The organism is Kitasatospora sp. NPDC058162 (assembly GCF_042884005.1).
Lineage (GTDB): Bacteria > Actinomycetota > Actinomycetes > Streptomycetales > Streptomycetaceae > Kitasatospora.
This window is the reverse complement of the sequence record NZ_JBHVUS010000005.1, coordinates 110,629-167,587: the sequence shown is the minus strand read 5'-3', so window position 1 is coordinate 167,587 and position 56,959 is coordinate 110,629. Positions and strand designations below refer to the sequence as shown.

Below are 56,959 nucleotides of genomic sequence, written 5' to 3'. Positions count from 1 at the left end.
CTCGTACTGTGAGAGATAGGACCGTTGCAGTACGTAGTCACTCGGCGGATCGCCCCAGGGGGCGTACGCACGGCCCCTCCGGGGCCCGGCCGGGGCGGGGGCCGGGGCGGCGGATTCAGGCCAGCAGACCGTGGTGGGGGAACACCGCGCGGCGGCTGGCGAGGATGGCCTGATCGAGTCGGTCGGCCGGATCGTAACCCGAGTCGAAGTCGCGCCAGGCCGGGCGGGCGCCGTCGGTCATCCGCAGCGGGGCCGGGCGGCGGGTGCGGCGGTAGACCTCGGCGCGCCAGGCCTCGGGGGTCTCGGTGGCCGGGTCGACGGGCCGGCCGGCGGCGGTGGCGACCAGGTGGGTCCAGCAGCGCGGGACGACGTCCACCACGGCGTAGCCGCCCCCTCCGGTGGCCACCCAGCGGCCGCCGGTGAGCCGGTGGGCCAGCCCGTGCAGCTCCTCGGCGATCAGCCGCTGGGCGTCCAGGGTGACGGCGAGGTGGGCGAGCGGGTCCTCCAGGTGGGTGTCCGCGCCGTGCTGGGTGACCAGGACCTGCGGCCGGAAGGCGGTGAGCAGTTCGGGCACCAGGGCGTGGAAGGCGCGCAGCCAGCCGGCGTCGCCGGTGCCGGCCGGCAGCGGCAGGTTGGCGGCGGAGCCGGGGGCGTCCGGGCCGCCGGTCTCGGTGGGCCAGCCGGTCTGCGGGAAGAGCGTGGCGGGGTGCTCGTGCAGCGAGACGGTCAGCACCCGGGGGTCGTTCCAGAAGGCCGCCTGGACGCCGTCGCCGTGGTGGACGTCCACGTCGACGTAGGCGACCCGCTCGGCGCCGAGTTCGAGCAGCCGGGCGATGGCCAGGGCCGGGTCGTTGTAGACGCAGAAGCCGGAGGCCTTGCCGGGCATCGCGTGGTGCAGTCCGCCGGCGAAGTTGACGGCGTGCGGGGTCTCGCCGCGCCAGACCGCCTCGGCGGCGGCGACCGACTGGCCGGCGATCAGCGCGGAGGCCGAGTGGACGGCCGGGAAGGCCCAGTTGTCGTCGGTGCCGAGCCCGTGCCGGGGGTCCGACTGCTCGGGGTGGGCGGCGGCGTGCCGGACCGCCTCGACGTACTCCTTGGTGTGCACCAGCTGCAGGGTGGAGTCCCCGGCGGGCGGCGCGGACCGGACGGTCACCCCGGGCCCGGTGGCCAGTCCGAGGGCCTCGACCAGGCGCATGGTGAGCGCCAGCCGGGTCGGGTCCATCGGGTGGCCGGGGCCGAAGTCGTAGGCGGTGACGGCCTCGTCCCAGAAGAGGTGCAGGCCGCAGGAGGTGTCACGCTCGGCTTCGGGCATGGCCTCCACCGTAGTGGGTGGGGGCGGCGGGCCTCGCCCGCCCCCACCGTCACGCGGCGGCGCGGGCCAGGGCCGGCCTGGGGGCGAAGCGCTCGGCCAGCGGCAGGACGGCGAGCACCAACAGCATCGGGGCGAGCAGCGCCCAGCGGTACGAACTCGCGTCCGCGATCGCCCCGACCAGTGGCGAACCGATCAGGAAGCCCACGTAGTTGAAGAGGTTGAGCCGGGCCACGGCGGCGTCCGAGTCGGCCGGGAAGAGCCGGCCGCCGGCCGCGAACACCTGCGGGATGATCGCGCAGATGCCGAAGCCGAGCACGGTGAAGGCGGCGATGCCCGCCCAGGCGGCGGGCGCCAGCGCGGCCAGCCCGAAGCCCAGCGCGGCCAGCGCCGCGCCGAAGCGCACCACCGGGACGGCGCCGAAGCGCTGCACCGCGCGGTCGCCCAGGGCCCGGCCGAGCAGCATCGCGACCATGTAGCCGAGGTAGGAGAGCTTGGCGAGGTCCTCCCGGCTGCCCAGGCCGTCGGTGAGGTACTTGACGCTGTAGTTGGAGACCGAGGCGTCCGCGATGTACGCGAAGGCCATCGCCAGGCACAGCGGCAGCAGCGGGCGCCAGGGGATGGACCGGGCGGCGGCCTCGGCGGCGTCCCGGACGGCGTCGCCGAGTTCGGCCGGTCCGGCGAACCGGGTGCCGGTCAGCACCGCGAGCGGGGCGATCACCGCCGCGGCCGTGCCGAACAGCAGCGGCAGCCCCAGGTCGTAGTGCGAGCCGAGGCCGGCGATCGCCGCGCCGAGGATGCCGCCGAGGCTGAACGCGGCGTGGAAGCCGATCATGATCGAGCGGCCGTAGCGGTGCTGGAGGCCCACCCCGAGCATGTTCATACTGGCGTCGAGCGCCCCCACCAGCAGCCCGAACGCGCCCAGCGCGACGGCGAGTTGCCACAGCGAGTCGCCCAGTCCGGCGCCCGCCAGACTGAGGCAGACGGCCGGCTGGACGGCCCGCAGGACGGCCCGGGCGCCGATGCGCTTCACCAGCCGCTCGGAGAGGATCGAGCCCACCCCGGCCAGGATCGGCACCGCGGCCAGGAAGACCGGCAGCAGCCCGTCGCTCAGCCCGTACCGGTGCTGGATCTCCGGGATGCAGGTGACCAGCAGCGCGAAGGTGGTGCCCTGGAGCAGGAAGCTGACGGCGAGCGCGGCCCGCCCGACCCGCAGTCCCGGCGCCGTCGGGGTCGGGACGGACTGCACGGGCGGTGCGGCACTCATCTACGGACCTCCACGCGGCTCGCTACCGGTCGCCCCCGGGCCCGCTACCGGCCGGTAGAACGATGTTGGCCGAGAGCGTAGGCGGTGCGCCGGGTTTGCGGGAGGGGTCGCGCAGGGACTTCCGCCGCGGGCGGCCCCCGGTCACTTCCCGCCGGAGGCCAGCTCCCGGGAGCGGTCCCGGGCCGCCTCCAGGGCGCCCAGCAGCGCGGCCCGCACCCCGTGGTTCTCCAGCTCGCGGATCGCCGCGATGGTGGTGCCGGCCGGGGAGGTGACCGCCTCGCGCAGCTTCACCGGGTGCTCGCCGGAGTCGCGCAGCATCACCGAGGCGCCGATCGCGGACTGCACGATCAGGTCGTGCGCCACCTGCCGGGGCAGGCCGAGCAGGATGCCCGCGTCCGTCATCGCCTCGACCAGGAAGTAGAAGTAGGCCGGGCCCGAACCGGACAACGCGGTGGCCGCGTCCTGCTGGGACTCCGGCAGCCGCAGCGCCTTGCCGACCGAGCTGAAGATCTCCTCGGCCCGCGCCAGGTGCTCCTCCCGGGCGTGCGAGCCGCCCGAGATGACGCTCATCCCCTCGTCCACCAGCACCGGCGTGTTGGGCATCACCCGGACCACCGGGGTGCCGGCCGCCAGCCGCTCCTCGAACCAGGCGGTCGGGACGCCGGCCGCCGCCGAGATCACCAGCCGGTCCGGGCTGATGTGCGGGGCCAGCTCCTCCAGCAGGGTGCCCATGTCCTGCGGCTTGACCGCGAGGATCAGGGTGTCGGCCAGCTTCGCGGCCTCGGCGTTGGAGACGGCCACCACGCCGTACCGGTCGGCGAGTTCGGCCGCGCGCTCGGGACGGCGGGCGGTCACCAGGACGTCCGCCGGGTCGGTGCCGGCCCGCAGCAGACCGGAGAGCAGGGCCTCGCCGATCTTGCCGGTGCCCAGGAAGGCGATCTTCCGTCCGGGTGCTGCGCTGCTGGCCATGGTCCGCTCCTTGCCTCGGTACTGCGGCCATCCTCGCACCGCGCGAGGGCGCCCGTCGGGACCGTCCGGTCCGTGGTCCGCGCGGCCCCGGGGGGCCTTTGCCCCTAGGGAGAAAACTCGGGGGTTTCCCCTATGGCCTCCGGGCCCGTACGGGCGCACCGTGGAGCCATGGCACACGACGAGATGTCCCGACGTGAGAACCGGCAACTCGCCGCCGCCTCGGCGACGGTGGGCCCGTGGCGGACGGCCGCGGGCGTCGGTGCGGTGGTGGGCGCGACCGCCCTGGGGGTCGAAGCGATCTCCGGGGACTGGTCGCTGAGCATGCTGGCCGGACCGGCCGGCTGGGCCCTGTTCTTCGTCGCCCTGGTCGGCACCGTCGGCGGGCAGCTGCGCCGCGACACCGCCGACCGGCGGCTGCGCCGCTGGGCCGACGCGCACCCGTGGCAGGCGGCCCTCCCGGCGGCCGGCGGGCTGCTGGTGCTGAACACCCTGGCGCAGTACCTCCTCGGCGACGCCGGGCTGTTCGGCTCCTTCTTCATCTCGCTGCTCCCGGCCGGCCTCCTGCTGGTGATCGCCGGGGTGGTGGGCTCGGTGAAGCAGGCCCGCGGCAAGGGGTAGGGCCCTGAGGAAGGGTCGGTTTCCGGACAAAACACGGTGAACCCCCGGGCGCCGCGCACGGGTTCACCACATGGTGTGCCCCCGATCGACGAATCGTCACACCACGTCGGCATACTGGCGCGATGCCGATTGCCGAAGATCCGGAACCACGCCCCTCCGAGGGCAGTGAGCCGGGCGGGTCCGACCCGTCCGGAGCGGGCGGGAAGGACCCGTTCGCCGACCTCGTCCTGGACGAGGAGTTCATCAAGGCCGCCAGCGTGAAGGAGCAGTCCGGGCGCACCCGGATGCTGAGCGCCCGTTGGAAGCACACCCCGCCGGTCGACCCGGGCGGTCGACGCTCGGTCAACGACGGCCCGGCGCCGAAGCGCCGCTTCGGGCGCAAGCCGAAGCTCCAGGTGGTCGACCCCTGGGGCAACCCGCGCCCGGCCCGGCGCAGGCGCACGCTGGAGTGGCGCACGCCGCTGTTCATCGTGCTGACCGTCGCCGTGCTGCTGGCCGCGCTCAACGTCGACGCGCTGCGCACCTGGCTCCACGGGGGCGCCGACGGCTCCTCGCCGAAGGCCTACGCCCCGGTGCCGACCGTCGCCCCGGAGACGGCCCGGCCGACCAGCGCGCCGTCGGCGGTCCCCACCGACCAGCCGACCGTCGCCCACCCGTGGGCGGGCTCCCCCGCCGAGGGCTGGCCGACCTCGATGGACGCCTTCGGCCCGAAGGACGCACCGGACGCGATCGGGGTGTTCAGCGCGGAGCAGGTCGCCGCGCAGGTGAAGCTGGTGAAGGACTACCTGGCGGCCGCCAACCTGGACCCGAAGGTGATCGCCGGCGCGCGGCCGGACGCCGCGCTGGCCCTGCTGAGCCGGGAGAGCCAGGGCAGGATCGGCGCCACGCTGGACAAGCCGTCCAAGGAGCAGGACCCCACGCTGTGGTTCGCCCGGTTCGACCCCCGCGAGGCGATCCAGATCGGTGACTCCGCCAAGGTGCAGGGGCTGATCAGCGTGGAGGGCGACGGCGACAAGGGCGTCCTGGTGCACACCGACTTCACCTACGTCTACGCCCTCCGGCCGGGCCCGGACGCCGCCAAGGCTCCCGGATCGGCCCGGCCGTCGACGAAGGCGCCCCAGGCGCCCCAGGACGGCACGGCGAAGCCGGTGGGCCTCCTGGTGCCGGCCGACGACGCGGCCGGGGAGACCTGGACCACCCGCACGATCGTGCGCAGGCAGCAGGACTTCCGCTTCTACGACCCGGCCAGGTACCGGGTGGACCGGGCGAAGCTCATGGTCGACAAGTCGGCGACGGACATCGGCAACAGCGCGTGCGAGGTCTACGACGGCTTCCTGCACCCGCAGTTCGACCAGTTCGCCGCCCCCGGGCCGGACTCGACCGGCCCCAGGAGCGACCCCTACGACCGCAGCCACGACCTGCCGACGACCGGAGGCGACGACTGCGGCACGGTCAGCCGCTTCTGACGGTCAGCGCTTGCGCTTCCCGCCGGGTCGGCCGCCGCGGCCGGCCCGGCGCTTCTCGTACTGCTCGACGGCCTTCCGGTGGGCGGCCCGCTTGACCGCCTCGCCGGGGGCCTCGACCAGGCTGCGGGCGAAGTAGGCGGCCAGGCCGCCGGCCCCGCCGATCAGCCAGACCGCGCCGAGCGACTTCTCCTCGGCCATCCAGCCGGTCAGCTGGTCCTTGCCCTCGGTGAGCACCTTCCAGGTGCGCAGGACGGACATCAGCGAGCAGACCGCGATGGCGGCGGTCAGCAGCCCGTTCAGGAAGCCGCCGCCGTCGGAGAGGGCGACGCCCTCGACGCCGAAGCGCAGCACCAGCGCGGCGGCGGCGGTGGCGACCAGCGCGCCGACGGAGACGCCGACCCGGCGCAGCCAGTAGCCGTTGTCCCGGTCGAGCCAGCTGGTGCCGAAGAAGCGGATCGGCTCCGGCTCGGGGGCGCCGGTGGGCTTGGGGGCGGGAGTGGGGGGCTGCTCGGTCACGCCGTCGATTATCACCCGGGCGGCACGGAACGACGGAGGAGCCGTCCCCGCTGTCCGGGACGGCTCCTCCTGGGGCGCGCGGGGCTCAGCCGAGCTTGCTGACGTCCCGGACGGCGCCCTTGTCGGCCGAGGTGGCCATCGCCGCGTAGGCCCGCAGTGCCTGGCTGACCTGGCGGTCGCGGTTCTGCGGCCGGTAGCCGTTCCCGGCCTCCAGCGCGCGGCGGCGCTCGGCGAGGACCTCGGCCGGGACCTCCAGGGAGATCGTCCGGGCCGGGATGTCGATGGCGATGGTGTCGCCGTCCTCGACCAGCGCGATGGTTCCGCCGGAGGCCGCCTCCGGGGAGGCGTGGCCGATGGACAGGCCCGAGGTGCCGCCGGAGAAGCGGCCGTCGGTGATCAGCGCGCAGGCCTTGCCCATGCCGCGGCCCTTGAGGAAGGACGTCGGGTAGAGCATCTCCTGCATGCCCGGGCCGCCCTTGGGGCCCTCGTAGCGGATGACGACGACGTCGCCCTCCTTGACCCGCTTGGCGAGGATCGCCTCGACCGCGGCCTCCTGGGACTCGCAGACCACCGCCGGGCCGCTGAACGTCCAGATCGACTCGTCGACGCCGGCCGTCTTCACGATGCAGCCGTCCTCGGCGAGGTTGCCGTAGAGCACGGCGAGGCCGCCCTCGACCGAGTAGGCGTGCTCGACGCTGCGGATGCAGCCGCCGGCGGCGTCGGTGTCCAGCGACTCCCAGCGCTCGGACTGCGAGAAGGCCTCGGCGGAGCGCTTGCAGCCGGGTGCGGCGTGCCACAGCTCGACGGCCTCGGCGGAGGGCGAACCGCCGCGCACGTCCCAGGTCTTGAGCCACTCGGCGAGCGAGTCGGAGTGCACGGTGTGGACGTCCTCGTTGAGCAGCCCGCCGCGGTACAGCTCGCCGAGGATGGCCGGGATGCCGCCGGCCCGGTGCACGTCCTCCATGTAGTACGAGCCGTTCGGCGCGACCTTGGACAGGCAGGGCACCTTGCGGGAGACCGCGTCGATGGCCCGCATGTCGAAGTCCAGCTCGGCCTCCTGGGCGGCGGCGAGCAGGTGCAGGATGGTGTTGGTCGAGCCGCCCATGGCGATGTCCAGGGCCATGGCGTTCTCGAAAGCGGCCCGGCTCGCGATCGCACGCGGCAGCACCGAGGCGTCGTCCTGGCCGTAGTGGCGGTTGGTGATCTCGACGACCGTATGCCCGGCCTTCTCGTACAGCGCCCGGCGGGCGGTGTGGGTGGCGAGCACCGAGCCGTTGCCGGGCAGCGAGAGGCCGATCGCCTCGGTGAGGCAGTTCATCGAGTTGGCGGTGAACATGCCGGAGCACGAACCGCAGGTGGGGCAGGCGTTCTCCTCGATGATCGCGATGTCCTCGTCGGAGACGTTCTCGTTGACCGCCTGGGAGATCGCGTCGATCAGGTCCAGCTTGCGCACGGTGCCGTCGACCAGGGTGGCCTTGCCGGCCTCCATCGGGCCGCCGGAGACGAAGACGGTCGGGATGTTGAGGCGCAGCGCGGCCATCAGCATGCCGGGGGTGATCTTGTCGCAGTTGGAGATGCAGATCAGCGCGTCGGCGCAGTGCGCGTTGACCATGTACTCGACCGAGTCGGCGATCAGGTCGCGCGAGGGCAGCGAGTAGAGCATGCCGCCGTGGCCCATCGCGATGCCGTCGTCGACGGCGATGGTGTTGAACTCGCGCGGGATGCCGCCGGCCTCCTTGATCGCCTCGGAGACGATCCGGCCGACCGGCTGGAGGTGGGTGTGGCCCGGGACGAACTCGGTGAAGGAGTTGGCGACCGCGATGATCGGCTTGCCGAAGTCCTCGCGGGCTACGCCGGCGGCCCGGAGAAGCGCCCGGGCGCCTGCCATGTTGCGACCGTGGGTGACCGTACGGGACCTCAGCTCGGGCACTGTGCTCCACTCCTTCGGGGCTCTCGCCGGCGCCCGCCGGTGATCAGGGTGCGGGGGCCGTTGTGGCTTACGAGCCTACGCCCGCCGTCCGGCCGGCGGACGGCGCGTCCGCGATGCGGGCAGCGGATGGCGCGGCGGGCGCGGGGCTCAGGCTCAGGCCTGCTTGACGGCCACGGTGACGTCCAGGGTGAACGGCTCGACCACCAGGCCGTCCGGGAACTCGGCGGTCATCGCCTCCCGCTCGGCGGCCAGCACCGGGGCGCGCTCCTCGGGGCTGAGCGAGGCCAGGTAGGAGCGGGAGGTCAGGTCGGTGAGCACGTGCTCGACGGTGACCTGCCGCTCCCAGTGCAGCACCGCCCGTTCGACCGCGAGGCCGGCCGGGGCGAAGTGCCGGGTGTGGCCGCTGATCCCGCCGTAGCCGTGGTAGCGGTCGGGCAGTGCGGCGGCCAGCCGCTCGGCCCGGGCCCGGACCCACGGCACGGTCTCGTCGTGCACGTTCCACCAGGTGGCGAGGGCGCCGCCGGGCCGCAGCACCCGGACCGCCTCCGGGACGGCCAGCTCGGGGCGGGTCCAGTGGAAGGCCTGGGCGTAGCTGATCAGGTCGGCGGAGGCGTCGTGGAAGGGCAGGTCGTCGCCGGTGCCGCGGACCAGCGGCAGGGTGGGCGAGGAGGCCAGGAACTGGGCGGCCATGCCGCCGCTGGGCTCGACCGCGACGATCTCGGCGCCCCGGGCGGCCAGCAGCCGGGTCGCGATGCCGGTCCCGGCGCCGACGTCCAGGACCCGGGCGCCCTTGAGGCCGCGGCCCCAGAGCCGCTCCACCGTGTCGAACAGCTCGGCCGGGTAGCCGGGCCGCCCCCGGTCGTACTCGGCCGCGACCGCGCCGAAGCTCACGGCGAGCTCCCGGTAGTTCTGGTAGTCCGTCACATTTCCCCCTGTGTACGGCAGTTCACTCCCGTTCGGGCCCGTTCGGGCCCGGTGATCAGCGTACGCGCGAGGGGGTGGCGAGGTGCAAGCGGGTGAAGGCGAGGGCCTCGGCCAGATCGGCCTCGCGTTCGGCGGGGGACGCGGAGCGACGGGTGTTGACCTCCAGCACCACGTGGCCGTCGAAGCCGGTGCGGGCGAGGTGCTCCAGCAGCTCGGCGCAGGGCTGCTTGCCCCGGCCGGGGATCAGGTGCTCGTCCTTGCCGGAGCCGCTGCCGTCGGCGAGGTGGACGTGGGCGAGCCGGTCGCCCATCCGCTCGACCATGGCGAAGGTGTCGATCCGGGAGGTGGCGACGTGCGAGAGGTCGATGGTGAAGTGCCGGTACTCCTCGTCGGTGACGTCCCAGCCGGGCGCGTACGCCAGCACCTCGCGGTCGCGGTAGCGCCACGGGTACATGTTCTCGACGGCGAAGCGGACGTCGGTCTCGCCCGCCATCCGGTTGATGCCCTCGACGAACTCGCGGGCGTACTGCCGCTGCCAGCGGAACGGCGGGTGCACGACCACGGCGCTCGCGCCGAGCTTCTCGGCCGCCGCCCGGGCCCGGACCAGCTTGGTCCACGGGTCGGTGGTCCACACCCGCTGGGTGATCAGCAGGCACGGCGCGTGCACGGCCAGGATCGGCAGCTGGTGGACGTCGGAGAGGCGGCGCAGGGCCTCCAGGTCCTGACTGACCGGGTCGTTCCAGACCATCACCTCGACCCCGTCGTAGCCGAGCTTGGCGGCCAGCTCGAAGGCGACGGCGGTGCTCGCCGGGTACACCGAGGCGGTGGACAGCGCCACCTTGGTGTCCGGGATGTGCAGGGTCGGGTGCTGGGGCAGCACCAGCCGGTCGGTGGTGCGCAGCAGCGGCGGGCGGGCGGCGTCGCGCTTGGCGGCCTTCACCGAGCGGACGGACTGCACGGCGGCCTTGGCGGCGCCGGCGGCCCCGGCGGCGGCCTTCCGCGCCGCGGTCTTCCGGGCGGGGGCCTTGGCGGTCTTGTCAGTCTTGTCGGCCGGGGTCCGCTCGGCGGCGGCGGCCGGAGCGGCGGTGCGCTGCGTGGCCTTGACGGCCTTGACGCCCTTGACGGCCTTGACCGCTTTCGCGGCCTTGGCGCCCTTGGCCGCCTTGCCGAGACCCGCCGTACCGCGTCGGCCGCGCGGGTCGGCCGGCCGCGGCTGCCCGTCCGCTCCGGGAGCGCGGCCCTCCTGCGTTCCGTCCTCGCCCGCTGGTTGCACCACGGGAGACAGCGTAAGCGGAGCACGCTCCGAACGGGGGCGGACGCCCGGCGGAGTGACCACCGGCACGCTCCCCCGCTCCTGCGCGGGCGCTCCTGGGCAGGAGCTACCGGGCTGGCGTTACTGGGTGAGCGCGGGGCGGCGCTGGTCGGCGGGGCTGTCCATGGCGTCCAGCTCGCGCAGGATGATGCCCTCGCGCAGCGCCCACGGACAGACGTCCAGCTCCTCCAGCCCGAACAGGTCCATCGCGGCGTCCGCGACCAGTGCCCCGGCCAGCAGCTGCTTGGCCCGGCCCTCGGAGACCCCGGGGATCTGCGCGCGCTCGGCGACGGTCATCGTGGACAGCCGCGGCAGCCAGGCCGACAGCCCGCTGCGGGTGAGCCGGCGGTCGGTGTACGGGCCGGCGTCGGCGGGGGCGGCGCCGGTCATCCGGGCCAGCTGCTTGAAGGTCTTGGAGGTGGCGACGGCGTGCTGCGGCGGCCCGAGCCGGGAGATCTCGCCGACCACGTGGGCGATCTCGGCGCGGACGTGCCGTCGCAACTCGCGCAGCCCGTCCGGGTCGGCGACGTCCCCCGGCAGCCAGCGGGCGGTCAGCCGCCCGGCGCCGAGCGGCAGCGAGCAGGCGACGTCCGGCTGCTCGTCCAGGCCGCAGGCGATCTCCAGCGAGCCGCCGCCGATGTCCAGGTTGAGCAGTCGGCCCGAGGACCAGCCGAACCAGCGGCGGACGGCCAGGAAGGTGAGCCGGGCCTCGTCCTGACCGGAGAGCACCCGCAGTTCGATCCCGGTCTCGGCGGCGACCCGGCGCAGCACCTGCTCGCCGTTGGCGGCCTCGCGGACGGCCGAGGTGGCGAACGGCAGGATGTCGACCACGCCCTTGTCCTCGGCGACCCGCAGCGAGGAGGCGATGTGCCCGATCAGCCGCTCGACGCCGGCCTCGCTTATCGCGCCGGACTCGTCCAGCAGCTCGGCCAGACGCAGTTCGGCCTTGTGCGAGTACGCGGCCAGCGGGGCGGCACCCGGATGGGCGTCCACCACGAGGAAGTGGACCGTGTTGGAACCTACGTCGAGAACACCGAGTCGCATAACTCTCCACGCTACGCGATCCGGCCGTGGAGGCGATCGGTTGTGACGGTATTCGCGCTGGTCCAGGTCGTTCCCGTCCGTTCCGGGTGCGACCGGTGAACACTCGCCTGAACACTCTCCGTCGATCGCCGCTCAGTGGCCGCGCGGTCCGGCCCGGCGCTCGGTGCGGCAGTTGGCGTCCACCCAGCGGCGGGCCGGGCCCGGGGTGTCGGTGATCAGGCCGTCGGCGTCCCGGGCGGTCATCAGCTGCCAGGCCTCGTCGCCGTCCAGCGTCCAGACGTAGACCTCGCGCCCGGCCTTGCGCTCGGCCGCGATCCGGGCGGCAGTGGCCAGGCCGGTGTCCAGGGCGATCCCGTCCAGCTTGAGGTCCCCAGGGTCCTCGGCGATCGCGCCGCCCTGGATCAGCACCACCGGCAGGGCGGGCGCCACCGCGTGGGCCTGGCGCAGGTGCGCGACCGAGAAGGAGTAGAGGACGACGTGCGCCCGGCTGCCGGCCGCGAGCCGGGCGATCCGGGCGACGTCCTCGGGGCGCTGCCACTTGATCTCCATCAGCAGCGTGGCGCTGCTGCCGGAGAGGCGCTGGAGCAGCTGCTCCAGGGTGGGTACGGGCTGGGCGCCGCCGGGGCCGACCGTCACCCGCAGGGCGGCGATCTGGGCGGCGGTCAGGTCCGCGACGGCGCCCTTGCCGTTGGTGGTGCGGTCCACGGTCGGGTCGTGCATCAGCACCGGGACGCCGTCCCGGGTGGTCTGGACGTCGGTCTCCAGCCAGTCCGCGCCCTGGTCGAGGGCGGTGTCGAAGGAGGCCATGGTGTTCTCGGGCGCGTTGAACGGCGCACCCCGGTGCCCGATCACCACCGGGGACGCGCACACCGACGGCGCGGCGGCCGAACGGGCCTGCAGCGCGGGACCACCGGAGGCGCACCCGGCGGCCAGGACCGCGAGCGCGGCGAGGACGGCGGTCTGGGTGCGGGACGGGGCGGTCACGGCTCGGTGCTCCGGTTTCGGTCGCTTCGGGTCGGCTGGTTCGTGGTCATCTGATCCCTCTGACAGCCCCGCACCGGCCTCCGGTTCCCCGGCCCGCCGGGATCGGCCGGTATCGGCCGGGATCGATCCGACCTGAGGCCGGATCGCCACGGGCTGAGGCCGGATCGCCACGGGCCGAGGTCGGATCAGAGCAGGCCGTCCCACAACTGTTCCACGATGACGGCCCACCAGTTCTCCGGATCGCCGTAGACCGTACCGTCCAGCTCCGCCAGCCCCCGCTGCAGGGCGTCCACCGCGGGGCCCGCCGCGGCCGGGTCCAGCCCGCGCAGAGTGGGCCACCAACCGGCGAACAGCTCCAGGCAGCGGACGAAGGCCCGCAGGTCGGCGTTGCAGTGGCGGGCCGTCGCGTAGTCCGGGTCGACGGCCCGGACGGTGCCCTCCGCCCGGTCGAGGGCAATCAGCGCCCAGCCGTCCGTCCCCAGCACCAGCTGCCCGGCCAGCGCCGACCGCTCCCGCCCGGCCGCCCGGGTGCCGCGGCCGAGCGCCGCGAGGTACGGCGCGAGCGGCGGCAGGACGGTGCCCGGGCGGGACCCGTCCGCGATCGCCTCCACGCCCGGGTGGTGCAGCGCGAAGAAACCTTCCACCGCCTTCGGCACCCCGACCGCCAGCAGCAGCGCCGCCGCCTCCCCGGGCAGCTCCGCGCGCACCACGTCCGCCCGGTCGAAGCGCTGCACGCCCGCCGGGCCGAACCGCCGGGCCAACCGCTCCGCCAGGGCGGCGTCCGGCTCCTCCGGCAGCGGCGGCACCGACCGCGGGAACGACACCCGGTTGCGGCCCGGCCCGTCCGGCTCAGCGGGCAACTCCCGCACGGCGGACGCCCGGTGGTCGAAGCGCGGCCCGTAGGGCAGGTCGAAGTCCAGCCGGGCGTGCGGCAGTTCGGCCGCCAGCGCGTACGACCAGTAGCCGCCGGGCAGGGCCGCCGGCCGCAGATCGGTGCGCACCGCCAGCACGTCCTCGGCCGCGACGCCCTGCTCCCGCAGCCACCACCAGCCGCGCAGCGCCGGATGCGGCAGCCCGGCGGCCGACCGCAGCGCCAGCGCCTGGGTGGCGCCGGCGCCGTCCCGGTACGTCAGCTCGGCCCGGGCACCCCGGCCGGTGGCCGGCGGGCGGGTCGGGTCGTACCCGCCCGCACCGACGAAGTCCCGGTAGAGCCCGACCACTTCGTCCACCGGCACCGACGGCCACACCGTGAACCGCCCGCTCTCCCGGTCCACCACGGCACACGCCGCCCCGACCTCCTCGGGCGCCCGCCGCTCCCCCGTCCGCGGATCCACCTCCACCCGGGGCGGCTCCGCCCAGACGACCCACCCCAGCTCGAACTCGTGCACGCACACCCGCCGCGCCACCCCGGCACCCTGCGGAAGATCCCCGTTGATCCACCGATGCCCCGCCTCCACCGCCTGCGCCCGCGCGATCACCCGTCCACCCCCGTCGTCGAATCGGACCCCACCATCATCCAGCCCCGCCCGGCCGCCGAAGGACGACACTGGACCCGCCCCCGCCCGACCAGAACCTCCGGAGGAACGGTGAACACACCATCCGTGCACGGCCGACAGCCCGTCGCCCGCACCCAGGACGCCGTGGCCGCGGCCCTCCCGCCGGCCCAGCGGATGGAGTTCCACCGCGAGATGGGCGGGGCGGGCGACGGGACGATCGGCGGCGTCCTGCGCCGCTGGTGGCTGCGCGCCGAGCTCTACCGCGACCCGGAGGGCGACCGCATCCACGCCGCCGTCCGGGCCGGCACGGCGCCGGGCACCCCGGCGGCCACGGTCCTGCGGCGTCTCGGGGCGCCGTGAGCACCGAGGGCCTCAGGCCGGCGGTTCGGGGCGGTGCTCCCGCCCCTCGTCGATCGCGGCCAACACGTCCTCCGTGCCGGGCAATCGTGCCTGGAAGGTAGCGCTGCCCCCGGCCGCACCCGTGCTCAGGCCGCCGCCAGGTCCACCGGGCGACCCTCCGGGTTCAGGGCGATGGCCCAGAGGCCCTGGGTGGCGGGGTGGAGGGGGGTGGGGCCGCGGCGGGCGAGTTGGTGGTCGAGGTAGGTGACGGTGTCCTGGTGGTTGACGGCGTTCCAGGCGTGCGGGCGGCCGTAGGCGTCGAGGGTGAGCAGGACGGCCTGGGCGCCGTGGCCGGCCCGGCGGAGTTCGTCGGCGAGGCGGGTGAAGGCCTGGCCGCCGTCGCCGAGGTCGCGGAAGGGGGCGCCGAGTTCGCGTTCGGCGCGGTCGCGGCCGCCGCGTTCGCCGGCGTCGCCCTCGGTGGGGATGCGCGGGGCGGCGCAGGTGGGGCGGCCGGTGTAGGTGTCGACAGCGGAGAGGGCGATCTCCAGGCTGTTGTTGGCCCGGCCGGGTGCGCGGTGGCCGTCCGCGTTGACGGCCTCGGCCCAGCCGCCGGCCGCCGGGTCGGGGTGGCGGACGGGGAGGCCGTCCTCGTCGCAGGGCACCCGGCGTTCGAGTTCGGCCTGGTGCTGGGGGTCGACCGGGCCGAGTCCGCCGGGCCGGCCGGAGGGGCGGCTGTCGGCGATGGTGCGCAGCCGGGGTTCGGGGCCGTCGGCGAGCGGGCCGCGGCGGGCGCGCAGGGCGAGTTGGAGGGCCATCGCGTGGGCGGTGGCGACCGGGACGGCGCCCCAGGCGAGGGTCGGGTCGGCGAGGGCCGCGGCGGTGTCCCGGCGGCGGCCGTCGGGGTGGTGGGGCTCGGGCCGGCCGAAGACCGGGGTGGTGCCGACGATCGGCGGCTCGGCCGGGGGCGGTGGCGCGGTGGCCGGGCCGTGAGTGGCGGGTTGGTGGGGCGCGGCGCCGGCCCCGGGGGTCCCGGCCGGGGTGCGGGGCGCGCCGGGCTGCGGTCCGGCGGCCACCGGGGCGCCGACGACCGGCGCGCCGGCCACAGGAACACCGGCCACAGGAGCACCGGCCACGACACCGCCGCCCACGACACCACCGGGTGCCCCCGTACCGATGCCGCTGCCGAAGGGCGCGGCCTGGTGCGCGGGGTAGCCGCCGCCGACGGCGAGCGGGCCGGGCCCGACGGTGCCGATCGGGCCGGCCACCGGGTAGCCGCCCGAGTAGGCCGGGGTCCCGAACTGCCCGGGCGCGCCGACCACACCGACCACGCCGACCTGCCGGACGGCGAGGGGCGCGTCCGGCGCCGGGTTGTAGACAGGTCCGCCGGTGGACGGCGGGGCGGCGGGCGCGGGCGGGGCGGCCACGGAGTCGGTCCGAACGGTCACCGGCACGCTGCCGCCACCGCCGCCGCCTCCGTTGTGCGAGGGCGCCTGGAGCGGGTAGTCCGCGTCCGACCAGCTCGCCGCCACCGGGCCGCCGCCCTGGTGGGCGGGGGCCGCCGTCCGGACCGCCGGCCCGTCGTCCCGGGCGGGCGGCGACCAGTCGGCGGCAGCGGCCACGGCCCGGTGCGAGCCCCCGTACGGGGGGCCGGCGGCCGGGGCGGCGTCGGCCGCCGGACCGGCCAGCGGACCGGCCGTCGGATCGACCGCCGGGGCCGAGGACGGGACGGCGGTGGGGTCGGCGGTGGGGAGCGCGGCGGAGAGCACGGACGGGACCACGGGCGCGGCGGCCCGGTCCAGCGTCGGCACCACCCCCGGCACCTGCGGGCCGTCCTTCAGGTCCTTCAGGTCCTTCGGGTCCTTCGGGTCCTTCGGATCGGTCAGGTCGGCCAGCGGCAGCCCGTGCAGCTCCTTGCCCGCCTGGTCGGTGAGCACCGGCTGCCCGTGCTCGTCGAGCCGGACGGCCAGGTCGGCCACCCCGACCACCGGCTTGCCGTCCGGCCCGGTCGTCACGAGCAGCCCGGCGGCGTCGGCCACCGGTGTGCCGTCGGAGCGCAGGATGACCGGCTTGCCGTCCGCTCCGAGGACGGGCTGCCCGTGCTCGTCGAGCTTGACGCTGAGGCCGGGCACGCCGACCAGGGGCTTGCCGTCCTTCCCGGAGAGCACGACCAGTCCGGTGCCGTCCCGGCCGAGCACGCCCGGTTCGCCGAGGGCGGCGGGCAGTCCGGCGGCGAGCGGGTCGAAGCCGCCCGCGGTGCGGTAGGAGGCGGTGGTGACGCCCGCCGTGGCAGCGGTCCCGAGGCGCAGCAGGGCGACGGCGGCGGGGTCCTTGAGCGCGGTGGCCAGGGCGTCCTTCATGCCGCGGCCGAGTTCGGCGAGCAGTCCGGCGATCTTGAGGGCGGCGGTCTCCACCGCGACGGCCTCGACGCCCGCGGTGACCTGGCTGGCGGCGGCGTTCTTCACGCCGTCCGCGAAGCCGGCGACGGACTTCTCCAGTCCGCCGAACACCCCGGTCTGCCCGGTCCGGCCGGCGCTGCGGGCGACCTCGGCGGCGGTCTGCTGGACCTTGGCGGCCTGTTCCTCGGCCTGCTGGAGTTCGGCGGCCAGGTTGCGCAGGGTGGCGATGATCTCGGCCTTGCAGCCGTCGACGTCCTGCGCGGCGGTGTCGAAGGCGGTGGCGACCAGCCCGACCGCGGTGTGGGCGTCCGGCAGACGGCCCTTGCCGCCGTCGCTGTACGTCCGCCAGTACGCGGTGAAGGAGTCGACCGCGTGGCCGGTGTTGTCGGCGGCCACCCGCTGGACGGACTCGCCGCCCCGGCGGGTGATCCGTTCGGCCTCGGTGGCGAACTCGCGCCAGTGCGCGGCCGCCTTGCGCAGGGCGTCCTCGTCGGCCTGCGGCCACGGGTGGCCGGTCCTGGCCAGGAGCGGAACCAGTTCCTCGGGCAGTTTCCGGGTCACGCGCTTCTCCCCCTTCGAGCCGGGCCGTTCAGACCGACATGGACTGGGGGACGGCCGGTGCCGCCCCCGGGGTTGCGCCGGTTCCGGAAGTCGCTGGCGGGCCCTGGTACACGGCGGGGCGGGCGACCGCCCCCGGTGCGTCGCCCGCCGGTCCGGTGTTGCCGCCGAAGCCGTCCGCCGTCGTGGTGTCGGTGTCGGTGGTCCGCTCGGCCATGGTGTGCAGTCCGGTCCCGACCTTCCCCACCTGGCCGGCCAAGGCCTTGAGCCCGCCCAGGAGTTCACCGTGCGCCGGGCCGTACACGGCGGCGAAGGCGCCGCCCGGCTGGTCGGCGCCCCAGGGGGTGCCGAGCGCGGCGAGGTCCTTCTCCAAGGTGCCGACGGCCTTGCCGAGTTCACGCCCGAGCTTCTCGAACTCCCGCCCCTCGCCGTGGAGTTCCCAGGGCTTGAGGGCGAACCCGCCGCCGTCGCCGTCGGACTTCCCGGTGCTGCCGCCTGCCATCCCCGTACCTCCCCGTAGCGGACCGGCCGCCATCCTAGGGTGTGTCTTGCGGGTCCTTGCCGGGTCCGCGACGCCGGGGCACGCACCTCGCCGCGTTGTCGTCAGTCGCCAATGCTCCGCAGTGGCTCCCTCCTCCGCCTTGCGATGCACGCACCCCAACGCCGCGGCCTATCCGACAAAACCCGCAAGACACACCCTAGGCACGCGCCGGGTCGGCTCCGCACCGACAGTCGGACCTCTTCACCCCGCCTTCACCGCACACGGTGCCCGCCACCGGCCCGGCCCCGGCACCACCCGGTGCCCGCCACGGGCGGCGCCCACCGGCCCGTTCGCCCCCGCGAAGCTCTACCCTTGCCGGGTGGCACCAGCAGAAACGTCCAAGAAGAAGTCCAAGGCGAAGCCCGTGGCCGCCCCCGCCCCCGTCGACCTCGCGATGCCGACCCTGCGCCGCGAGATCCCGCGCGACGAGGTCCCGCTCGACTTCCCGCGCGCCTGGGTCGAGTTCTCCGACCCCGCCGACGAGGAGCAGGTCTTCCGCTGTGACCTGACCTGGCTGACCTCCCGCTGGTCCTGCGTCTTCGGCCAGGGCTGCCACGGCATCCGCGAGGGCCGCGGCGAGTCGGACGGCTGCTGCACGCTGGGCGCCCACTACTCGGACGAGGACGACGAGAAGCGCGTCCTGGGGCACGCGGCCCGGCTGACGCCGGAGCTGTGGGAGAACTTCGCCGAGGGCACCGACGCCAAGGGCCGGATCCGGTCCGACGGCGGCGTCACCATGCTGGACGAGGACGGCGACCGCCAGACCCGCCGGGTCAACGGCGCCTGCATCTTCGTGAACAGCCCGGACTTCGCGGGCGGCTCCGGCTGCGCCCTGCACGCGCTCGCCCTCAAGGAGGGCCGCGAGCCGCTGGAGACCAAGCCGGACGTCTGCTGGCAGCTGCCGGTCCGCCGCACCTACGACTGGATCGACCGCCCGGACGACACCCGCTACCTCCAGGTGACGATCGGCGAGTACGACCGCCGCGGCTGGGGCCCGGGCGGCCACGACCTGCACTGGTGGTGCACCGGGGCCCCGGCCGCGCACCAGGGCGCGGTGCCGGTGTACGTCAGCTACCGTCCCGAGCTCACCGAGCTGATGGGCAAGGCGGCGTACGGCGTGCTGGCCGGGCTGTGCGAGGAGCGGATCGCCACCAAGGGCGACCGCAAGGTGGCCCCGCACCCGGCGGACCCGGTCCCGGCCAGGAAGGCCAAGGACAAGAAGTAGCGGCTGCGGGCCCGGTCCCCTTCCGGGGAGCCGGGCCGCCCGCCGATCGGTAGACCGGTCGGTCCAGACACCTGTCTGTAGACCGGTCGGTCCAGACGCCCGTCTGTAGACCGGTCGGTCCAGACACCTGTCTGTAGACCGGTCGGTCCAGACACCTGTCTGTAGACCGGTCGGTCCAGACACCTGTCTGTAGACCGGTCGGTCCAAACACCCCCGGTAGACCGGTCGGTCTATTTGTCGATGTCCCCGACCACGAAGAACATCGACCCGAGGATCGCCACCATGTCGGCGACCAGCGTCCCCGGCAGCAGCTCGATCAGCGCCTGGATGTTGTTGAAGGACGCCGAGCGCAGCTTGAGCCGCCACGGCGTCTTGTCGCCGCGCGAGACCAGGTAGTAGCCGTTGACCCCGAGCGGGTTCTCGGTCCACGCGTAGGTGCTGCCCTCGGGCGCCTTGAGCACCTTGGGCAGCCGCTGGTTGACCGGGCCGGGCGGCAGGGTGGCCAGCTTGTCGAGGCAGGCGTCGGCGAGGTCCAGCGAGTTGAGGGTCTGCTCCAGCAGGCACTCGAAGCGGGCGAGGCAGTCGCCCTCCTCACGGGTGACGACGGTGAGCACCTGCCGCAGCTCCTCGGAGCCGTACGCGAGGTAGGGCTCGTCGCGGCGCAGGTCGAAGTCGAGGCCGCTGGCCCGGGCGATCGGGCCGCTGACCCCGTACGCCTGGGCCTGGGCCGCGGTGAGGACGCCGACGCCGGCGGTGCGGGCGCGGAAGATCTCGTTGCCGAGGACGAGGTCCTCGAAGACCGGCAGCTGCGAGCGGACGGTGGCGACGGCGGTGCGGACCCGGCCGAGCCAGCCGGCCGGGAGGTCCTCCTTGAGGCCGCCGACCCGGTTGAACATGTAGTGCATCCGGCCGCCGGAGGCCTCCTCCAGCACGTGCTGGAGGTCCTCGCGGCCGGTGAAGGCGTGGAAGATCGGGGTGATCCCGCCCAGTTCCAGCGGGTAGGAGCCGAGGAACATCAGGTGGTTGAGCACCCGGTTGAGTTCGGCGAGCAGGGTGCGGATCCACACCGCCCGCTCGGGGACCTCCATGCCGAGCATCCGCTCCACGCCGAGCACGACGCCGAGTTCGTTGGAGAAGGCGGAGAGCCAGTCGTGCCGGTTGGCCAGCATGATGATCTGCCGGTAGTCGCGGGCCTCGAACAGCTTCTCCGCGCCGCGGTGCATGTAGCCGATCACCGGCTCGGCGGTGACGATCCGCTCGCCGTCGAGCAGCAGGCGCAGCCGCAGCACGCCGTGGGTGGCCGGGTGCTGCGGGCCGATGTTGAGCACCATGTCGGTGGTGCCCGCCTCGCCGGTGAAGTTCTCGGCTCCCGCCCCGATGCCGACCGTGGTCTCCCTCATGACCCCAGAGTCTGCCATCCCGGCAGCAGCTCCAAGCTCCGCGGTACCGGCATGTGGACGGCCTGGAGGACCCACCCGAAGGCGCCCAGCCCGGCCGGGTCGGTGAGTTCGGCCCCCTCCCCCGCGCCGCTCAGCGCCCGCAGGTAGCCGACCGGGTCGGTGGAGGCGAGCGCCAGCGGCGGTCGTCCGCCGCTGACCCCGAGCGCGCGCAGGGCCTCGCGCTGCGTCGTCCACAGGCTGTGGAGACCGGGCACGGCGACGGCGTCCAGCGCGACGTGCGCGGTCACGTCGCGGGAGCCGTCCGGCACCGGGGCCACCTCCCGGCCGTCCCGGAAGCCGATGAAGGTCCCGAACGGCGGGCGCCGCCCGGCCGTGTGCCCGTAGTCGACGGCGACGGCCAGTCCGCGCTCCAGCCCGGCCACGGCCCGGGCCCAGGCGGCGTCCCGGGGCGCGCCGAACTCCACCACGTCCCCGGGCGCGGAGGCGGGCCACCAGCGTTCGGCCCAGGCCGCGTCGGCCGCCGAGACGGGTTCGCCGAGGCGCTCCGCACCGGTCGCGGTGTCCACCTCGCGGTAGCGCAGCACCCCGTCCCCGTCGACCTCCCCGGCGTCCAGCGGCACGTTGTCCAGCCACTCGTTGGCGAACAGCAGCCCGGTCGCGCCGCGCGGCGGCTCCGTCGTCCACAGGGCTGTGGACGGAAGTCCGGGCGGGCGCTCCGCGATCTCCACGCCGTACGGGCGCAGCCGCGCGAGCACCGCGGCGGGCAGTTCGGCCAGCACGCCGGCCAGCAGTTCCCCGCGCCCGGCCCCGACGTCGATCAGGGCCAGCTCCTCCGGACGACCGAGGGCCTCGTCAACCTCCAGCAGCAGGCGCGCCACCGCACGGGCGAACCTCGGCGAGGCGTGCACCGAGGTGCGGAAGTGCCCGGCCGGGCCCTCCGGCCTGCGGTAGAAGCCGCCGTCCTGGTCGTACAGGGCCCGTTCCATGGCGGGCGCCCACCGCATCCACGTCATGGGCCCGGACGCTACCGGGCTCCATGCTGCCCCTCCCAACCGGAGCCCGGCCGTCTCCGACCTACGGAGTAGGACGGATCGCCCTACCGGCGGACCTGGGCACCACGCGCGACTGCCTAGGCTGGAGACGTGCATCGACTCAACGCCTGGCTCCGCCGTCACCCCATGGTGGTCGACGCCGTCTGGGCGTCGTTCGTACTCTTCTTCTCCCTGCTGTCCAGCAGCAACTTCCCCGACGAGGGCTGGCGCCTCAACGCCGAGATCCTGGTCGCGGTGCTGCTGCCGCTGCTGATGGTCTTCCGCCGCCGCTTCCCCGACGTCACCGTCGCCGCCGCCACCGGCGTCGCCCTCGGCCAGGTGGCCGCCGACGTCGACCCGGGCGCCTCCTCCATCGCCTACCTGGTCTTCGCCTACACCGGCGCCGCCTTCGGCCAGAAGTGGACCTCCCGGCTCGCCCTGGTCGCCGGACTCGCCGCCGGCCCGCTGGCGTTCTGGCGGATGCACCTGGTGAAGACGTCCACCACCGACCACACCGGGGTGTACGTCTCCCGCCCGTACGGCGTCGGCGAGGCGGTGCTGATCACCCTGCTGATGAGCACCCCGTTCATCCTCTGCTGGGCCTGGGGCCGGCTGACCAGGGTGCGCCGCGCCTACCTGACCGAGCTGGAGGACCGCGCGGCCCGGCTGGAGCGCGAGCGGGACGCCCAGGCCAAGGTCGCGGTCGCGGCCGAACGGGCCCGGATCGCCCGCGAGCTGCACGACGTGGTCGCGCACAACGTGTCGGTGATGATCGTCCAGGCCGACGGCGCCGCCTACGTCCTCGACAACTCCCCGCAGCAGGCGAAGGAGGCGCTCGGCACGATCGCCTCCACCGGGCGGCAGGCCCTGGTCGAGATGCGCCGCCTGCTGGGTGTGCTGCGCACCGCCGACACCGCCGAGGAGTACGTCCCGCAGCCGGGCGTCGAGGAGCTGCCGGACCTGCTGGAGCAGGTCCGCACCGCCGGGCTGGCGGTCGACTACGCGACCTCCGGCCACCCGCGCGAGCTGCCGCGCGGCGTCGAGCTGACGGTCTACCGGATCGTCCAGGAGGCGCTCACCAACGTCCGCAAGCACGGCGGCCCCGATGTGCACGCCCGGGTCGCGGTCGACTTCGGCGAACGCGAGCTGGCCGTCCTGGTGGAGGACGACGGCCGCGGCAGCACCGACGAACAACTGGCCGCCGGCGGCACGGACGGTCTGGGCCACGGCCTGATCGGCATGCGCGAGCGGGTCGGCATGGTCAGCGGCAGCCTCGACGTGGGCCCCCGCCCCGGCGGCGGCTTCCGGATCCGCGCCGTCCTCCCGCTCAAGGCGGCACACTAACCCTCCGCCCCCTGTTAGGAGCCACCTTGACCATCCGCGTGATGCTCGTCGACGACCAGGAGCTGCTGCGCACCGGCTTCCGGATGATCCTCCAGTCGCAGGGCGACATCGAGATCGCCGCCGAGGCGGGCGACGGCGCCCAGGCCCTGGACCAGCTGCGGCACACGCAGGTGGACGTGATCCTGATGGACGTCCGGATGCCGCGCCTGGACGGGGTGCAGGCGACCCGCCGGATCTGCCTGGCCGAGGACGGCAGCCCGCTGCCGAACGCCCCGCACGTGCTCATCCTCACCACCTTCGACCTGGACGAGTACGCCTTCGCCGCGCTCAAGGCCGGGGCCAGCGGCTTCCTGCTCAAGGACGTCCCGCCGACCGAGCTGGTGGCCGCGATCCGCGCGGTGCACGGCGGGGACGCGGTGGTCGCCCCGACCACCACCCGCCGGATGATCGACCGCTTCGCGGAGGTGCTGCCGACCCCGCAGAGCGCGCCCGGCTCGGACGTCCTGGGCCCGCTGACCGAGCGGGAGCGGGAGGTGTTCCTGCTGGTCGCCCAGGGCCTGTCGAACGGCGAGATCGCGGCCCGGCTGGTGCTCTCGGAGGCCACCGTGAAGACCCACGTCGGCCGGATCCTGGCCAAGCTGGGGCTGCGCGACCGGGTCCAGGCGGTGGTGCTGGCGTACGAGGCCGGACTGATCCGGGCCGGGGCCGCGGACTAGGAACGACTGCCGGGGCCGCCCGTACACTGGGGCGGTACGTCCGGTACCCGCAGGTGGACCGGAACGGTCATTCAGGACAAGGGTGGACATGGGTTCGTCCGACTTCGCCGACTTCGGCGAGTTCGCCCCGCTCGCCGACGGCCTCGGTGATCCCCGCGACCCCGGCAACCGCCCGGCCCGGCTCACCGTCGGCGTGATCGGCACCGGCCGGGTCGGCCCCGCGCTGGGCGCCGCCCTGCAGCTCGCCGGGCACACCGTGGTCGCCGCCTCCGGGGTGTCCGCCACCTCCCGCCGCCGCGCCGAGGCCCTGCTCCCGGGCGTGCGGATCGTCACCCCGCCGCAGGTCATGGCCGCCGCCGACCTGGTGCTGCTGACCGTCCCGGACGACGCGCTGGCCGACCTGGTGGCCGGTCTGGCCGCCACCGGGGCGGTGCGCCCCGGCCAGCTGCTGGTGCACACCTCCGGCGCGCACGGCGTCGGCATCCTGGAGCCCGCCACCCGGGCCGGGGCGCTGCCGCTGGCCCTGCACCCGGCGATGACCTTCGCCGGCACCTCCGTGGACCTGGCCCGGCTGGCCGGCTGCCCGTTCGGGGTGACCGCCCCCGAGGAGCTGCGGCCGGTCGCCGAGGCCCTGGTGGTGGAGATGGGCGGCGAGCCCGAGTGGGTGCCCGAGGAGGTCCGTCCGCTCTACCACACCGCCCTCGCGCACGGCGCGAACCACCTGGTCACCCTGGTCGCCCAGGCGATGGACCTGCTGCGCACGGCCGGCGTCGCCGAGCCCGGCCGGATGCTCGGCCCGCTGCTCGGCGCGGCCCTGGACAACAGCCTGCGCTCCGGCGACGCGGCCCTCACCGGCCCGGTCGCCCGGGGCGACGCGGGCACCGTACGGCGCCACCTGGCGCAGCTCAGTACGGTGTCCCCGGACATCCCGGCCGCCTACCGCGCGATGGCCCGTGCCACCGCGCAGCGGGCGCTCGCCAACGGGACGATCGACGACGCGTCGGCGGCGGAACTGCTGGACGTACTGAACGAGGAGAAGCGCGATGGCACGCGGTAAGCAGCCGAACAAGCCCCAGCGGGCGCCGAAGGTCCACCGGGCCGTCGTCACCCACACCGTGGACGACTTCGAGGCCGCGTTCTGGCCGGACGAGAGCCCGGTGGACAACGCCGTGGTGATGACCATGGGCGCCCTGCACGAGGGCCACGCCGCGCTGATCCGGGCCGCCCGCAAGCAGGTCGGCCGGGAGGGCCGGGTCGCGGTGACGGTCTTCGTCAACCCGCTGCAGTTCGGCCCGTCCGAGGACCTGGACCGCTACCCGCGCACCCTCGACGCCGACGTGAAGCTGGCCGAGGAGAACGGCGCCGACGTGGTGTTCGCGCCCACCGTCGAGGAGGTCTACCCGAACGGCGAGCCTCAGGTGCGCCTGGCGGCCGGCCCGATGGGCGAGCGCTTCGAGGGCGCCACCCGCCCCGGCCACTTCGACGGGGTGCTGACCGTCGTCGCCAAGCTGCTGCACATCACCGACCCGGACTTCGCCTTCTTCGGCGAGAAGGACGCCCAGCAGCTGGCGCTCATCCAGCGGATGGTCGCCGACCTGGACTTCGACGTCGAGATCGTCGGCGTGCCGACCGTCCGCGAGGAGGACGGCCTGGCGCTGTCCTCGCGCAACCGCTTCCTCTCGGAGGAGGAGCGCGAGCGCGCCCTCGCCCTGTCCAAGGCCCTGTTCGCCGGCCGGGACGTCGCCGCGCAGGGCCCGAAGGCCGTGCGCGAGGCCGCCTCCGCCGTCCTGGACGGCGCCGAGGGCGTCACCCTCGACTACCTCGCCCTGATCGACCCGCACGACTTCTCGGAGGCGGCGGACGACTTCCAGGGCGAGGCGGTGCTGGCCGTCGCCGCGAAGGTGGGCTCGACCCGCCTGATCGACAACGCCCACGTCATCTGCCGCTAGGCAGATGACCGACAAGCACAGAATCGTTCGCTGAAACACCGGTAGCAAGATCCCTTTTTAGGCATGCACTCACAGGAGGCGTGACCCGCAATGCTCCGCACCATGCTCAAGTCCAAGATCCACCGGGCCACCGTGACCCAGGCCGACCTGCACTACGTCGGCTCGGTCACGGTGGACGAGGACCTGCTCGACGCCGCCGACCTGCTCCCCGGCGAGCTGGTCCACATCGTCGACATCAACAACGGCGCCCGGCTGGAGACGTACACCATCGCCGGCCCGCGCGGCACCGGCGTGATCGGCATCAACGGCGCCGCCGCCCGCCTGGTCCACCCGGGCGACCTCGTCATACTCATCGCCTACGGGCAGATGGACACGGCCGAGGCCAAGGGCTACGAGCCGAAGGTCGTCTTCGTGGACGAGCGGAACCGGATCACCGGCTTCGGCGGCGACCCCGCCGAGGCACCGGAGGGCAGCGGACTGCTGCGCGGTGACGAGGCGTACCGTGACGAGGACGGCGCGGCCACCACGGCCACGCGCTGAAGGAGCCACTGAGCCATGCCCGTTACGCACCGCCTCACCGCCCCGAACCCCGGGTGGACCGCCGACACCGACGTGGTCGTGGTCGGCTCCGGGGTGGCCGGCCTCACCGTCGCCCTCAACGTCCGCAAGGCCGGCCTGCGGGCCATGGTGGTCACCAAGTCGATGCTGGACGAGGGCTCGACCCGCTGGGCCCAGGGCGGCGTCGCGGCCGCCCTGGGCGAGGGGGACACCCCCGAGCAGCACCTGGACGACACCCTGGTGGCCGGCGCCGGCCTCTGTGACGAGGAGGCCGTCCGCACCCTGGTCACCGAGGGCCCGGACGCCGTCCGCCGGCTGATCGCCGCCGGCGCCCTGTTCGACCGGGGCGAGGACGGCGAGGTCATGCTGACCCGCGAGGGCGGCCACCACCGCCGCCGGATCGTGCACGCGGGCGGGGACGCGACCGGCGCCGAGATATCGCGCGCCCTGGTCGCCGCCGTCCGCACCGCCCCCGAGATCGAGCTGATCGAGCACGCGCTCGTCCTCGACCTGCTGACCGACGCCGAGGGCCACGCCGCCGGGCTGACCCTGCACGTGATGGGCGAGGGCCAGCGCGACGGCGTCGGCGCCGTCCGGGCCCGCGCGGTGGTGCTCGCCACCGGCGGCATGGGCCAGGTCTTCTCCGCCACCACCAACCCGGCGGTCTCCACCGGCGACGGCGTGGCCCTGGCCCTGCGGGCCGGCGCCGCCGTCACCGACCTGGAGTTCGTCCAGTTCCACCCCACCGTGCTGTGGCTCGGTCCGGACGCCGAGGGCCAGCAGCCGCTGGTCTCCGAGGCGGTCCGCGGCGAGGGCGCCCACCTGGTCGACGCGGACGGCGTCCGCTTCATGGTCGGGCAGCACGAGCTGGCCGAGCTGGCCCCGCGCGACGTCGTCGCCAAGGCCATCACCCGGCGCATGCAGCAGCAGGGCGCCGAGCACATGTTCCTGGACGGGCGGCACTTCGGCGCCGAGATGTGGGAGCACCGCTTCCCGACCATCCTCGCCTCCTGCCGGGCGAACGGCATCGACCCGGTCACCGAGCCGATCCCGATCTCCCCGGCCGCGCACTTCGCCTCCGGCGGCATCCGCACCGACCAGCACGGCCGCACCAGCGTCCCCGGCCTGTACGCCTGCGGCGAGGTCGCCTGCACCGGGGTGCACGGCGCCAACCGGCTGGCCTCCAACTCGCTGCTGGAGGGCCTGGTCTTCGCCGAGCGGATCGCCGCCGACCTGGCCGCCCGGAACGCGGCCGGCGAGCTGCCCGAGCGCACGGTGGACGTCGCCGCCGCGCGGGCCGCGCAGCCGGTGCCGCTGCCGCCGTCCGAGGCCCGGGCGGAGATCCAGCGGCTGATGTCGCGCGGCGCGGGCGTGGTGCGCTCGGCCGCCTCGATGGCCGACACCGCGGCCGGGCTGGCCCTGCTCGCCGAGCAGGCCCACTTCCACGTGGCCGAGGAGAAGCCGGCCGACCCCCGGGTGGAGACCTGGGAGGCCGCCAACCTGCTGCTGGTCGCCACCGCGCTGGTCGCGGCCGCCGCGCAGCGCGAGGAGACCCGCGGCTGCCACTGGCGCGAGGACTTCCCCGAGCGCGACGACGCCCACTGGCGGCGCCACCTGATCACCACCCTCGCCGCCTCCGGCGACCCCGTCAGCACCCCTGAGGAGCAGTAGAACCATGACCCACTCGCACGAGGAACTCCCGCTGGCCGACCAGGGCGGCTGCGGCGACGGCTGCGCCTGCGGGGACGGCGAAGGCTACGAGACCGGCCTGGACCCGCAGCTGGCCGAGCTGCTGGAGGAGGCCGGGCTGGACCCGATCGAGGTCGAGGACATCGCCACCCTGGCGCTGGCCGAGGACCTGGCCGGCGGCGAGGACGTCACCTCGGTGGCCACCGTGCCCGCCGACGCGGTCGCGACCGCCGACTTCACCGCCCGTCAGGCGGGCGTGGTCGCCGGCCTGCGGGTCGCCGAGGCGGTCGTCTCGCTGGTCTGCGAGGAGGAGTTCGAGGTCGAGCGGCACGTCCAGGACGGCGACCGGGTCGAGGCCGGCCAGGTGCTGCTGTCGGTGCGCTCGCGCACCCGCGACCTGCTGACCGCCGAGCGCAGCGCGCTCAACCTGCTCTGCCACCTGTCCGGCATCGCCACCGCGACCCGGGCCTGGGCGGACGCCCTGGAGGGCACCGGCGCGGTCGTCCGGGACACCCGCAAGACCACCCCGGGCCTGCGCGCGCTGCAGAAGTTCGCGGTCCGCTGCGGCGGCGGCGCCAACCACCGGATGGCGCTCTCGGACGCCGCCCTGGTGAAGGACAACCACGTGGTCGCGGCCGGCGGCGTGGCCGAGGCCTTCCGGGCCGTCCGGGCCGCGTACCCGGAGCTGCCGGTCGAGGTCGAGGTGGACGAGCTGGCGCAGATCCCGCCGGTGCTGGAGGCCGGTGCGGACCTGATCCTGCTGGACAACTTCACCGTCGACCAGCTGAAGGAGGCCGTCGCGCTGGTGGCCGGCCGGGCGAAGCTGGAGGCCTCCGGCGGACTGACCCTGGCCGACGCGCGCGAGGTCGCCCAGACTGGTGTCGACTACCTGGCCGTGGGCGCGCTGACCCACTCCTCGCCGATCCTGGACATCGGCCTGGACCTGCGCGCCTGACCGTCAGGTCGAGAGCGGTCCCTGCCCCCGACCCCGTCCCGACTCGCAGAAAGCGTCCTCGTGCTCCTCACCATCGACGTCGGCAACACCCAGACCACACTCGGCCTGTTCGACGGCGAGGAAGTGGTGGAACACTGGCGGATCTCCACCGATCCGCGTCGCACGGCCGATGAACTGGCCGTCCTGCTGCAGGGGTTGATGGGCAACCACACCGCGGTCAAGGAGGCCGCGGTGGAGGGCCTGGCGATCTGCTCCTCCGTCCCCGCCGTGCTCCACGAGCTCCGTGAGGTGACCCGCCGCTACTACGGCGACGTCCCCGCGGTGATCGTGGAGCCCGGCGTGAAGACCGGGGTGCACGTCCTGATGGACAACCCCAAGGAGGTCGGCGCGGACCGGATCGTCAACGCCCTGGCCGCCAACCACCTGTACGGCGGCCCGTGCATCGTGGTCGACTTCGGCACCGCGACCACCTTCGACGCCGTCAACGCGCGCGGCGACTACGTCGGCGGCGCGATCGCCCCCGGCATCGAGATCTCGGTCGAGGCGCTCGGCGTCCGCGGCGCCCAGCTGCGCAAGATCGAGCTGGCCCGGCCGCGCAACGTGATCGGGAAGAACACCGTCGAGGGCATGCAGTCCGGCATCCTCTACGGCTTCGCCGGGCAGGTCGACGGCCTGGTCGAGCGGATGGCCCGGGAGCTGGCCAAGGACCCGGACGACGTCCAGGTGATCGCCACCGGCGGCCTCGCCCCCCTCGTCCTCGGCGAGGCCTCCACCATCGACGTCCACGAGCCCTGGCTGACCCTGATCGGCCTGCGCCTGGTGTACGAGCGCAACCGCCCGACGGCCTGACCGCCGCTCAGCGGGCCGGCTCCCCGGGGACCGCCGGCCCGCTCGGCATGGACGGCGCCACGGCGGAAGGATTTCCCAGCGGGCCGATCGTGCGGAATTCCGCGCGACGTTACCGACAAATCGGATATTCCTCACGTAGTGTCAACCCATGCCTACGCCACACGGATCGCGCGGCGGCATGGCCTTCAGCGCCGACGAAGTCCGCGTGCTGCGCCGAGCCCTCGCCCAAGCCCTGCACCCCGCCGTCCCCGTCCACCTCCACGGGCCCGACCGGACGGCGCTCGCCGGCCCGGGCGCCGAGCTGTGGGCCGAGGACGTCCAGGACGCCCTGCGTCTGACCGAGGCGATCGACGAGGCCGTCCAGGAGGGCGGCCGACTGCGCGCCTTCCTGCTCGCCGACCTCGGCCGCTACCGGGCCGCCCTGCCCGGCAGCGCCGCCGGCTACCTGGAACGCCTCGAGGAGGCGGTGACCGACGGCTACCTCCCCGCGCCCGAGGACCTCACCGCGCTGCGCGGGCTGACCCGCCAGCCCTGCGGCCACGGCGAGCGGGCCCGCCGCTCCCGGCTCGCCGGGCGCTGCCACGCGCTGGCCGAGGCCGCCGTCCGCGAACGGCTCGCGCTCACCACCGGCCACCCCCGCCACCTGGTGGCCGTCCCGAACCCCGCCGCACCACCCAGCAGTCACCCCACCCCTGTAGGAGGACGGATCACGATGAGCAGCACCGACTCCCGGGACTCCCGCCCGGAGCAGCCCGCCGCCGCGCAGACCCCGCCCCGTCCGCACCGGATGCCCACCCCGGCCGAGCTGTTCGGCCGTCGCCCCAAGCCGCCGGCCCCGCCCGCCCCGCCCGCCGAGCGGGCCCCGGAGGAGGTCGAGCTCCGCACCGGCACCGGCTGAGCCGCCCGCACCCGCCCCGGAGGGGGGGCCGTCGACCCGACGGCCTCCCCTCCGGCGTCGTCCGGCGTCGTCCGGCGTCGTCCGGCGTTATCCGGTCGCGGAGCACCGTGTGTGGCTGGCTACCCTTGTGGGGTGAGCGATCAGAGCCTTGTCCCCGCGACCGACGACCTTCCCGAGCAGATGCGCGTCCGGCGCGAGAAGCTGGACCGGCTCCGGGCGGCCGGGGTCGACCCGTACCCGGTCGGATTCCCCCGCACCAGCACCATCGCGGACCTGCGTGCCAAGCACCCGGACCTCGAACCCGACACCGCGACCGGCGAGCGCGCCGGCATCACCGGCCGGGTGATCCTGTCCCGCACCGGCGGCAAGCTGTGCTTCGCCACCCTGCGCGACGGCACCGGCGACCTCCAGGTGATGCTCTCCCTGGACAAGCTCGGCGCCGAGCGGCTGGCGTCCTGGAAGTCCGACATCGACCTCGGCGACCAGGTCGGCGTCGAGGGCGAGGTGATCACCTCCAAGCGCGGCGAGCTGTCGGTGATGGTGGACCGCTGGGAGCTCACCGCCAAGTGCCTGCGCCCGCTGCCGGACAAGCACAAGGGCCTGACCGACCCGGAGGCCCGGGTCCGCCAGCGCTACGTCGACCTGATCGTGAACCCCGAGGCGCGCGAGATCCTGCACCTGCGCAGCAAGGTCGTCCGCTCGATCCGCCGCACCTACGAGGACCGCGGCTACATCGAGGTCGAGACCCCGATGCTCCAGCCGGTGCACGGCGGCGCCAACGCGCGTCCGTTCAAGACGCACATCAACGCGTACGACATCGACCTCTACATGCGCATCGCCCCCGAGCTGTACCTCAAGCGGCTGGTGGTCGGCGGCGCGGAGAAGGTCTTCGAGATCAACCGCAACTTCCGCAACGAGGGCGCGGACTCCACCCACAACCCGGAGTTCACCTCGCTGGAGTCGTACGAGGCCTACGGCGACTACGACACCCAGGCCGAGCTGATCCGCGCGACGATCGTCAACGCCGCCCGGGACGCCCTGGGCACCACGGTGATCAAGGGCGTGGACCCGCACGGCGTGGAGCACGAGATCGACCTGGCCGAGCCGTGGGAGGAGGTCAGCGTCTACCCGGGCATCTCCGCCCACCTGGGCGTCGAGGTCACCCCGGAGACCGGCGTCGAGGAGCTGCGCGCGCTGGCCGCCGAGCACGGCATCCCGTTCGAGAAGAACTGGGGCCACGGCCAGATCGTGCTGGAGATGGTGGAGCGCCTGCTGGAGGAGAACGCCGTCCGGCCGACCTTCATCAAGGACTACCCGACCGAGGTCTCCCCGCTGACCCGCCAGCACCGCTCGATCGCGGGCGTGGCCGAGAAGTGGGACCTGGTGATCTTCGGTACCGAGATCGGCACCGCCTACTCCGAGCTGGTCGACCCGGTCGAGCAGCGCGCCCGCCTGACCGCGCAGTCCCTGCTGGCCGCCGGCGGCGACGTCGAGGCGATGCAGGTGGACGAGGACTTCCTGCGGGCCCTGGAGTACGCGATGCCCCCGACCGGTGGCCTCGGCCTCGGCGTGGACCGCCTGATCATGCTGCTGACCGGCAAGAACATCCGGGAGACCGTGCTCTTCCCGCTGGTGAAGCCGGAGCCGAAGGCCTCCGCCGCGACGGCGGAGAAGACCGAGGAGGAGTGACCTGATGGACTACGTCAGCGCGATCGTGCCACCGCTGGTCATGGCGATCGGCTTCGGATTCCTGGTGCGGGCCATCATCCGCAGCCAGGGCGGGGCCCAGAAGGCCAAGGAAGACATCGACTGATCCGACTGACGCCGTCAGCCGCCCCGAACGACCCGCGCCGCCATTCCCGATTCCCGGGGGTGGCGGCGCGCCGGTTTGGCGCACTTCACAAGATTTGCCCCATTCACTCCCTATCCTGGCCGCACTATGGTCCGGCAACTCGGCGAACTTGAGAACGCCATCATGACCCGGGTGTGGCGGTGGAACCGACCGGTGACGGTTCGCGAGGTTCTCCTGGATCTGCAGTCGGAACGCGAAATCGCGTACACCACGGTGATGACCGTCCTGGACAAGCTGCACAGAAAGGGCTGGTTGCGCCGCGAGCGGGTCGGCCGGGCCTATCGATATGAACCGGTCTCCTCGCGTGAGGCGTACACGGCGGCTCTGATGAACGACGCCTGGGCCACCGGTGACAATCCCGCGGCCGCCCTGGTGCACTTCTTCGGCCTGATGTCGCCGGAGCAACGCGAGGCCCTCCGGGACGCGTTGCGGGTGGCGGCGTTGTTCCCGTCCGATCCAGCGGCCGATCCGCCGGCCGGGGATTCCGCCGCGGACGGCACCGATACCGGCGGCCCCGATACCGGCTCAGTGGATACCGGGGAGACCCCGCCGGGCGCGACGCGATAACGTCCCGCCATGGAGGTCACCATCCGCCGCGCGCGGACCACGGACGTACGGGCCGTACGCGGGCTCATCGACGCCTACTCGCGCGACGGCATTCTGCTCGACAAGCCCACAGTCACACTGTTCGAATCGGTCCAGGAGTTCTGGGTCGCGGAACGGGACGACAACGGTGCGGTGGTGGCCTGCGGCGCCCTGCACGTGATGTGGGAGGACCTCGCCGAGGTCCGTACGCTCGCGGTCGATCCGTCCTGCCGGGGCTTCGGGATCGGGCACGTGCTGCTGGAGAAGCTGGTGCAGACCGCGCGCTGGCTGGGCGTCCGTCGGATTTTCTGCTTGACGTTCGAGGTGCCGTTCTTCGCGAAACACGGTTTCGTCGAGATCGGGGAGCTCCAGGAAACCGATGATGGTACGACAGACCCGGCGGCGATCGCTACGGATGTCTATGAAGAACTTCTCCGCTCGTACGATGAAGGTGTCGCCGAGTTCCTTGACCTGGAGCGCGTGAAGCCCAACACACTGGGCAACTCACGCATGCTGCTGCACCTCTGAGCGACTCCGAGCCGGTCAAGGGTTTGTGTTTTCCGCAGAAAGGCGCTTTCCTTTCCTTAGGCAATGGGTCGTTTAGCGGAAAGGGAAGCCCGTGGCACAGAGGGTGCAGGTCATTCTTGAAGACGATCTCGATGGCGGTTCGGCGGACGAGACGGTGACGTTCGCGCTCGACGGCGTTGCCTACGAGATCGACCTGAAGAGCGCCAACGCGGACAAGCTGCGCGGTCTGCTGGCGCCGTACGTGGAGAAGGGCCGCAAGCAGAGCGGTCGGCTGGCCGGCCCCCGCCGTCCGGGCCGCACCCCGGCGGCGCGCCCGTCCGGCAGCGCTCCCGACACCGCGAAGGTCCGCGCGTGGGCCAAGGAGCAGGGCATGGAGGTCAACGACCGCGGCCGGGTGCCCAGCACCGTCCGCGAGGCCTACGACAAGGCCAACGTGGCCTGAGCCCGGTGCCGGCACCGGCCCGCCGGAGCGGATGCGGGGCCCCGGCGGCCGCGTACGGCGCCGACGACACACGCGCGGGGCGCGGAGGTCACACCTCCGCGCCCCGCGGCGCGCACCCGGAGGACCGCCCTGCGGCGGCCCCGGCCGGGGCGGCGGGCTCGGGCGGCGGAACAATCACGAGCTGTGCAACGCTGTAGGGGCGAAGCGGCGCAAACACCCCCGGGGGCGGACACCCCGGGACGGCGTACGACCGTCCCCGGCCACCGTCGAACCACCGTCACCGCGGCCGGACTTCTCGCCAGGCGAACACCGCCACCGCGGAAACTGCGCGAGAACCGCCCCGATACCGGGTATGAATGCAGGTGGACGGGTTCTTCGACCCGTCCAGGGGCAGCATGTGCGACCGGCTGAAGAGGGACCGGCTCCGCTCCGGCGACGCTTGTTCGCCGATGGCGTAGCGGTTTCCGGTGCATCCGGCCCACCTGTGGGAACACCGATTCCCAGCATCAGGTTGGGATTGGTGTCGGCTGGTCGCGCAGCATCTCGCTCCTCTACCGGGGAGTGAATCCGTGGGCCGCGCCGCTGAGCGGGACTAGCATGCGGAAGGACAGGGCGGGGACGGACCCCGAACTGCCCGACCGCTCTGAGGAGCGATAAACGATGTTCGAGAGGTTCACCGACCGCGCGCGGCGGGTTGTCGTCCTGGCTCAGGAAGAAGCCCGGATGCTCAACCACAACTACATCGGCACCGAGCACATCCTCCTGGGTCTGATCCACGAGGGCGAGGGCGTCGCCGCCAAGGCCCTGGAGAGCCTCGGGATTTCCCTTGAGGCCGTGCGCCAGCAGGTCGAGGAGATCATCGGCCAGGGCCAGCAGGCCCCGTCCGGTCACATTCCCTTCACCCCCCGGGCGAAGAAGGTCCTGGAGCTGTCGCTCCGGGAGGCCCTGCAGCTCGGCCACAACTACATCGGCACCGAGCACATCCTGCTCGGCCTGATCCGCGAGGGCGAGGGCGTCGCCGCCCAGGTCCTGGTGAAGCTGGGTGCCGACCTCAACCGGGTGCGCCAGCAGGTCATCCAGCTGCTCTCCGGTTACCAGACCAGCGGCGGCAAGGAGTCGGCCACGGCCGGCGGGCCCGCCGAGGGCACCCCGTCGACCTCGCTGGTCCTGGACCAGTTCGGGCGCAACCTCACCCAGGCCGCCCGCGAGGCCAAGCTCGACCCGGTCATCGGGCGCGAGAAGGAAATCGAGCGGGTCATGCAGGTGCTGTCCCGCCGCACCAAGAACAACCCGGTCCTGATCGGTGAGCCCGGCGTCGGCAAGACCGCCGTGGTCGAGGGCCTGGCGCAGGCGATCGTCAAGGGCGAGGTCCCGGAGACGCTCAAGGACAAGCAGCTCTACACGCTGGACCTGGGCGCCCTGGTGGCCGGCTCGCGCTACCGCGGTGACTTCGAGGAGCGCCTGAAGAAGGTGCTCAAGGAGATCCGCACCCGCGGCGACATCATCCTGTTCATCGACGAGCTGCACACCCTGGTCGGCGCGGGCGCCGCCGAGGGCGCCATCGACGCCGCCAGCATCCTCAAGCCGATGCTGGCCCGCGGCGAGCTGCAGACCATCGGTGCCACCACCCTGGACGAGTACCGCAAGCACCTGGAGAAGGACGCCGCGCTGGAGCGCCGCTTCCAGCCGATCCAGGTCGCCGAGCCCTCGCTGCCGCACACCATCGAGATCCTCAAGGGTCTGCGCGACCGCTACGAGGCCCACCACCGGGTCTCCATCACGGACGCCGCCCTGGTCGCCGCCGCCACCCTGGCCGACCGGTACATCTCGGACCGCTTCCTGCCGGACAAGGCGATCGACCTGATCGACGAGGCCGGCTCCCGAATGCGCATCCGCCGGATGACCGCGCCGCCGGACCTGCGCGAGTTCGACGAGAAGATCGCCGACGTGCGCCGCGAGAAGGAGAGCGCGATCGACGCGCAGGACTTCGAGAAGGCCGCGTCCCTGCGCGACGACGAGAAGCAGCTCCTGCAGGCCAAGGCCAAGCGCGAGAAGGAGTGGAAGGCCGGCGACATGGACGTCGTCGCGGAGGTCAACGAGGAGCTCATCGCCGAGGTCCTGGCCACCGCCACCGGCATCCCGGTCTTCAAGCTGACCGAGGAGGAGACCTCCCGGCTGCTGCGCATGGAGGACGAGCTGCACAAGCGCGTCATCGGCCAGAAGGACGCCATCAAGGCGCTCTCCCAGGCCATCCGGCGCACCCGTGCGGGCCTCAAGGACCCGAAGCGCCCCGGCGGTTCGTTCATCTTCGCCGGCCCGTCCGGCGTCGGTAAGACCGAACTGTCCAAGACGCTCGCCGAGTTCCTCTTCGGCGACGAGGACGCGCTGATCGCGCTCGACATGTCCGAGTTCTCCGAGAAGCACACCGTCTCCCGGCTGTTCGGCTCCCCGCCCGGGTACGTGGGCTACGAGGAGGGCGGCCAGCTGACCGAGAAGGTCCGCCGCAAGCCGTTCTCGGTCGTCCTCTTCGACGAGGTCGAGAAGGCCCACCCGGACATCTTCAACTCGCTGCTGCAGATCCTGGAGGACGGTCGCCTGACCGACTCCCAGGGCCGCGTGGTCGACTTCAAGAACACCGTCATCATCATGACGACCAACCTCGGCACCCGGGACATCTCCAAGGGCTTCAACCTGGGCTTCGCGGCCACGGGTGACACCCAGACCGGGTACGAGCGGATGAAGGCGAAGGTCGGCGAGGAGCTCAAGCAGCACTTCCGCCCCGAGTTCCTGAACCGCGTCGACGACATCGTGGTGTTCCACCAGCTGTCCGAGGACGACATCATCCAGATCGTCGACCTGATGATCGACAAGGTGGACGAGCGGCTCAAGGACAAGGACATGGGCCTGGAGCTCAGCGTCGAGGCCAAGAAGCTGCTGGCCAAGCGCGGCTACGACCCGATCCTGGGTGCCCGTCCGCTGCGCCGCACCATCCAGCGCGAGATCGAGGACCACCTCTCCGAGAAGATCCTCTTCGGCGAGCTGCGGGCCGGCCACATCGTGGTCGTCGACGTGGACGGCGAGGGCAAGGAAGCCAAGTTCACCTTCCGCGGTGAGGAGAAGTCGGCCGTCGCGGACACCCCGGCCGCGGTCGCTTCGTCCGGTCCGGACCTGACGAAGTAGAGCAACATTTAACAGACAACTTCACAGCCACCGAGCCCCCGGCGTTCGCGCCGGGGGCTCGGTGCGTTCCGGGTGCCGGCGCAGGGCCCGGACCTGGCCTTCTCTCACGCACCGTCAGCTGACGGGAAATCGGCGAGCATAGCGCCGTGGCCATGTCACGGTCAAGGTCTATCTTTTCCGTCTCCACTTCGGTCAAATGACGTCCACCTGTCTTTCATATTGGTTTACCGGGCCTTGGCCAAGAGTCGGCTCGGTCGGGGAGGGCGTCACAACGTTGAAGACCACCAGGAGAGCTGCCGCGGTCACCACCGCGGCGGCGGTCATAGTCACGCTCGGCGCGGGTCTGTTCCCGAGCAGCGCCGTCGCGTCCGGCTCGGCACCGGTTCCGAAGGACCCGGCCGACGCCGTCCAGGCCGTCAACACCGAGCACAACATCCCGGGCCCGCTGACCGCCAAGGTCGAGGCGGAGAAGAAGGCCGCCACCGAGCAGCTGCTCAACGGCACCGCCCAGGTCGAAGAGCACAACGGCAGCACCAGCGTGAAGCTCGGCAAGGACAAGTACGTCGAGCTCCCGCGTGAGCGCTCGGACAAGATCTTCACGATCCTGGTCGACTTCGGCGACCAGGTCGACAACACCACCAAGACCGCCGACGGCAAGGTCAAGTACGGTGGCGAGCCCGGCCCCAAGCACAACGAGATCGCAGCGCCCGACCGCGCCACGAACAACTCGACCGCCTGGCAGGCCGATTACAGCCAGCAGCACTACCAGGACCTGTACTTCGCCAAGGACAAGCCCTCGCTGAAGACCTTCTACGAGAAGCAGTCCTCGGGCCGCTACACGGTCGACGGCGTGGTCTCGGACTGGGTCCGGGTGCCGTGGAACGAGGCCCGGTACGGCTCCGACTTCTGCGGCTCCAACGTCTGCTCCAGCGCCCAGGACCTGATCCGCGACGCCGTCGACATCTGGTACAAGGACCAGCTGGCGAAGGGTCAGACCAAGGACCAGATCAAGGCGACGCTGGCCTCGTACGACCAGTGGGACCGCTACGGGTCGCACCACGACGGGAACTTCAACCAGCCCGACGGGTACATCGACCACTTCCAGATCGTGCACGCCGGCGAGGACAAGTCGGCCGGTGGCGGCAAGCAGGGCAGCAAGGCCCTGTGGGCGCACCGCTCGTACGTCTACGGCAACCTGACCGGCCAGGCCGGTCCGGACAACAACAAGCTCGGCGGCGTCCAGGTCGGTGACTCCGGCTTCTGGATCGGCGACTACACGATGCAGCCGGAGAACGGCGGCCTCGGCGTCTTCGCCCACGAGTACGGCCACGACCTCGGTCTGCCGGACCTCTACGACACCGCCGGCAAGGGCATCGACAACTCGGTCGGATTCTGGTCCCTGATGTCCTCCGGGTCCTGGCTCGGCGAGGGCAAGGACAGCATCGGCGACATGCCGAACGACCTCGACGCCTGGAGCAAGTACCAGCTCGGCTGGCTGAAGGCCGACCGCGCCAAGGCGGGCACCGAGTCGACCCACCACATCGGCCCGGTCGAGTACAACACCAACCTTCCGCAGGCGCTGATCGTCGACCTGCCGAAGAAGAGCATCACCACCGACATCAACAAGCCCTTCGGTGGCAACAGCGAGTGGTGGAGCGGCAGCGCCGACAACCTCAACGTCACGCTGACCCGCGACATCGACCTGACCGGCAAGGCCAAGGCCAGCATCAACGCCAAGGCCTGGTACGAGCTGGAGCAGGACTTCGACTACGCCTTCGGTGAGGTCTCCACCGACGGCGGCAAGAACTGGACCGTGGTGGACGGCACCTGGAACGGCGCCGCGCTGCCCAAGGAGAACGGCCGCCCGGCCGTCAGCGGCCTGACCGCCGCCTGGGGCGACCTGTCGTTCAACCTGGACGCCTACGCCGGCAAGAAGATCCAGTTCCGCTACCACAACACCACCGACGGCGGTCTGCACTACCGCGGCTTCGCGGTGGACAACATCGCGGTGGTCGCCGACGGCGCCACCGTGTTCAGCGACGACGTGGAGAACGGCGACAACGGCTGGACCGCCGCCGGCTTCACCCGCTTCGGCGGCTCGTACACCAAGGACTACGCGCAGTACTACATCGCGGAGAACAAGCAGTACGTGTCGTTCGACCAGACGCTGAAGACCGGCCCGTACAACTTCGGTTCGGCCGCCAAGCCCAACTGGGTCGAGCACTACGCGTACCAGCCCGGCCTGCTGATCTGGTACTGGGACGAGTCGCAGACCGACAACAACGTCAGCGCCCACCCGGGCCACGGCCTGGTGCTGCCGGTCGACTCGCACCCGACCCCGATCAAGTGGTCGGACGGCACCCTGATGCGTCCGCGCATGCAGGGCTTCGACTCGACCTTCGGTTCGCGCCGTGTCCCGGCGCTGACCCTGCACAAGGCCGACGTCGAGACGGTCATCCCGAAGTCCAAGGGCGTCGACGAGTTCAACGACCTGAAGTCCTGGTGGTCCAAGGACGACCAGTACGCCGGTGTCGACGTGCCGAAGACCGGCACCAGCATCGAGGTCGAGAACGAGTCCGCGAACTACCTGGAGACCTGGATCCGGGTCCGCCCGGTCGACAACTGATCGTCCTGACGGTCAGGCCGTGATCGCGCGGCACTGAAGTCTCCACGTCCGGCCCGCCCCCGCCACCGCGCGGGGGCGGGCCGGACGCTTTTCGGCGGTAGGCGGCACCGGGCGGCCCCCGGCTGAAACCCCGGCGCCGGGTGGCGCTGGTCACAGCGGTTCGGCGAGGTACGACCGGGCCTAGTAGCCGGGCGGTCGGGATTCCGGGGGCGGGCCGGCCGGGCCCCGACCATCCGATCCCATGATCACTGCGCCGTCGGCCCGATTCCCCGCCGCCACAGCGACTACACGGGGTAGTACATCGCCGCGTTTGGGGCTGCACTCGGTGCCGGTTAAAGCTGAGTGGCCCCCGGCTCAGCGAAGCGCCCGACCATGCGCTTCCTGCCGCCCCCGTCCGACCGTGAGGTACGACCGCGATGTCCACCGTTCCGCCCGTGGGGCCGGCCCTGCGCCGGCTCGCCGTCCGCGCGACGGCCCAGGCGGCCGACTGGCAGCCGCGGATCCGCCACGTCGTCCGCACCCACGCCGCGCCGCCGCTGCGCGCGCTCGCCACCCCCCGGCACGCCACCCTGCCCGGCAGCCGACAGCGGGCCGAGCGCGACCACGCGGTGGTCTCGGCCGGGGCGACCGCGGTGCTGCTGGCGGGCCTGCTGCTGGTCGCCGCACCGGGCAGCGCCTCGGCGCAGACCGTGCTGCCGACCACTCCTGGCAGCTCGGCCTTCACCGCCCCGCAGGCGCGGGTGCCCGACCCGGGCGTGGTGCAGGTGGCCGGGCCGAGCCCGTACAAGCTGCCGGACGACGCCGCTTCGGCCCAGGCCTTCGTGGCGGTGGCGCCCAACCTGCTGCCGCTCGACCCGCCGGCCGCGCAGCCCGCGCCCGGGGACCAGCCCGCCCAGCAGCCGGCCGCCGCGCCCGCTCCGGACTGGTCGGCCCCGGCGCCGGACGCGCCGACCAGCAATCCGTACGGGGTGGCCAACTCCGAGTACGCCGCCGGGTACCACACCGGAGTTGACTTCGCGGTGGCCCCGGGCACGCCGGTGCTGGCGGTCGGCGACGCCACCGTGGTGTCGGCCGGCTGGGACGGCGCGTACGGCAAGGAGGTCGTCCTGCGGCTCGCCGACGGGCACTTCGCGCAGTACGCGCACCTGTCCGCGCTCTCGGTGTCGCCCGGCGCCCGGGTGTCGGCGGGTCAGCGGGTCGGACTGTCCGGGAGCACCGGCAACTCCACCGGGCCGCACCTGCACTTCGAGATCCGCACCAGCAACCGCTACGGCTCGGTGGTCGACCCGATCGCCTACCTCTCCGGGCACGGCGTCACGGCGTTCTAGGCGACCGGTCCCGGCCGTCGGCTGATCAGTCGGTGTCGCGGGCCGGGTGGCCGGTGATCCGGCCGCTGATCTCCAGCGCGACCTCCCTGGCCGCTTCGAGCGCCTCGTCCAGCTCCGCGTGCGGCACCTTCTCGCCCCACACGTTCACGACGTCGCCGCCGTCCACGGTGTCCTGCTTGAGCAGGAAGAACGCCGTGTGCGCGGTGAACAGCGCCATGGTGGCCCGCAGCCGGTCGCGGAACTCCGCCTCCGGCCCGTGCACCAGCTGCATCATGGTGATCACGCGCTCCCGGAAGGCCAGCCCGGCCGGGGACTCGCGCAGCGCCGGCTGGTTCTCGTGGAAGAAGCGCAGCAGCGGGGCCCGCTCGGCCATCCCGTCCGCGTAACGTCGGATCATCTCGTCGCGCATCTCCGGGCTCCAGGTCTTCTGCTCCCGGCCCCACGCGATGATCTCGTCGATCGGCGCGGCCATCCGCTCGACGATGCCCAGGACGATGTCGTCCTTGGTCTTGAAGTGGTAGTAGAGCGCGGCCTTGGTGACGCCCAGGCGGTCGGCGATCTCGCGCAGCGAGGTCTGCTCGTAGCCCTGCTCCGAGAAGAGCTCCAACGACACCTCGATGATGCGAGCCCGGGTGTCGCTGCGGGGGCTGTGCGGAGTGCCCATGGCCTGCCTCATGACTGCGTCGGTGACTACTGCTGCTGCGGACTCCAGGGTGGTGTCCGCCCCGGGTTCATTCTCCCTGCCCAGGCGCCCGGTCTTAAAACTGGCTTGACGACCGGCTAGGAAACAACTTACCGTGCCGACGATCGATAAACTAGCCGGGCGTCAAGTAAGTGAGCCGTCGCACGGCGCGAAGCCCGTCCGAAGCACCCCTCCGGGAGACCCCACCCCATGTCACAGTCCAAGACCGCCGGCCCGGTACCGGAGGACAAGGCGACCGAGGAGGAACAGCCGCGGTCACCCCGCGAGATCCGCCTCGTGATGGTCGGCTTGGTCGTCACGATGCTGCTGGCCATGCTCGACAACCTGATCGTCGGCACCGCGATGCCCACGATCGTCCACGACCTCGGCGGTGCCGAGCACCTGTCCTGGGTGGTCACCGCCTACACCCTGGCCACCGCCGCCTCCACTCCGATCTGGGGCAAGCTGGGCGATCTCTACGGCCGCAAGGGCACCTTCCTCACCTCGATCGTGATCTTCCTGGTGGGCTCGGCACTGTCCGGCCTGTCCCAGAACATGAACGAGCTGATCGGCTTCCGCGCCGTGCAGGGCCTCGGCGCCGGCGGTCTGATGGTCGGCGTCATGTCGATCATGGGCGCGCTCGTCCCGCCGCGTGAGCGCGGCAAGTACCAGGGCATGTTCGCCGCGGTGATGGCCCTGGCCACCATCGGCGGCCCGCTCGCCGGCGGCTTCCTCACCGACCACCTGAGCTGGCACTGGATCTTCTACATCAACCTGCCGCTCGGCGTCATCGCGCTCGCCGTCGTGACCGTCACCCTCAAGCTGCCGAAGATCCGCAGCACCGCCCGGATCGACTACGCCGGCGCGATCCTGCTGACCGTCGGCATCACCTCGCTGGTGCTGCTGACCACCTGGGGCGGCCAGCAGTACGCCTGGGGCTCCAAGGAGATCCTCGGCCTGGGCGCGCTCGCCGTCGCCTCGCTGATCGCGTTCTGCTACGTGGAGCAGCGGGTCGAGGAGCCGATGCTGCCGCTGAGCCTGTTCAAGAACCTGAACTTCACGATGGTCTCGATCATCGGCTTCATCGTAGGCTTCGTGATGTTCGGCTCGACCGTCTTCCTCCCGCTCTTTCAGCAGACGGTCCAAGGCGCCTCCGCGACCAACTCCGGACTGCTGCTGATGCCGATGATGCTCGGCATGCTGGTGATCTCGCTGGTGGTCGGCCAGGTCGTGACCAAGACCGGCAAGTACCGGATCTTCCCGATCGTCGGCACCATCGTGATGACCGTGGGCATGTACCTGCTCTCCACCATGGGCGTCGGGACCTCCAGCTTCACCTCGGCCTGCTGGATGGTCGTGCTCGGCGCCGGCATGGGCTTCCTGATGCAGATCACCATGCTGCTCGCGCAGAACAGCGCGGAGCTCAAGGACATGGGCGTGGCCAGCTCCACCGCCACGCTCTTTCGCACCATCGGCGGTTCCTTCGGTGTCGCGCTGTTCGGCGCGCTGTTCAACAACCGGGTGACGGACACCATGAAGGAGATGCTGGCCGGGAAGCCGCTGCCTCCGGGTGGCATGAAGGACCCGAGCCAGATGAGCCTGACCGAGCTGCGTCAGCAGCCCGAGTACCTCCAGGACGCCTACAACCACGCGGTGTCCAACGGCACGCACACCGTCTTCCTGTTGGGCGCGGGCGTGGCGATCATCGCGCTGGCCGCCGCCGTGTTCATCCGCCAGGTGCCGCTGCGCGGCTCCGGCCCCGCCGAGAAGCCGGCCGAGGCCTCGCTGGAGGCGGCGGCCCTCTGACGGCCGCCCATGGACGACGGCGCCCCCGGGAAGGGATCTCCCGGGGGCGCCGTCTCGTCGTGTCGCGGGTTACTGCGGCAGGCGGTAGACGCCCTGCTCGACCGGCTCGACCAGACCGTCCGCGACCAGGCCGTCCAGGGCCCGGGCCCGCTGCACCGCGTCCGGCCAGACCGCGTCCAGCCGGGCCTGCGGCACCGTGCCGTGCGCCTCGCGCAGCACCGCGAGCAGCTTGCCGCGCACCTGGCGGTCGGTGCCCTCGTAGGTCTGCCCGCGCCGGGCCGGGCCCTCGTACGGCGGGCGGCCGGCCCGCTGCCAGGCGCAGACGGTGAACAGCGGGCAGTCCCCGCACTCCGGGCCGCGGGCGGTGCAGACCAGGGCGCCCAGCTCCATCACGCCGACCGCCCAGGTGGCGGCCGTCCCGGAGTCCTCGGGCAGCAGGGCGGTCGCGGTGCGGCGCTCGGCGGCGGTGGTGGCGGTGGCCGGGTACTCGACGCCGGTCACCGCGCGGGCGAAGACCCGGCGGACGTTGGTGTCCAGCACCACGTGCCGCTGCTGGAAGGCGAAGGAGGCGACCGCGGCGGCGGTGTACTCCCCCACCCCGGGCAGCGAGAGCAGCGTGGCGTGGTCGTCCGGGACCTCGCCGCCGTGCTCCTCGGTGATCGCCACGGCGGCCGCGTGCAGGCGCAGTGCGCGGCGCGGGTAGCCCAGCCGGCCCCACATCCGGACCGCCTCGCCGGGCGCCTCGGCGGCCAGGTCGGCCGGGGCGGGCCAGCGGGTCATCCAGGCCTGCCAGGCGGGCAGCACCCGCTTCACCGGGGTCTGCTGGAGCATGAACTCGCTGACCATGACCGCCCAGGGCGTCGCGTCGGGGGTCCGCCAGGGCAGGTCGCGCTTGCTGGCCTCGTACCAGTCGATGACGGTCGAGTGCAGCAGCGGCAGGGGCAGCGGCAGCGAGGGGGCGGCTTCGGCGGCGGTGATGGCAGTCATGGCCCTTCGATCCTCCCACGGTCGCGGATCCGGGCCGAAGTGGATGCCATGGTTCCGGATGAACCGGTTCCGCCCCGGAAATCCGGGTTCGGCAACTCCCTCGAACGGATCAAATGGCGGATCATGTGAAAGAAGGGGCGACTGTGCGGTGTTGGTGAGTCAATCGCCACACGCAGTCTCGTAGAGTTTGATCGTGCCCTCTTTGCGTCAACCCGTGGGACCGCTGCCGGCCTCGATCTACTGGCGTCGGCGCGTCGTCGTGCTCGTCGCCGTCGCGGCGGTCGTCGCCCTGATCGCCTGGCTGATGACCGATCAGGGCGGGGGCGGTGACGGCTCACAGAGCAAGGCCGCGCAGGCCGTACCCTCCCAGTCCCAGAGCCAAACGCCCGCTCAGGCGATCACGCCCGGCGCCTCGCCGAGCGGCCCCGCGGCGCACCCGGCCGGCGGCGGCTCCGGCGGCGGGCCGGTGGCCAGCGGCGGCGGCAGCGAGGTCGGCCTCAGCGGCGGCGCTACGGGCGGCGGCGGAACCGGTGGAGCCGGCGGGGCCGGTGGCCCGGGCGGCGCGACCGGCTCCGGTGCTGCGGGCGGCGCGGGCGGTACGGGCGGCTCCGGTGGCGGTGCCCCGGCGCCGGGCGGTACCGGCGGCTCGGGCGGCGGCGCCCCGGCGGTGAACACCGCCGAGGTGATGGCGCTTCCGGTGTGCTCCTCCCAGCAGGTCGCCCTGGAGCTGGCCGGCACCCAGAACTCGTACCAGCCCAAGGACAAGCCCAAGCTGGCCCTGACGGTCAAGAACTCCTCCGGCGCCAACTGCCGGGTGGACCTGGGCCGCACCGCCTCCGTGATCACGGTCAGCAGCGGCAGCAACAACGACCGGGTCTGGTCCTCCGGCGACTGCCCGCCCGACAAGGGCAACATCTGGGTGCAGATCCCGGCGAACGGCAGCCAGACCGAGACCTTCACCTGGGACCGCAGCCGCAGCAAGCCGCAGTGCGCGACCGCCGACCAGACGGCCCCGGCGAACGGGACGTACGTGGTGCTCGCGGAGCTCACCGGGCTCTCGGGCGACAAGGTGTCGGCCCGGACCTCGATCCGACTGGACAACTGAACGTCCGTCACACCCCGGGTGTGAAGCCCCCACGGAGCCCCCGACCGCCGAGCGGTCGGGGGCTCCGCGCGTCGGCCCGTCATCCGCGCGTCAGCCCGTCAGGAGTCCGGGGGCCCGTCAGGAGTCCGGGGGCCGGGAACGCGGAACGGCCCCCGGGGAAGCGTTTCTCCCGGGGGCCGTCCGTGGTCGGTCGCGCGTCCGTCAGACGTAGCGCTCCAGGATGGACGATTCGGCAAGGCGGGACAGGCCCTCCCGGACCGAGCGGGCCCGGGTCTCGCCGACGCCCTCGACCGTCTGCAGGTCGTCGATGCTGGCGGCGAGCAGCTTCTGCAGGCCGCCGAAGTGCTCGACCAGGCGCTCTATCACCGTGTTGGGCAGGCGCGGGATCTTCGCCAGCAGGCGGTAGCCGCGCGGGGAGACGGCGGAGTCCAGGGACTCCGGCGTGCCGGAGTAGCCGAGCGCCTTGGCGACCGTCTGCAGGTCCAGCAGCTCGGCGTGGGTGAGCGCCTCCAGGTCGGCCAGCACCTCGGTGACCGTGCGGCCCTTCTTGGCGGCGCGCTCCGGGAAGTAGTCCCGGGCGACCAGTTCGCGCTCCGGCTCCACGCCCGCGATCAGCTCGTCCAGCTGGAGCGAGAGCAGGCGGCCGTCGATGCCGAGCTCCAGCACGTAGCCGGCGATCTCGGTGGCGATCAGCCGGACCATCTCCAGCCGCTGGGCCACGGCGGTGACGTCCCGGACCGTCACCAGGTCCTCGATCTCCAGCGCGGAGAGCGTGCCGGCCACCTCGTCCAGGCGCAGCTTGTAGCGCTCCAGGGTGGCCAGCGCCTGGTTGGCGCGGGAGAGGACGGTGGTGGAGTCCTCCAGCACCCGGCGGGTGCCGTTGACGTACATGGCGATCAGCCGCATCGAGTGCGAGACCGCGACCACCGGATAGCCGGTCTGCCGGTTGACCCGCTCCGCGGTGCGGTGGCGGGTGCCGGTCTCGTCGGTGGGGATGGTGGAGTCCGGCATCAGGTGGACGCCGGCCCGGACGATCTTGGTGATGTCCTTGTCCAGCACCACCGCGCCGTCGAGCTTGCACAGCTCGCGCAGGCGGGTCGCGCTGAACTCGACGTCCAGGACGAAGCCGCCGGTGCAGATCGGCTCGACGGTCTTGTCGAAGCCCAGCACGATCAGGCCGCCGGTGTTGGCCCGCAGGACCCGTTCCAGGCCGTCACGAAGCGCGGTACCGGGCGCGATGGCGGTGAGGGAGGCCCGCAGCAGGGCCTCCTCACGGGAGGCCTTGTCCGCCCCCCGGTCGCTGGCTGCCACGTGACTCCTCCGGTCGACCCCGTGCCGCGCGCCTCGCGCCGTGCGCCGGTCCGCGGTCTGTTGCTCTGTCGCTCAGTACCGCTTCGGTACTGCCTTCTGGCCAATGAGACTGGGGAAAGTCTAACTGCGTGCGGCTTCGGCAGGGCTTGGGTCAGCGCAGTTCGTCGGAGTCGAGCGGCTCCCAGCCCGCCATCAGCTCGTCCGGGTGGGCCGGGACCCTCGCCGCGCGGGGCGCCGGCGGGGCCGACGGTGCCTCACCACGCACCTCGCCGCGCGGCTTGGCGGCGGCCCGGCGGCGGCCCGGGATGGCCCGCAGCGCCTCGCCGATGTCGGCCACCTCGACCACCTTCATGCCCGGCGGCACCTTGCCCGGGTCCGGCGGGACCAGGGCGTGGGTGAAGCCCAGCCGGTGCGCCTCGGCCAGTCGGCGCTGCACACCCGTCACCCGCCGCACCTCGCCCGCCAGGCCGACCTCGCCGATCGCCACCAGGTTGCTGGGCAGCGGGGTGTCGGTGGAGGAGCTGGCCACCGCGAGCGCGACCGCGAGGTCGGCGGAGGGCTCGGACAGCTTCACCCCGCCGACCGTGGCGGTGTAGATGTCCTGCTTGCCGAGCTTCACCCCACCGTGCCGCTCGACCACGGCCAGGATCATCGCGATCCGGGGCGACTCCAGGCCCGAGGTGGTGCGCCGCGGGGAGGGGATCTGCGAATCCACCATCAGCGCCTGCACCTCGGCGACCAGCGGGCGCTTGCCCTCCAGGGTGACGGTGAGGCAGGTGCCCGGGACGGGCTTGTCACGCCTGGTCAGGAAGAGGCCGGACGGGTCGGCCAGGCCGATGATGCCCTCGTCGTGCAGCTCGAAACAGCCCACCTCGTCGGTGGCGCCGTAGCGGTTCTTGACCCCGCGGATCAGCCGCAGCCGGGCGTGCCGGTCGCCCTCGAAGCTCAGCACCACGTCCACCAGGTGCTCCAGCAGGCGCGGGCCGGCGATCTGGCCGTCCTTGGTGACGTGGCCGACCAGCAGGGTGGCCATGCCGCGCTCCTTGGACGCGCGGATCAGCGCGCCCGCCACCTCGCGGACCTGGGCCGGGCCGCCGGGGGCGCCGTCCAGCTCGGCGGAGGCGATGGTCTGCACCGAGTCCAGGATCAGCAGCCCGGGGTTGACCGCCTCGATGTGCCCGAGCACCGCGCCGAGGTCCTGCTCGGCGGCGAGGTAGAGGTGCTCGGAGAGGGCGTTGATCCGGTCGGCGCGCAGCCGGACCTGCCCGGCCGACTCCTCACCGGTGACGTAGAGCGTGCGGTGCTGCGCGGTGGCCGCCTTGGCGGCGACGTCCAGCAGCAGGGTGGACTTGCCGACGCCGGGCTCGCCGGCCAGCAGCACCACCGCGCCGGGGACCAGGCCGCCGCCGAGCACCCGGTCCAGCTCCGGCACGCCCGTGGAGCGGGCCGTCGCGACCTGGCCGTCCACCTGGGCGATCGGACGGGCGGGCGCGCTGACCGGGCCCGCGGCGGTGGTGCGGATCGGCACCGCGCCGTACTCCTCGACCGTGCCCCAGGCGTTGCACTCCGGGCAGCGGCCGACCCACTTGGGCAGCTGGTTGCCGCACTCGGTGCAGCGGTAGGCCGGGCGCGGCTTGGCGGTGGTCTTGGAACGCGGAGGCATGCGGCCCACGGTAGCGGCTGGGTGTGACAGCGCTGGGCCTGCGGCCCGAGGGCGGACGCGTCGGGCGCCCACACAGATGGGCGATGTTGTTACCCGAAAGAAGTACATACGCGGTGAATGGCGGGGACGGGCCGCCCGGTGCTCCTACCGTCGGACGGGTGACAACGCGAACAGTTGGGCCCGTCGGGGCGCAGGACGCCGTGCTCGCGGCGTACGACCGCCAGGTGGACGGCCTGTTCACCTACTGCCTCTCGGTGCTGTGCGAGCACGACGCGGCCGCCGACGCCCTGCGCGAGGTCCGTGAACTGGCCCGGCGGCACGGCGCCCGACTGGCCGAGCCCGGGCTGGTCCGGGCCTGGCTGTTCTCGCTGGCCCGGTACTGCTGCCTGCGGCGGCTCGCGGACGGGACCGGAGCGGAGCCGGGTGCCGGGCCGGTCCCCTCGGAACCGAGCGAGCTCGAGGCCGTCCGGCGGCGGCGTGAGCTGGCCTCGCTCGCCTGGCCGGAGGCGGCCGGGACGGACCCGGAGCAGCGCGAGGCGCTGGAACTGTCCGTCCGGCACCGGCTGACCCCGCTGGAGGTCGCGGCCGTCCTGGGCCTGCCCTTCGAGCGGACCCGCGGGCTGCTCGCCGCCGCCGAGTCCGAGGTGGCCCGGACCAGGGCGGCGCTGCTGGTGCTCGGGGTGGGCAGTTGCCCCGAGCTGGACCGGCTCGGCGGGGCCGGGGCCGAGTCCTGGCGGGACTGGGTGCTCGGCCCGGCGCTGCGGCGGGAGCTGGTGCAGCACGTGGTGGACTGCCCGACCTGCCGGGGGACGGCGGAGCGGGTGGCCGCCGGGGAGGCGGCGGAGGGCGCGGCGGGGCTGTCGGGGCTGCCGCTGCTGACGGCGCCGGTGGTGGTGGCGCCGGGGGTGGCGGTGGCGGGCGGGACGGCGCGGTCGACGGCGGGAGGTGCGGCCGAGCCGGGGCTGCGCTTCGACCACGGCGGCTTCCCCCGGCACCGGGCGCCGGACGCGGGCCGGGGCCGGGCGGTCCGCCGGCGGGTGGTGACCACCGGGGTGCTCGCGGCCGTCCTGGCGGCGCCGGTGGTGGCGCTCTGGGCCGGACACCGGGCCGGCGGCGGGGCCGGGTCGGCGGCCTCGGTGTCGGCGGTGCGGGTGGACGGAGCCGGCGCGGACGCCGGGCAGCGGCCGTCGTGGGCGGCCGGGGCGGTCGCCGGGGCCGGGGCGGGAATGCCGGGGCTGGAGCTGGCTGGTGCGGGCGGCGGCGGGGTGGGTGGCACGGCCGGCGGAAACGGTGCAGAAACGTTGCTCCCTGGATTTCCAAGGCTCACCCTCCAGGGGCCGCTGGTCCCGGTGCCCGGCCGGGGCGCGACCCCGCTCGGCAGCCCCACCCTGGTCGCCGCCCCAGCCCCCACCGTCGAACGGGCCTCCGCCCCGGGCGCGGCCGACCCGGCCCCGGCCGGGCTGCTCACCGTCGAAGCCGGGGAGTACGGCAGTCGGACGGTGCTCACCCTCACCAACTCCGGTACCACGGAGATCCGTTGGCACGCCGTGACGGACGCCGGCTGGCTCCGGCTCAGCCGCGACTCGGGGACACTGGCCCCCGGGCAGCGGATCACCGTGATCGTCACCGTGGACGAGGAACTCGCGCCCACCACCCACTGGACCGCCCGGATCGCGCTGCCGCCCTCCCAGGCGGTGGTCACCCTGGAGGGCGGGCCGCAGAACCGGGGCGGGTCCGCGTCCTCCTCGGCGGAGCCCTCGGCCGAGCCCTCGTCGACGCCGTCGGCGAGCACCTCCCCGGCGCCGTCGTCGACGCCCTCCTCGACGGGCTCGCCGACCGGCTCCTCGGCGCCGTCCCCGTCGGGCACGCCCTCGTCGTCACCGGGCCGGACCGGGGCACCGTCGCCCTCCGGGCCGCCGACCGGTACGCCGACCCACTCGGCGACTCCGACCGGCCCCGCCTCCGCGCACCCGACGGGGGCGGCGACGGCCGGGCACTGAGACGGCTCAACTCCCCGCGACCCCAAGGGGGATGAGCGCGAGGCGGTCAGCCGCGGTGGATCGGGGGCACCTGGTAGCTGCCGTCCAGCACCGACGGCTTCGGCCGGTAGAGCCGGATGATCGGGCGGAACTCGCCCAGCGGGGTGGGGAGCCAGTTGGCGGCGGCCACCGGGTCCTCGGGCGGCTCGTGCTGGAGGGTCACGGTCAGCGAGCCGTCCGGGCCGTACACCAGGCCGGGGGTGCGGTCGCCGATCGAGTAGCGGTCGATCGGGTTCTCCACCAGGTAGTAGTCCGGCACCGAGTACATCGTGACGGACCAGAAGGCCTCGGCCGGCGGGGGTTGCTCGAAGCGGACGGTGTAGCTGTTGGCGCCGGTGAGCGGGCGGCCGTCGGAGTCGTCGTAGGTCATCGCGTACGAGGCCTCGTACGCGTGGTTGCCCCACAGGCCGGCCCGGGCGGCGGCCGCCCGGCTGAGGTAGGCGGCGCGGCGGTCGGGGATGCGCCACTCGGGGTCGTCCAGGGTGCCGGGGCCCAGGTGGTCGATGTTGTAGTCGAAGAGGTGGAGCGCGGAGCGCCACTCGCCGAGCGGGTGGTCCTCGGGCGGGCGGGTCGCGTCCTCGACCCGCTCGCGCCCGGCGGCCAGGCCCTTGGCGAGCGCCAGGGTCCACTCGGCGGCGGCCGCCCGGTACGGCGAGGCGCCGTCGTCCAGCAGGCCGAGCGGGGCGAAGCGGCGCTGGTACTCGATGTCGGGGGTGGCCGGCGGGAAGGCCTGCATCCACACCCGCAGCCGCTCGAAGAAGGCCAGCCGCTCGGGGACCTCCGGGTCGGGCTCGGGCAGTCCGGCGACCAGGCCGCCGGGCTCCAGCGGCTCCAGGACGAGGGCGCTCTGCAGGACCTTGACCCGGGGCAGGTCGTCCGGGCCGTCGCAGGCGAAGCGGCCGACGATGGTGCCGACGGTGGTGGGCAGTTCGATCACCCGGGCCGGGTCCGGCGCGGTGCCGTGCCAGTCGGGCGGGACGACCAGCCAGGTCTGCGCCGCGGTGCCGGTGGCCCGGCTGCCGAGGTAGGCGACGTTGTCCGTCCAGGCGCCGAGGAACTGCAGCACGTAGTAGGCGCCGGCGGTGTCCGGGACGTGCAGCACCTGCGGGCCCTCGGAGAGGTCCAGCTGGGCGATCGAGTAGATGGTGTCGTTGTTGACCGAGACGAAGTGGTCGGCCGGGCCCGCCAGCCGGGTGGCGTGGCTGAAGTGGTTGTACGGCGCCGCCGGGAGGGTGCCCAGGCCGCCCTTGGCGAAGCGCTCGACCATGGTGAGGCCGGCGACGAGCGGGTAGCCGTAGACGTAGGCGTCGGCGGCCAGGGCCTCCAGCTCGGGCAGGTTCATCGGGGGTCCTTCGTCGGGTCGGGGCGCTTCGGGGGCGGGTCGGGTGCCCGTCGGTGGCGGTGGGTCGGGGCGGGTCGGGGCCTGGGCGAGCCGGGCGACCGGGTCAGCGCGGGGTGAGCGGCGGGGGCTGCCAGCGGCCGTCCAGGACGGCGGCCTCCGGGCCGTGGATCCGGAGCACGACGGCGAACGGGCCGTCCGGGGCGGGCAGCCAGTTGGCGGAGTGGTCGGCGTCGGCGGGGCGCTTGTGCTGGACGTAGAGGGTGAGGCCGCCGTCCCGGTCGCGGACCAGGCCGGGGGTGTGGCCGCCGATCGAGTAGCGGTCCAGGGTGTTGTCGACCAGCCGGTGCCCGGGGAGCGCGTACACCGTCGCGGACCAGAAGAAGCGGGCCGGCGGCAGGGCGTCCGGGGCGAAGCGGATCACGTGGTCGCGGTCGGCGGCGTTCGGCGGACGGTGGCCCGCGGCGTCCGCCGCCCAACGGCCGTACCAGACCTCCTCGGTGGGCAGCCCGTACGGGTCGAGCTCGGCCCCGACGGCCTGCCGGAGGAAGTCCCCACCCAGTTCCTCGCGGGTGCCGGACAGGCCCGCGGAGTCGCGGAGTTCGGCGACCGCCCCGGTCAGCCGGGCGCGGCCGTCGGCGATCCCGCGGCCGAGTTCGGCGCGGACCTCCAGCGGGAGGGTGGCGGGCTCGAACTCGCCGCGGCCGTCGACGCCGAGGTCGGTGAGGCGGCCGCGCAGCCCGGTCTCGGCGGGCGGGAGTGCGTCGGCCGGCGGGAAGAAGCCGAGCAGGAAGTCGAGGAAGGTGAGGAACTCGACGCCCTCCGGGACTTCGTCGCGCCAGACCGGCCAGACCGGCTCGGGGGCGGGGGCGGGCGCCGGGGTGCCGGCGTACCGGTGCAACGGGCGCAGCCGGTACTGCTCCTGGACGGCCCGCAGGGCGGCGAGGTCGGCGGGGGTGTTCCCGGCGAGCCGGGTGTGGCCGAGGACGCCGACCAGGCGGGTGGCGGTGCGGATCACGCCCGTGATGCCGGGCGGGGGCCGGCCCTGCCAGTCGGGGCCGGCCACCAGGAAGTCCCCCGCGCCCTGGCCGGTGGTCCGGGAGCCGATCAACCCGGCCGGCAGGGTGTCGAGTTCGTGCACGACGAGGACGCGGTAGTCGTCGGTGGCGGGGACCGAGAGCACCCAGGGTTCGGCGCGCAGGTCGAGCCAGGCGCGGGACGGGAGGGTGTCGTTGTCGGGGGTGACGGCGTCGGTGTCGTCGGGGCCGGCCGGCCGGGTGGTGTGGCGGAAGACGCCGAAGCCGCCGACGTAGCCCGGGTCCGCGTCGTCCAGGGCCTGGGCGTAGAGGGTGCGGTAGGTCCGCAGGAGGGGGTGGGCGCGGATCCAGGCCTCGGCCGCGGTCGCGCGGATGGTGGCCGGATCGACGAGTGCCGGGTTGACCATGCTGTCGCTCTCCCAGGCCGGATCAGGCGAATGCGGACGGATCAGGGCAGATCGGTACACCTGGGATGCTAAGGGGGGCGGGGAGGGGAGGCATGTCGGGCGGCGCCCGCAGCGGGCGGATCCGGGCCGGCGCTCTGCTCAGCGCTAACCCGGGCGTAGCGGCGGGCCGGCGGGGACAGGCTGGGCGGCATGAAGATCCTGCTGCTCGGGGGCTCGTCCTTCCTCGGACGTGCCTACGCCGCCGAGGCGCTCGCCCGCGGCCACCACGTCACCACCTTCAACCGCGGGCGCAGCGCCCCCGACCTGCCCGGAGTCGAGGCCTTCCGGGGCGACCGCGACAGTGCCGAGGACCTCGCCCGGCTGGTCGAGGGCCGCCGTTGGGACGCCGTCGTCGACACCTCCGCCCGCCAGCCCGCCCAGGCCGCGCTCTCCGCCCGGCTGCTGCGCGGACGGGCCGACCACTACACCTTCGTCTCCTCGGTGCACGCCTACGCCGACTGGGCCACCCAGGTGATCACCGAGGACTCCGCGCTCCTCCCCTGCCCCGCCGACACCCCGCCCGACCAGCCCTTCGGCCGCGAGCTGAAGGCGGGCGGCGAGCGCGCGGTGCTGGCGGGCTTCGGCGCCGAACGCACCCTGGTGCTCAGCAGCGGACTGCTGATCGGCCCGTACGAGCTGGGCGGCCGGCTGCCCTGGTGGCTGGAGCGGATGGCCCGCGGCGGGCGGGTGCTCGCACCCGGCGATCCGGGGCGGACCATCCAGGTGATCGACGTCCGGGACTTCGCCGCCTTCGGGCTCGACCTGCTGACGGCCGGGACGACGGGCCGCTTCCTCACCACGGCGCCGCCCGGGCGGCTCACCTTCGGGCAGTGGCTGGAGACCTGCCGGGAGATCGCGGGCGCGGCCGGCACCGAGCTGGTCCCGATCGGGGACGCCGCCCTGCTGGCCGAGGGGCCGGACCAGGTCGACCCCTGGCTCGAACTGCCCTTCTGGGCACCGGACCTGCCGGAGTGGAAGTACATCTGGCAGGTCGACAGCAGCCGCGCCGAGGCGGCCGGGCTGCGCTGCCGCCCGTTCGCGGAGACCGCCCGGGACACCTGGGAGTGGCTGCGCACCCGGGGGCCGGCCGAGGACACCGACGCCGAGGGGCGGAAGCTGGTGGTCGGGGCGCCGTACACCCAGGGCATCGAACCGGCCAAGGAGCAACGGCTGTTGGCCGCACACGGATGAGGCGCCCGGGCGGAACGCACGGATGAGGCGCCCGGGCGGAACGCACGGATGAGGCGCCTGGGTGAGGCGCCCGGGGCGCGAGGCCGGGGCGGGAAACCCGGGGCGGGAGGCCGGCCCCCGCCCCGGCGGGGCTCGCTCAGTGGGTGCGGCGGGTCACCAGCTCGGCCAGCGCCAGCAGTTCGTCCGCCGCGGCGGGCTCCGGCACGGCCACGGCCAGCTGCGCCATCGCCGCGGCCATCCGCTCACAGGACTCGCCCTGCGCCCAGCCGCGCCCGCCGGCCGCGTCGACGGCGGCCGCGCACTGCGCCAACTCGGCTGCGGTGAGCGGACGTTCGAGCGCGTAGAGCTCGGCGAGCCGGGCCCCCTCGGGGGTGCCGGAGCCGAGCGCCTTGACCACCGGCAGCGACTTCTTCCGGGCGACCAGGTCCGCGCCGACCGGCTTGCCGGTGACCGTCGGATCCCCCCAGATGCCGATCAGGTCGTCGATCAGCTGGAAGGCCAGGCCGATCTCGCGGCCGAAGCCGTCCATCGCCTGCGCCGCCTGCTCGGACCCGCCGCCGTACAGGGCGCCCATCGCGCAGGCGGCGCCCAGCAGGGCGCCGGTCTTGGCCTCGGCCATCGCCAGGCACTCGGCCAGCGAGACGTCGTTGCGCTGCTCGAAGGCGCAGTCGATCTGCTGGCCCTCGCAGAGCTCGACCACGCAGTCGGCGAGCCGGCGGATCGATCCGCGGGCGGCCGGGTGGGCGTCCTCGGCGAGCAGGCGCAGCGCGAGGGAGTGCATCGCGTCGCCGGCCAGGATGGCCTCGGTGGTGCCGAACACCCGCCAGGCGGTGGGCCGGTGGCGGCGGGTGTCGTCCCGGTCGATGACGTCGTCGTGGAGCAGGGTGAAGTTGTGGACCAGCTCCACGGCGGCGGCCGCGGCGGCGGCCGTCCCGGGGGTGCCGCCGAGGGCCTGGGTGGCGGCGAGGACCAGGGCCGGGCGGATCGCCTTGCCGGCGGGGGCCTCGGAGGGCGTGCCGTCCGCCTCCCACCAGCCGAAGTGGTAGCCGGCGACCTTGCGCATCGTGCCGGGCAGCGAGTCGACGGCGGCCCGCAGGACCGGGTCGACCAGCCCGCGGGTGCGGGCGAGGATGTCCGCCGCCTCGTGGCCCTCTTTGTGGTCCCGCTCCAGCGTGGAGCTCGTCATGGGTTCCTCCCCCTCTAGGGCGTGTCCTTCGGATCACGTCGGATCAGCGGGCGTCGTTGGGGTGCGTGCATCGGCGGGCCGGTGGCCGTGCGCACCGCGGCGCGCCGCCCGGCCGGGGGCTGGTGCCCCGGCCGGGCGGCGCGGATCGGGCCCGGTTGCCGAGCCGGGAGCCCGACGTCAGCGCTGCGCGACGTCCACGTTCTCCAGCACGCCGATGGCGTCCGGCACCAGGACCGCGGCCGAGTAGTAGGCGCTCACCAGGTACGAAATGATGGCCTTCTCGTCGATTCCCATGAACCGCACCGAGAGGCCCGGCTGGTATTCATCCGGAATTCCGGTCTGGTGCAGGCCGACGACACCCTGGTTGTCCTCGCCGATGCGCATCGCGATGATCGAGCTGGTGTGCCCGCCGATGATCGGGATCTTGTTGCACGGGAAGATCGGCACCCCGCGCCAGGCGTTGACGTGCTTGCCCTCGACCTCGACGGTGCCCGGGTTGAGACCGCGCTTGTTGCACTCCCGGCCGAAGGCGGCGATGGCCTTGGGGTGGGCCAGGAACATCCTGGTGCTGCGGCGGCGGCTGAGCAGCTCGTCCATGTCGTCCGGGGTGGGCGGGCCGGAGTGGGTCTGGATCCGCTGGTCGTACTCGGCGTTCTCCAGCAGCCCGAACTCGGGGTTGTTGATGAGCTCGTGCTCCTGGCGCTCGCGCAGCGCCTCGATGGTCAGCCGCAGCTGGTGCTCGGTCTGGTTCATCGGCTGGTTGTAGAGGTCGGCGACGCGGCTGTGCACCTTGAGGATGGTCTGGGCGACGCTCAGCTCGTACTCGCGCGGCTTGAGCTCGTAGTCCACGAAGGCGCCGGGCAGGTCGTACTCGCCCTGGTGGCCGGCGGAGAGGTCGATCGCGGCCTCGCCGTGCTTGTTCTGCGCCTGCTGGAAGCCGTTCAGGTACTCCATGATCTGCAGCTGCAGCGACTCGGAGCGGTCGTGCAGCTCCTGGAAGGAGGGCCAGGAGAGCGCCATCACGGTGCCGGAGGTGGCGGCCCGGACGGTGTACGGCCAGGAGCCGTCCTCCTCCTGGAGCGCCTCGTCGCCCAGGTGGTCGCCGTCGGCGAGGGTGCCGACCACCGTCTCCTCGCCGTACTTGCCGGTGCCGAGCCGGTCCAGCTTGCCGTGCGCGATGACGAACACCTCGCTGATCGGCGTACCGGCCGCGACCAGGACGTCGCCCGGGGCGAACTGCCGCTGCACGAACCGGCCGGCCAGCTCCTCCAGCACCGCCTCGTCCTGGTAACCGCGCAGCACGGGCACCTCGGCCAGCGTCTGCGGGACGATCCGCACCTCGG

46 protein-coding genes (1 of these 46 cut by a window edge) are annotated in these 56,959 nt (G+C 73.5%); 24 read left to right on the top strand and 22 right to left on the bottom strand.

From position 1 onward, the window contains the following. Positions 1–115 precede the first annotated feature (115 nt). From ACFVXG_RS12275 to proC, 3 genes are all read right to left on the bottom strand, one after another. Positions 116–1,312 (bottom strand): acetoin utilization protein AcuC, encoded by a 1,197-nt coding sequence (locus ACFVXG_RS12275; RefSeq protein WP_387926770.1) that lies wholly within the window; start codon positions 1,310–1,312, stop codon positions 116–118. Positions 1,313–1,361: 49 nt separating this feature from the next. Beyond that, positions 1,362–2,576, bottom strand: coding sequence for an MFS transporter (locus tag ACFVXG_RS12270; protein WP_387926768.1), 1,215 nt, complete (start codon positions 2,574–2,576; stop codon positions 1,362–1,364). Between the two features lie 141 nt (positions 2,577–2,717). Continuing rightward, positions 2,718–3,545: a pyrroline-5-carboxylate reductase gene (proC, locus tag ACFVXG_RS12265; RefSeq protein ID WP_387926766.1), complete on the bottom strand. Its 828-nt coding sequence runs from the start codon at positions 3,543–3,545 to the stop codon at positions 2,718–2,720. A gap of 168 nt (positions 3,546–3,713) precedes the next feature. Here proC and ACFVXG_RS12260 point away from each other — a divergent pair, with 168 nt between their 5' ends. Further along, positions 3,714–4,163 carry a hypothetical protein gene (locus ACFVXG_RS12260; protein ID WP_387926764.1) on the top strand — a complete coding sequence of 150 codons (450 nt, stop codon included), beginning with the start codon at positions 3,714–3,716 and terminating at the stop codon, positions 4,161–4,163. 122 nt (positions 4,164–4,285) lie between these two features. Then, a complete protein-coding gene (locus ACFVXG_RS12255) occupies positions 4,286–5,629 on the top strand; it encodes a hypothetical protein (RefSeq protein WP_387926762.1) in 1,344 nt (447 codons plus the stop codon). A gap of 3 nt (positions 5,630–5,632) precedes the next feature. Here ACFVXG_RS12255 and ACFVXG_RS12250 read toward each other — a convergent pair whose 3' ends face one another. From ACFVXG_RS12250 to ACFVXG_RS12220, 7 genes are all read right to left on the bottom strand, one after another. Continuing rightward, complete coding sequence (locus ACFVXG_RS12250; protein ID WP_387926760.1) at positions 5,633–6,145, bottom strand: hypothetical protein; 513 nt, start codon at positions 6,143–6,145, stop codon at positions 5,633–5,635. A gap of 85 nt (positions 6,146–6,230) precedes the next feature. Continuing rightward, positions 6,231–8,075 carry a dihydroxy-acid dehydratase gene (gene ilvD / locus ACFVXG_RS12245; RefSeq protein WP_387926758.1) on the bottom strand — a complete coding sequence of 615 codons (1,845 nt, stop codon included), beginning with the start codon at positions 8,073–8,075 and terminating at the stop codon, positions 6,231–6,233. Positions 8,076–8,228: 153 nt separating this feature from the next. Further along, entirely contained in the window at positions 8,229–8,999 is a 771-nt protein-coding gene (locus ACFVXG_RS12240) for a class I SAM-dependent methyltransferase (protein WP_387926756.1), read from the bottom strand. A 55-nt stretch (positions 9,000–9,054) separates the two neighbouring features. Further along, positions 9,055–9,858, bottom strand: a complete 804-nt coding sequence (locus ACFVXG_RS12235; protein ID WP_387927139.1) for a sugar phosphate isomerase/epimerase family protein — start codon at positions 9,856–9,858, stop codon at positions 9,055–9,057. 534 nt (positions 9,859–10,392) lie between these two features. Beyond that, positions 10,393–11,355 carry a Ppx/GppA family phosphatase gene (locus tag ACFVXG_RS12230; RefSeq protein WP_387926754.1) on the bottom strand — a complete coding sequence of 321 codons (963 nt, stop codon included), beginning with the start codon at positions 11,353–11,355 and terminating at the stop codon, positions 10,393–10,395. Between the two features lie 132 nt (positions 11,356–11,487). Then, positions 11,488–12,339: a glycerophosphodiester phosphodiesterase gene (locus ACFVXG_RS12225; RefSeq protein ID WP_387926753.1), complete on the bottom strand. Its 852-nt coding sequence runs from the start codon at positions 12,337–12,339 to the stop codon at positions 11,488–11,490. 185 nt (positions 12,340–12,524) lie between these two features. After that, positions 12,525–13,745 carry an SUKH-4 family immunity protein gene (locus ACFVXG_RS12220; RefSeq protein WP_387926751.1) on the bottom strand — a complete coding sequence of 407 codons (1,221 nt, stop codon included), beginning with the start codon at positions 13,743–13,745 and terminating at the stop codon, positions 12,525–12,527. 180 nt (positions 13,746–13,925) lie between these two features. On the opposite strand from ACFVXG_RS12220, the gene ACFVXG_RS12215 reads away from it, so the two are divergent. Further along, positions 13,926–14,195, top strand: a complete 270-nt coding sequence (locus ACFVXG_RS12215) for a hypothetical protein (protein WP_387926749.1) — start codon at positions 13,926–13,928, stop codon at positions 14,193–14,195. A gap of 125 nt (positions 14,196–14,320) precedes the next feature. Here ACFVXG_RS12215 and ACFVXG_RS12210 read toward each other — a convergent pair whose 3' ends face one another. Together ACFVXG_RS12210 and ACFVXG_RS12205 are read right to left on the bottom strand one after the other, a co-directional pair. Next, entirely contained in the window at positions 14,321–17,131 is a 2,811-nt protein-coding gene (locus ACFVXG_RS12210; RefSeq protein WP_387926747.1) for a toxin glutamine deamidase domain-containing protein, read from the bottom strand. Between the two features lie 28 nt (positions 17,132–17,159). Continuing rightward, entirely contained in the window at positions 17,160–17,630 is a 471-nt protein-coding gene (locus ACFVXG_RS12205) for a hypothetical protein (protein WP_387926745.1), read from the bottom strand. A 433-nt stretch (positions 17,631–18,063) separates the two neighbouring features. Here ACFVXG_RS12205 and ACFVXG_RS12200 point away from each other — a divergent pair, with 433 nt between their 5' ends. Further along, positions 18,064–18,894 (top strand): hypothetical protein, encoded by an 831-nt coding sequence (locus ACFVXG_RS12200; RefSeq protein ID WP_387927137.1) that lies wholly within the window; start codon positions 18,064–18,066, stop codon positions 18,892–18,894. Between the two features lie 230 nt (positions 18,895–19,124). On the opposite strand, the gene ACFVXG_RS12195 is transcribed toward ACFVXG_RS12200, so the two are convergent. After that, entirely contained in the window at positions 19,125–20,294 is a 1,170-nt protein-coding gene (locus ACFVXG_RS12195; RefSeq protein WP_387926743.1) for an NADH-quinone oxidoreductase subunit D, read from the bottom strand. Next, positions 20,291–21,307 carry an SAM-dependent methyltransferase gene (locus ACFVXG_RS12190; RefSeq protein WP_387926741.1) on the bottom strand — a complete coding sequence of 339 codons (1,017 nt, stop codon included), beginning with the start codon at positions 21,305–21,307 and terminating at the stop codon, positions 20,291–20,293. The genes ACFVXG_RS12195 and ACFVXG_RS12190 overlap by 4 nt, the downstream gene beginning before the upstream one ends. Before the next feature lie 165 nt (positions 21,308–21,472). Between ACFVXG_RS12190 and ACFVXG_RS12185 the strand changes: the two genes are divergently transcribed. The 16 genes from ACFVXG_RS12185 to ACFVXG_RS12110 all read left to right on the top strand — a co-directional run bounded on the left by ACFVXG_RS12185 (position 21,473) and on the right by ACFVXG_RS12110 (position 40,824). Further along, entirely contained in the window at positions 21,473–22,669 is a 1,197-nt protein-coding gene (locus ACFVXG_RS12185; RefSeq protein WP_387927135.1) for a sensor histidine kinase, read from the top strand. A 26-nt stretch (positions 22,670–22,695) separates the two neighbouring features. Then, positions 22,696–23,385, top strand: a complete 690-nt coding sequence (locus ACFVXG_RS12180; protein WP_387926739.1) for a response regulator — start codon at positions 22,696–22,698, stop codon at positions 23,383–23,385. Between the two features lie 88 nt (positions 23,386–23,473). Beyond that, the gene (locus ACFVXG_RS12175; RefSeq protein WP_387926737.1) at positions 23,474–24,442 is read left to right on the top strand and encodes a Rossmann-like and DUF2520 domain-containing protein; all 969 of its coding nucleotides are present in this window, start codon (positions 23,474–23,476) and stop codon (positions 24,440–24,442) included. Beyond that, positions 24,429–25,334 carry a pantoate--beta-alanine ligase gene (gene panC / locus ACFVXG_RS12170; RefSeq protein ID WP_387926735.1) on the top strand — a complete coding sequence of 302 codons (906 nt, stop codon included), beginning with the start codon at positions 24,429–24,431 and terminating at the stop codon, positions 25,332–25,334. Before ACFVXG_RS12175 ends, panC begins: the two co-directional genes overlap by 14 nt. A gap of 90 nt (positions 25,335–25,424) precedes the next feature. Next, positions 25,425–25,874 (top strand): aspartate 1-decarboxylase, encoded by a 450-nt coding sequence (gene panD, locus ACFVXG_RS12165; protein WP_350507701.1) that lies wholly within the window; start codon positions 25,425–25,427, stop codon positions 25,872–25,874. A gap of 15 nt (positions 25,875–25,889) precedes the next feature. Continuing rightward, positions 25,890–27,563 (top strand): L-aspartate oxidase, encoded by a 1,674-nt coding sequence (locus ACFVXG_RS12160; RefSeq protein ID WP_387926732.1) that lies wholly within the window; start codon positions 25,890–25,892, stop codon positions 27,561–27,563. Between the two features lie 4 nt (positions 27,564–27,567). Continuing rightward, complete coding sequence (gene nadC, locus ACFVXG_RS12155) at positions 27,568–28,536, top strand: carboxylating nicotinate-nucleotide diphosphorylase (RefSeq protein ID WP_350507703.1); 969 nt, start codon at positions 27,568–27,570, stop codon at positions 28,534–28,536. A 60-nt stretch (positions 28,537–28,596) separates the two neighbouring features. Then, on the top strand, positions 28,597–29,385 hold the full coding sequence (locus ACFVXG_RS12150) for a type III pantothenate kinase (RefSeq protein ID WP_387926730.1): 789 nt from the start codon (positions 28,597–28,599) through the stop codon (positions 29,383–29,385). Between the two features lie 148 nt (positions 29,386–29,533). Further along, a complete protein-coding gene (locus tag ACFVXG_RS12145; protein ID WP_387926729.1) occupies positions 29,534–30,283 on the top strand; it encodes a hypothetical protein in 750 nt (249 codons plus the stop codon). 132 nt (positions 30,284–30,415) lie between these two features. Beyond that, entirely contained in the window at positions 30,416–31,972 is a 1,557-nt protein-coding gene (lysX, locus tag ACFVXG_RS12140; RefSeq protein WP_387926727.1) for a bifunctional lysylphosphatidylglycerol synthetase/lysine--tRNA ligase LysX, read from the top strand. Between the two features lie 250 nt (positions 31,973–32,222). After that, positions 32,223–32,702: a BlaI/MecI/CopY family transcriptional regulator gene (locus tag ACFVXG_RS12135; RefSeq protein WP_387926725.1), complete on the top strand. Its 480-nt coding sequence runs from the start codon at positions 32,223–32,225 to the stop codon at positions 32,700–32,702. A gap of 9 nt (positions 32,703–32,711) precedes the next feature. Further along, positions 32,712–33,248, top strand: coding sequence for an amino-acid N-acetyltransferase (locus tag ACFVXG_RS12130; protein WP_375881681.1), 537 nt, complete (start codon positions 32,712–32,714; stop codon positions 33,246–33,248). A 91-nt stretch (positions 33,249–33,339) separates the two neighbouring features. Then, positions 33,340–33,690 (top strand): Lsr2 family protein, encoded by a 351-nt coding sequence (locus tag ACFVXG_RS12125; protein WP_387926723.1) that lies wholly within the window; start codon positions 33,340–33,342, stop codon positions 33,688–33,690. Positions 33,691–34,350: 660 nt separating this feature from the next. Continuing rightward, entirely contained in the window at positions 34,351–36,870 is a 2,520-nt protein-coding gene (locus ACFVXG_RS12120) for an ATP-dependent Clp protease ATP-binding subunit (protein WP_350627582.1), read from the top strand. A gap of 274 nt (positions 36,871–37,144) precedes the next feature. Then, complete coding sequence (locus ACFVXG_RS12115) at positions 37,145–39,496, top strand: immune inhibitor A domain-containing protein (protein WP_387926721.1); 2,352 nt, start codon at positions 37,145–37,147, stop codon at positions 39,494–39,496. 416 nt (positions 39,497–39,912) lie between these two features. Beyond that, complete coding sequence (locus ACFVXG_RS12110) at positions 39,913–40,824, top strand: M23 family metallopeptidase (protein WP_387926719.1); 912 nt, start codon at positions 39,913–39,915, stop codon at positions 40,822–40,824. A 25-nt stretch (positions 40,825–40,849) separates the two neighbouring features. Here the strand turns inward: ACFVXG_RS12110 and ACFVXG_RS12105 are convergent, their stop codons facing one another. Next, the gene (locus tag ACFVXG_RS12105; protein WP_387926717.1) at positions 40,850–41,488 is read right to left on the bottom strand and encodes a TetR/AcrR family transcriptional regulator; all 639 of its coding nucleotides are present in this window, start codon (positions 41,486–41,488) and stop codon (positions 40,850–40,852) included. A 228-nt stretch (positions 41,489–41,716) separates the two neighbouring features. Here ACFVXG_RS12105 and ACFVXG_RS12100 point away from each other — a divergent pair, with 228 nt between their 5' ends. Further along, the gene (locus tag ACFVXG_RS12100) at positions 41,717–43,312 is read left to right on the top strand and encodes an MDR family MFS transporter (RefSeq protein WP_387926715.1); all 1,596 of its coding nucleotides are present in this window, start codon (positions 41,717–41,719) and stop codon (positions 43,310–43,312) included. A 69-nt stretch (positions 43,313–43,381) separates the two neighbouring features. Here ACFVXG_RS12100 and ACFVXG_RS12095 read toward each other — a convergent pair whose 3' ends face one another. Then, a complete protein-coding gene (locus tag ACFVXG_RS12095; protein WP_387926714.1) occupies positions 43,382–44,299 on the bottom strand; it encodes an A/G-specific adenine glycosylase in 918 nt (305 codons plus the stop codon). 214 nt (positions 44,300–44,513) lie between these two features. Between ACFVXG_RS12095 and ACFVXG_RS12090 the strand changes: the two genes are divergently transcribed. Continuing rightward, on the top strand, positions 44,514–45,404 hold the full coding sequence (locus tag ACFVXG_RS12090; RefSeq protein WP_387926712.1) for a hypothetical protein: 891 nt from the start codon (positions 44,514–44,516) through the stop codon (positions 45,402–45,404). Between the two features lie 201 nt (positions 45,405–45,605). On the opposite strand, the gene disA is transcribed toward ACFVXG_RS12090, so the two are convergent. Continuing rightward, positions 45,606–46,664, bottom strand: coding sequence for a DNA integrity scanning diadenylate cyclase DisA (disA, locus tag ACFVXG_RS12085; protein ID WP_350507754.1), 1,059 nt, complete (start codon positions 46,662–46,664; stop codon positions 45,606–45,608). Positions 46,665–46,866: 202 nt separating this feature from the next. Continuing rightward, the gene (radA, locus tag ACFVXG_RS12080; protein ID WP_387926710.1) at positions 46,867–48,378 is read right to left on the bottom strand and encodes a DNA repair protein RadA; all 1,512 of its coding nucleotides are present in this window, start codon (positions 48,376–48,378) and stop codon (positions 46,867–46,869) included. A gap of 158 nt (positions 48,379–48,536) precedes the next feature. Between radA and ACFVXG_RS12075 the strand changes: the two genes are divergently transcribed. Continuing rightward, complete coding sequence (locus ACFVXG_RS12075) at positions 48,537–50,378, top strand: hypothetical protein (RefSeq protein ID WP_387926708.1); 1,842 nt, start codon at positions 48,537–48,539, stop codon at positions 50,376–50,378. A 46-nt stretch (positions 50,379–50,424) separates the two neighbouring features. Here ACFVXG_RS12075 and ACFVXG_RS12070 read toward each other — a convergent pair whose 3' ends face one another. Together ACFVXG_RS12070 and ACFVXG_RS12065 are read right to left on the bottom strand one after the other, a co-directional pair. Next, the gene (locus ACFVXG_RS12070; RefSeq protein WP_387926706.1) at positions 50,425–51,759 is read right to left on the bottom strand and encodes a DUF1254 domain-containing protein; all 1,335 of its coding nucleotides are present in this window, start codon (positions 51,757–51,759) and stop codon (positions 50,425–50,427) included. 103 nt (positions 51,760–51,862) lie between these two features. Next, positions 51,863–53,200, bottom strand: coding sequence for a DUF1254 domain-containing protein (locus tag ACFVXG_RS12065; RefSeq protein WP_387926705.1), 1,338 nt, complete (start codon positions 53,198–53,200; stop codon positions 51,863–51,865). A 189-nt stretch (positions 53,201–53,389) separates the two neighbouring features. Between ACFVXG_RS12065 and ACFVXG_RS12060 the strand changes: the two genes are divergently transcribed. Continuing rightward, positions 53,390–54,430, top strand: a complete 1,041-nt coding sequence (locus ACFVXG_RS12060) for an NAD-dependent epimerase/dehydratase family protein (RefSeq protein ID WP_387926704.1) — start codon at positions 53,390–53,392, stop codon at positions 54,428–54,430. Between the two features lie 136 nt (positions 54,431–54,566). Here the strand turns inward: ACFVXG_RS12060 and ACFVXG_RS12055 are convergent, their stop codons facing one another. Next, positions 54,567–55,616: a family 2 encapsulin nanocompartment cargo protein polyprenyl transferase gene (locus ACFVXG_RS12055; RefSeq protein WP_387926702.1), complete on the bottom strand. Its 1,050-nt coding sequence runs from the start codon at positions 55,614–55,616 to the stop codon at positions 54,567–54,569. Between the two features lie 177 nt (positions 55,617–55,793). Beyond that, positions 55,794–56,959, bottom strand: partial view of a family 2B encapsulin nanocompartment shell protein gene (locus ACFVXG_RS12050; RefSeq protein WP_387926700.1) — the 3' portion only. Its footprint extends 256 nt past the window's final position; 1,166 of the gene's 1,422 nt are visible here — the last part of the coding sequence; its start codon lies off the right edge, out of view; the stop codon is at positions 55,794–55,796.

What these genes read in the sequence shown, in the direction of transcription:
- panD (WP_350507701.1), top strand. Translation starts at nt 25,425, where the DNA reads ATGCTCCGCACCATGCTCAAGTCCAAGATCCACCGGGCCACCGTGACC.
- ACFVXG_RS12060 (WP_387926704.1), top strand. Translation starts at nt 53,390, where the DNA reads ATGAAGATCCTGCTGCTCGGGGGCTCGTCCTTCCTCGGACGTGCCTAC.
- ACFVXG_RS12095 (WP_387926714.1), bottom strand. Translation starts at nt 44,299, where the DNA reads ATGACTGCCATCACCGCCGCCGAAGCCGCCCCCTCGCTGCCGCTGCCC.
- ACFVXG_RS12185 (WP_387927135.1), top strand. Translation starts at nt 21,473, where the DNA reads ATGGTGGTCGACGCCGTCTGGGCGTCGTTCGTACTCTTCTTCTCCCTG.
- ACFVXG_RS12110 (WP_387926719.1), top strand. Translation starts at nt 39,913, where the DNA reads ATGTCCACCGTTCCGCCCGTGGGGCCGGCCCTGCGCCGGCTCGCCGTC.
- ACFVXG_RS12055 (WP_387926702.1), bottom strand. Translation starts at nt 55,616, where the DNA reads ATGACGAGCTCCACGCTGGAGCGGGACCACAAAGAGGGCCACGAGGCG.
- ACFVXG_RS12130 (WP_375881681.1), top strand. Translation starts at nt 32,712, where the DNA reads ATGGAGGTCACCATCCGCCGCGCGCGGACCACGGACGTACGGGCCGTA.
- ACFVXG_RS12070 (WP_387926706.1), bottom strand. Translation starts at nt 51,759, where the DNA reads ATGAACCTGCCCGAGCTGGAGGCCCTGGCCGCCGACGCCTACGTCTAC.
- ACFVXG_RS12205 (WP_387926745.1), bottom strand. Translation starts at nt 17,630, where the DNA reads ATGGCAGGCGGCAGCACCGGGAAGTCCGACGGCGACGGCGGCGGGTTC.
- ACFVXG_RS12200 (WP_387927137.1), top strand. Translation starts at nt 18,064, where the DNA reads ATGCCGACCCTGCGCCGCGAGATCCCGCGCGACGAGGTCCCGCTCGAC.
- radA (WP_387926710.1), bottom strand. Translation starts at nt 48,378, where the DNA reads ATGCCTCCGCGTTCCAAGACCACCGCCAAGCCGCGCCCGGCCTACCGC.
- ACFVXG_RS12190 (WP_387926741.1), bottom strand. Translation starts at nt 21,307, where the DNA reads ATGACGTGGATGCGGTGGGCGCCCGCCATGGAACGGGCCCTGTACGAC.
- ACFVXG_RS12120 (WP_350627582.1), top strand. Translation starts at nt 34,351, where the DNA reads ATGTTCGAGAGGTTCACCGACCGCGCGCGGCGGGTTGTCGTCCTGGCT.
- proC (WP_387926766.1), bottom strand. Translation starts at nt 3,545, where the DNA reads ATGGCCAGCAGCGCAGCACCCGGACGGAAGATCGCCTTCCTGGGCACC.
- ACFVXG_RS12275 (WP_387926770.1), bottom strand. Translation starts at nt 1,312, where the DNA reads ATGCCCGAAGCCGAGCGTGACACCTCCTGCGGCCTGCACCTCTTCTGG.
- ACFVXG_RS12065 (WP_387926705.1), bottom strand. Translation starts at nt 53,200, where the DNA reads ATGGTCAACCCGGCACTCGTCGATCCGGCCACCATCCGCGCGACCGCG.
- ACFVXG_RS12255 (WP_387926762.1), top strand. Translation starts at nt 4,286, where the DNA reads ATGCCGATTGCCGAAGATCCGGAACCACGCCCCTCCGAGGGCAGTGAG.
- ACFVXG_RS12160 (WP_387926732.1), top strand. Translation starts at nt 25,890, where the DNA reads ATGCCCGTTACGCACCGCCTCACCGCCCCGAACCCCGGGTGGACCGCC.
- ACFVXG_RS12175 (WP_387926737.1), top strand. Translation starts at nt 23,474, where the DNA reads ATGGGTTCGTCCGACTTCGCCGACTTCGGCGAGTTCGCCCCGCTCGCC.
- panC (WP_387926735.1), top strand. Translation starts at nt 24,429, where the DNA reads ATGGCACGCGGTAAGCAGCCGAACAAGCCCCAGCGGGCGCCGAAGGTC.
- nadC (WP_350507703.1), top strand. Translation starts at nt 27,568, where the DNA reads ATGACCCACTCGCACGAGGAACTCCCGCTGGCCGACCAGGGCGGCTGC.
- ACFVXG_RS12135 (WP_387926725.1), top strand. Translation starts at nt 32,223, where the DNA reads ATGGTCCGGCAACTCGGCGAACTTGAGAACGCCATCATGACCCGGGTG.
- ACFVXG_RS12260 (WP_387926764.1), top strand. Translation starts at nt 3,714, where the DNA reads ATGGCACACGACGAGATGTCCCGACGTGAGAACCGGCAACTCGCCGCC.
- ACFVXG_RS12100 (WP_387926715.1), top strand. Translation starts at nt 41,717, where the DNA reads ATGTCACAGTCCAAGACCGCCGGCCCGGTACCGGAGGACAAGGCGACC.
- ACFVXG_RS12195 (WP_387926743.1), bottom strand. Translation starts at nt 20,294, where the DNA reads ATGAGGGAGACCACGGTCGGCATCGGGGCGGGAGCCGAGAACTTCACC.
- ACFVXG_RS12270 (WP_387926768.1), bottom strand. Translation starts at nt 2,576, where the DNA reads ATGAGTGCCGCACCGCCCGTGCAGTCCGTCCCGACCCCGACGGCGCCG.
- ACFVXG_RS12230 (WP_387926754.1), bottom strand. Translation starts at nt 11,355, where the DNA reads ATGCGACTCGGTGTTCTCGACGTAGGTTCCAACACGGTCCACTTCCTC.
- ACFVXG_RS12145 (WP_387926729.1), top strand. Translation starts at nt 29,534, where the DNA reads ATGCCTACGCCACACGGATCGCGCGGCGGCATGGCCTTCAGCGCCGAC.
- ACFVXG_RS12105 (WP_387926717.1), bottom strand. Translation starts at nt 41,488, where the DNA reads ATGGGCACTCCGCACAGCCCCCGCAGCGACACCCGGGCTCGCATCATC.